The sequence below is a fragment of the Rhodococcus quanlei genome (assembly GCF_055231015.1).
In genome coordinates this window covers 56535-97069 of record NZ_JBUYWD010000021.1, presented here as the reverse complement: position 1 = coordinate 97069, position 40535 = coordinate 56535, and the positions used below count along the sequence as shown (strand labels likewise).

At 64.7% G+C, this 40535-nt stretch carries 40 protein-coding genes (2 of these 40 cut by a window edge); 18 read left to right on the top strand and 22 right to left on the bottom strand.

Going from position 1 to position 40535, the window contains the following annotated elements; genetic code table 11:
* Positions 1–97: hypothetical protein (locus ACZI8Q_RS15755; protein ID WP_463374501.1), on the bottom strand; the 97-nt coding region annotated here is incomplete at its 3' end.
* Complete coding sequence (locus ACZI8Q_RS15750) at positions 97–228, bottom strand: hypothetical protein (protein WP_463374491.1); 132 nt, start codon at positions 226–228, stop codon at positions 97–99. The genes ACZI8Q_RS15750 and ACZI8Q_RS15755, both read right to left, overlap by 1 nt.
* 225 nt (positions 229–453) lie before the next feature.
* Between ACZI8Q_RS15750 and ACZI8Q_RS15745 the strand changes: the two genes are divergently transcribed.
* Positions 454–1623: an aminotransferase-like domain-containing protein gene (locus ACZI8Q_RS15745; protein ID WP_463374490.1), complete on the top strand. Its 1170-nt coding sequence runs from the start codon at positions 454–456 to the stop codon at positions 1621–1623.
* On the opposite strand, the gene glpK is transcribed toward ACZI8Q_RS15745, so the two are convergent.
* On the bottom strand, positions 1596–3095 hold the full coding sequence (glpK, locus tag ACZI8Q_RS15740; RefSeq protein ID WP_463374489.1) for a glycerol kinase GlpK: 1500 nt from the start codon (positions 3093–3095) through the stop codon (positions 1596–1598). The genes ACZI8Q_RS15745 and glpK overlap by 28 nt on opposite strands.
* 56 nt (positions 3096–3151) lie before the next feature.
* Here glpK and ACZI8Q_RS15735 point away from each other — a divergent pair, with 56 nt between their 5' ends.
* Positions 3152–4894 (top strand): glycerol-3-phosphate dehydrogenase/oxidase, encoded by a 1743-nt coding sequence (locus ACZI8Q_RS15735; RefSeq protein ID WP_463374488.1) that lies wholly within the window; start codon positions 3152–3154, stop codon positions 4892–4894.
* Here ACZI8Q_RS15735 and ACZI8Q_RS15730 read toward each other — a convergent pair.
* Complete coding sequence (locus tag ACZI8Q_RS15730; RefSeq protein WP_463374487.1) at positions 4872–5408, bottom strand: hypothetical protein; 537 nt, start codon at positions 5406–5408, stop codon at positions 4872–4874. The two genes, ACZI8Q_RS15735 and ACZI8Q_RS15730, sit on opposite strands and share 23 nt — an antisense overlap.
* A gap of 73 nt (positions 5409–5481) precedes the next feature.
* Positions 5482–6462 (bottom strand): oxygenase MpaB family protein, encoded by a 981-nt coding sequence (locus tag ACZI8Q_RS15725; protein ID WP_463374486.1) that lies wholly within the window; start codon positions 6460–6462, stop codon positions 5482–5484.
* A gap of 67 nt (positions 6463–6529) precedes the next feature.
* Between ACZI8Q_RS15725 and ACZI8Q_RS15720 the strand changes: the two genes are divergently transcribed.
* Together ACZI8Q_RS15720 and ACZI8Q_RS15715 are read left to right on the top strand one after the other, a co-directional pair.
* On the top strand, positions 6530–7111 hold the full coding sequence (locus ACZI8Q_RS15720; RefSeq protein ID WP_463374485.1) for a TetR/AcrR family transcriptional regulator: 582 nt from the start codon (positions 6530–6532) through the stop codon (positions 7109–7111).
* Positions 7112–7118: 7 nt separating this feature from the next.
* Positions 7119–7847 carry a DUF1353 domain-containing protein gene (locus ACZI8Q_RS15715; RefSeq protein WP_463374484.1) on the top strand — a complete coding sequence of 243 codons (729 nt, stop codon included), beginning with the start codon at positions 7119–7121 and terminating at the stop codon, positions 7845–7847.
* A 23-nt stretch (positions 7848–7870) separates the two neighbouring features.
* On the opposite strand, the gene ACZI8Q_RS15710 is transcribed toward ACZI8Q_RS15715, so the two are convergent.
* The 4 genes from ACZI8Q_RS15710 to amaB form a co-directional block, all read right to left on the bottom strand.
* Positions 7871–12424: an ATP-dependent helicase gene (locus ACZI8Q_RS15710; protein WP_463374483.1), complete on the bottom strand. Its 4554-nt coding sequence runs from the start codon at positions 12422–12424 to the stop codon at positions 7871–7873.
* A 37-nt stretch (positions 12425–12461) separates the two neighbouring features.
* Entirely contained in the window at positions 12462–12797 is a 336-nt protein-coding gene (locus tag ACZI8Q_RS15705; RefSeq protein WP_463374482.1) for a DUF732 domain-containing protein, read from the bottom strand.
* Between the two features lie 159 nt (positions 12798–12956).
* Positions 12957–13958: an acyl-CoA dehydrogenase family protein gene (locus tag ACZI8Q_RS15700; RefSeq protein WP_463374481.1), complete on the bottom strand. Its 1002-nt coding sequence runs from the start codon at positions 13956–13958 to the stop codon at positions 12957–12959.
* A gap of 30 nt (positions 13959–13988) precedes the next feature.
* Positions 13989–15521: an L-piperidine-6-carboxylate dehydrogenase gene (amaB, locus tag ACZI8Q_RS15695; RefSeq protein ID WP_463374480.1), complete on the bottom strand. Its 1533-nt coding sequence runs from the start codon at positions 15519–15521 to the stop codon at positions 13989–13991.
* A gap of 72 nt (positions 15522–15593) precedes the next feature.
* Here amaB and ACZI8Q_RS15690 point away from each other — a divergent pair, with 72 nt between their 5' ends.
* The 3 genes from ACZI8Q_RS15690 (at position 15594) to ACZI8Q_RS15680 (ending at position 18303) form a co-directional block, all read left to right on the top strand.
* Positions 15594–16058 (top strand): Lrp/AsnC family transcriptional regulator, encoded by a 465-nt coding sequence (locus ACZI8Q_RS15690; RefSeq protein WP_463374479.1) that lies wholly within the window; start codon positions 15594–15596, stop codon positions 16056–16058.
* Between the two features lie 65 nt (positions 16059–16123).
* Entirely contained in the window at positions 16124–17476 is a 1353-nt protein-coding gene (gene lat, locus ACZI8Q_RS15685) for an L-lysine 6-transaminase (RefSeq protein WP_463374478.1), read from the top strand.
* Positions 17473–18303, top strand: a complete 831-nt coding sequence (locus tag ACZI8Q_RS15680; protein WP_463374477.1) for a tyrosine-protein phosphatase — start codon at positions 17473–17475, stop codon at positions 18301–18303. The genes lat and ACZI8Q_RS15680 overlap by 4 nt, the downstream gene beginning before the upstream one ends.
* Here the strand turns inward: ACZI8Q_RS15680 and ACZI8Q_RS15675 are convergent.
* The 6 genes from ACZI8Q_RS15675 to ACZI8Q_RS15650 form a co-directional block, all read right to left on the bottom strand.
* The gene (locus tag ACZI8Q_RS15675; RefSeq protein WP_463374476.1) at positions 18287–18625 is read right to left on the bottom strand and encodes a hypothetical protein; all 339 of its coding nucleotides are present in this window, start codon (positions 18623–18625) and stop codon (positions 18287–18289) included. The two genes, ACZI8Q_RS15680 and ACZI8Q_RS15675, sit on opposite strands and share 17 nt — an antisense overlap.
* Before the next feature lie 73 nt (positions 18626–18698).
* Positions 18699–20486, bottom strand: coding sequence for an acetyl/propionyl/methylcrotonyl-CoA carboxylase subunit alpha (locus ACZI8Q_RS15670; RefSeq protein WP_463374475.1), 1788 nt, complete (start codon positions 20484–20486; stop codon positions 18699–18701).
* Between the two features lie 207 nt (positions 20487–20693).
* Positions 20694–21122, bottom strand: a complete 429-nt coding sequence (locus ACZI8Q_RS15665; protein WP_463374500.1) for a SufE family protein — start codon at positions 21120–21122, stop codon at positions 20694–20696.
* A 35-nt stretch (positions 21123–21157) separates the two neighbouring features.
* Entirely contained in the window at positions 21158–22054 is an 897-nt protein-coding gene (locus ACZI8Q_RS15660; protein WP_463374474.1) for a sulfurtransferase, read from the bottom strand.
* A gap of 92 nt (positions 22055–22146) precedes the next feature.
* Complete coding sequence (locus ACZI8Q_RS15655; protein WP_463374473.1) at positions 22147–23595, bottom strand: condensation domain-containing protein; 1449 nt, start codon at positions 23593–23595, stop codon at positions 22147–22149.
* Positions 23586–25097: a condensation domain-containing protein gene (locus ACZI8Q_RS15650; protein ID WP_463374471.1), complete on the bottom strand. Its 1512-nt coding sequence runs from the start codon at positions 25095–25097 to the stop codon at positions 23586–23588. Before ACZI8Q_RS15650 ends, ACZI8Q_RS15655 begins: the two co-directional genes overlap by 10 nt.
* A 251-nt stretch (positions 25098–25348) precedes the next feature.
* Here ACZI8Q_RS15650 and ACZI8Q_RS15645 point away from each other — a divergent pair, with 251 nt between their 5' ends.
* Positions 25349–27124, top strand: coding sequence for an MFS transporter (locus ACZI8Q_RS15645; protein WP_463374469.1), 1776 nt, complete (start codon positions 25349–25351; stop codon positions 27122–27124).
* Here ACZI8Q_RS15645 and ACZI8Q_RS15640 read toward each other — a convergent pair.
* The 3 genes from ACZI8Q_RS15640 to ACZI8Q_RS15630 are packed head-to-tail and all read right to left on the bottom strand — an operon-like array spanning position 27047 to position 29693.
* Positions 27047–27685, bottom strand: a complete 639-nt coding sequence (locus tag ACZI8Q_RS15640; protein ID WP_463374468.1) for a Maf family protein — start codon at positions 27683–27685, stop codon at positions 27047–27049. The two genes, ACZI8Q_RS15645 and ACZI8Q_RS15640, sit on opposite strands and share 78 nt — an antisense overlap.
* On the bottom strand, positions 27682–28056 hold the full coding sequence (locus ACZI8Q_RS15635) for an acyl-CoA carboxylase subunit epsilon (protein WP_463374467.1): 375 nt from the start codon (positions 28054–28056) through the stop codon (positions 27682–27684). The genes ACZI8Q_RS15640 and ACZI8Q_RS15635 overlap by 4 nt, the downstream gene beginning before the upstream one ends.
* A complete protein-coding gene (locus ACZI8Q_RS15630) occupies positions 28053–29693 on the bottom strand; it encodes an acyl-CoA carboxylase subunit beta (protein ID WP_463374466.1) in 1641 nt (546 codons plus the stop codon). The genes ACZI8Q_RS15635 and ACZI8Q_RS15630 overlap by 4 nt, the downstream gene beginning before the upstream one ends.
* A gap of 114 nt (positions 29694–29807) precedes the next feature.
* Between ACZI8Q_RS15630 and ACZI8Q_RS15625 the strand changes: the two genes are divergently transcribed.
* From ACZI8Q_RS15625 to ACZI8Q_RS15610, 4 genes are read left to right on the top strand one after another with little or no spacing between them, the layout of a single operon-like run.
* Positions 29808–30677: a biotin--[acetyl-CoA-carboxylase] ligase gene (locus ACZI8Q_RS15625; RefSeq protein ID WP_463374465.1), complete on the top strand. Its 870-nt coding sequence runs from the start codon at positions 29808–29810 to the stop codon at positions 30675–30677.
* A 59-nt stretch (positions 30678–30736) separates the two neighbouring features.
* The gene (locus ACZI8Q_RS15620; RefSeq protein WP_463374464.1) at positions 30737–31255 is read left to right on the top strand and encodes a PH domain-containing protein; all 519 of its coding nucleotides are present in this window, start codon (positions 30737–30739) and stop codon (positions 31253–31255) included.
* A gap of 43 nt (positions 31256–31298) precedes the next feature.
* Positions 31299–31985 carry a response regulator transcription factor gene (locus ACZI8Q_RS15615; protein WP_463374463.1) on the top strand — a complete coding sequence of 229 codons (687 nt, stop codon included), beginning with the start codon at positions 31299–31301 and terminating at the stop codon, positions 31983–31985.
* A 9-nt stretch (positions 31986–31994) separates the two neighbouring features.
* Complete coding sequence (locus tag ACZI8Q_RS15610; protein WP_463374462.1) at positions 31995–33305, top strand: sensor histidine kinase; 1311 nt, start codon at positions 31995–31997, stop codon at positions 33303–33305.
* Between the two features lie 7 nt (positions 33306–33312).
* Here the strand turns inward: ACZI8Q_RS15610 and ACZI8Q_RS15605 are convergent, their stop codons facing one another.
* Complete coding sequence (locus ACZI8Q_RS15605) at positions 33313–33855, bottom strand: GtrA family protein (protein WP_463374461.1); 543 nt, start codon at positions 33853–33855, stop codon at positions 33313–33315.
* 159 nt (positions 33856–34014) lie between these two features.
* Between ACZI8Q_RS15605 and ACZI8Q_RS15600 the strand changes: the two genes are divergently transcribed.
* Positions 34015–35289, top strand: coding sequence for a 5-(carboxyamino)imidazole ribonucleotide synthase (locus ACZI8Q_RS15600; protein ID WP_463374460.1), 1275 nt, complete (start codon positions 34015–34017; stop codon positions 35287–35289).
* Entirely contained in the window at positions 35282–35791 is a 510-nt protein-coding gene (purE, locus tag ACZI8Q_RS15595; RefSeq protein ID WP_463374459.1) for a 5-(carboxyamino)imidazole ribonucleotide mutase, read from the top strand. Before ACZI8Q_RS15600 ends, purE begins: the two co-directional genes overlap by 8 nt.
* 42 nt (positions 35792–35833) lie before the next feature.
* Here purE and ACZI8Q_RS15590 read toward each other — a convergent pair whose 3' ends face one another.
* From ACZI8Q_RS15590 to ACZI8Q_RS15580, 3 genes are all read right to left on the bottom strand, one after another.
* Positions 35834–36589, bottom strand: coding sequence for a MerR family transcriptional regulator (locus tag ACZI8Q_RS15590; protein ID WP_463374458.1), 756 nt, complete (start codon positions 36587–36589; stop codon positions 35834–35836).
* Complete coding sequence (locus ACZI8Q_RS15585; protein WP_463374457.1) at positions 36567–36998, bottom strand: VOC family protein; 432 nt, start codon at positions 36996–36998, stop codon at positions 36567–36569. Before ACZI8Q_RS15585 ends, ACZI8Q_RS15590 begins: the two co-directional genes overlap by 23 nt.
* 81 nt (positions 36999–37079) lie before the next feature.
* On the bottom strand, positions 37080–37658 hold the full coding sequence (locus tag ACZI8Q_RS15580) for a TetR/AcrR family transcriptional regulator (protein WP_463374456.1): 579 nt from the start codon (positions 37656–37658) through the stop codon (positions 37080–37082).
* An 88-nt stretch (positions 37659–37746) separates the two neighbouring features.
* Here ACZI8Q_RS15580 and ACZI8Q_RS15575 point away from each other — a divergent pair, with 88 nt between their 5' ends.
* A complete protein-coding gene (locus ACZI8Q_RS15575) occupies positions 37747–38187 on the top strand; it encodes an anthrone oxygenase family protein (protein WP_463374455.1) in 441 nt (146 codons plus the stop codon).
* Positions 38188–38294: 107 nt separating this feature from the next.
* Entirely contained in the window at positions 38295–39431 is a 1137-nt protein-coding gene (locus tag ACZI8Q_RS15570) for an ABC transporter substrate-binding protein (protein ID WP_463374454.1), read from the top strand.
* 1 nt (position 39432) lies between these two features.
* Positions 39433–40535, top strand: partial view of a FecCD family ABC transporter permease gene (locus ACZI8Q_RS15565; RefSeq protein WP_463374453.1) — the 5' portion only. The gene runs 7 nt beyond the window's last position; only the first 1103 of its 1110 coding nucleotides appear in the window; the start codon lies at positions 39433–39435; the stop codon falls past the right edge of the window.
* Positions 40532–40535, top strand: partial view of an ABC transporter ATP-binding protein gene (locus ACZI8Q_RS15560; protein ID WP_463374452.1) — the 5' portion only. The gene runs 875 nt beyond the window's last position; 4 of the gene's 879 nt are visible here — the first part of the coding sequence; it begins with the start codon at positions 40532–40534; its stop codon lies beyond the right edge, outside the window. Before ACZI8Q_RS15565 ends, ACZI8Q_RS15560 begins: the two co-directional genes overlap by 11 nt.

Sequence of the window (40535 nt, the reverse complement as noted above, 5' to 3'; positions counted from 1 at the left end):
CATGCGAAAACAGGGTCCGCTGCTGGGCCGGGGTCGGGTCGAGCGCGAACCGGTACGCCTGCACCACCCACCCCTCCGGAACCTCGAACCGGGCCATCACACCCCCACCGAAGTGCCGACAAGCGTGCGGCCACGGCCGGCCAGCACGGCGGCGAGGTACTCGACTCCCCACTGGGGCAGACCGCCGCGATATTCCACGATCACCACACTTGCAGAAGGGTCCGACATCGATACGCCGCCCGCACTTCAGGGGCGGCTCCCATTTTGATCGGAACCCCCCTCTCTCACACCATTTCCCCAGTGCGCTCGTTGGTAATCACCTACCCACTGCGCGCGCAACCCGCCGAACCAGGTCGGCGTCGATTCCTCACGACGCATCCCGTCGACAATCACCGGCATGGCTCCGGCAGGCTGAGGACAAACATCACTCAGCCAACGCACCCGCTCAGATAGGTGCACACATGCTCACGTTCGCTCAGAAAGTGTCGAACAGTTCAAACCCTCACCGCTCGGCCCGACATCATCAGCCTCGCCGGTGGCCTGCCCGACCCTGGTTTCATTCCGCGGGAGCGGATTGCTCGCGAGATCGACACGGTGCTCACCGATCCGGGCAGCGTGCAGTACGGCGAAACGACCGGCATTCGGGTTCTGCGCGCAGTGCTCGCCGAACGCGAAGGCACCCGCATCGGCCGTGCGCTCGACCCGGCGGAGGTGGTGGTGACCCACGGATCGCAACAGGCGCTGAGCCTCCTTGCTCAGGCTCTGGTCGATCCCGGTGACGCCGTGATCGTCGAGGATCCGGTCTATACCGGGGCGTTACAGGTCTTCCGTGGGGCAGAAGCCGAAGTGGTCGGTGTGCCACTCGACTCCGACGGTATGGATGTGACCGCGCTCGAAGCGATGCTCGTCTCGGGTGTGCGTCCCGTACTCGTTCACACGGTCAGCAACTTTCACAACCCGCGGGGCGTGGTGCTCGCCGCGGAGCGCCGGATTGCCCTGGCCAGGTTGGCGGACCGGTACGGATTCTGGGTGATAGAGGACGACCCCTACGGGCAACTGTGGTTCGATGCGCCGACGCCCCAACCTGTCGCAGCCCACTCCGACCGGGTGATCCGCCTGTCCAGCGCATCGAAGGTGCTGGCGCCCGCCTTGCGGGTGGGGTGGATGCACGGCAACCGGGAGGTGTGCACCGCGGTCGAGCTGCTCAAGCAAGGCGCCGACCTGTGCGGATCATCGCTCACGCAGCAGGTGGCCGCCGGACTGCTCGCGGACGAGGAGTGGTTCGGCAACCATCTGCGCGAACTCCGCAGGCGATACGGCGCCCGCGCCCGTGCGCTGGTCTCGGTCGTGGCGAGCGAGTTCGCGGATCGCGTGTCGGTGACACCCGCGCGGGGCGGGATGTTCTGTTGGATGCAGTTCGCCGATCGCAGCATCCGTGCCGAGGACCTGTTGCAGACCGCGATCGAGCACGGTGTCGCGTTCGTGCCGGGCTCGGCATTCGCGGTGCGTGCCGATCTCGGTTCGGAGCTGCGGTTGTGCTTCGCCACGAGCCCCGAGGACGTCCTGCAGGATGCGGTTCGGCGGTTACGCCACGCTTACGACGACTGGTCGGCCCAGTCGTAGGTGCGCTCGACCGCCTTGTTCCAGCCGGCGTAGAGCCGGTCGCGCTCGTGGTTCGCCATCGTCGGCTCCCACGTCTTGCCCGCCTGCCAATTGCGCCGAATGTCGTCCTGGCTTTCCCAGAATCCGACTGCCAGCCCGGCGGCATATGCGGCACCCAGGGCGGTGGTCTCGTTGACGACAGGACGGGTGACGGGAGCGCCCAGGATGTCGGCCTGAAATTGCATGAGAGTTTCGTTGACGACCATGCCGCCGTCCACTTTCAGTGCCGTCAGCTTGACGTCGGAGTCGGCGCGCATCGCATCGATGACCTCGCGGGTCTGATACGCCGTGGCCTCGAGCGCCGCCCGCGCGAGGTGTCCTTTGTTCACGTAGCGGGTCAGACCCGCGATGATCCCGCGCGCGTCGGGTCGCCAGCGGGGCGCGAACAGGCCGGAGAAGGCGGGAACGAAATACGCTCCACCGTTGTCGTCCACCGTTTTGGCGAGGGGCTCGATGTCCTTCGCGGATTGGATGATCCCGAGGTTGTCCCGCAGCCACTGGACCAGTGATCCGGTGACGGCCACCGAGCCTTCGAGCGCATAGACGGCCGGCTCGTCCCCGATTTTGTAGCAGAGGGTGGTCAGTAGGCCGTGCCTGCTGCGCACGGGTGTGGTGCCGGTGTTGAGCAGCAGAAAGTTTCCGGTTCCGTACGTGTTCTTGGCCTCGCCTGCCTCGAGGCACGCCTGCCCGAACGTCGCTGCTTGCTGATCTCCGAGAATTCCCGCGATCGGCACACCGGGCATCGGTCCCCGCGGACGCCCCTCGCCGTAGATCTCGGAGGAACTGCGGATCTCCGGGAGCATCGACATGGGGATGGCGAAGTCGGCGCAGATCTGTGGGTCCCAGTCGAGGGTCTCCAGATTCATCAGCATCGTGCGCGAGGCATTCGTCACGTCGGTGACGTGTGTGCCCTCGGTGAGGTTCCACAGAATCCAGGTGTCGATCGTGCCGAAACACAGCTCACCGGCGTCGGCGCGCTCACGCGCACCCTCCACGTTGTCGAGAATCCACCGAATCTTCGGTCCCGAGAAATACGTGGAGAGTGGAAGTCCGGTCTTTTCACGGTAACGATCGGGGCCTTCCTCTCCGCCGAGTTCCATGCACAATCGGTCCGTCCTCGTGTCCTGCCACACAATTGCGTTGCACACGGGCTCGCCGGTGTTTCGATCCCACACGACGGTGGTCTCACGCTGATTGGTGATCCCCATCGCGGCGATCTCATCGTTGTTCAGATCGGCTTTGGCCAGCGCCTGAGCGGCGACTTCGCGGGTATTGATCCACAGCTGCTTCGCGTCGTGTTCGACCCAGCCGGCTCGCGGAAAGATCTGTTCGTGTTCCTTCTGCGCGACGCTCACCACCGCGCCGTCGTGGTCGAAGATCATGCAGCGACTCGACGTGGTGCCCTGGTCTATCGAAGCGATGTACTGAATCACAGGCTAGAAGCTACTAGCCTGGACGAGAATCCGTCGACAACTCATAGGAGTCCGAGTTGAGCAATCAGCCTGGAGTGCAGTTTCTCGGCCCCCGTCAGCGTGACCAAGCATGGGAACAACTGGGCAGTGAGAAGTTCGACGTGATCGTCATCGGTGGTGGCGTCGTGGGCGCAGGCGCAGCCCTGGATGCGGCAACGCGTGGGCTGAAGGTCGCGCTCGTCGAAGCTCGCGACTACGCCTCCGGGACGTCGAGTCGATCCTCGAAGATGTTCCACGGCGGTCTGCGATACCTCGAGCAGTTGGAATTCGGGCTGGTCCGCGAGGCGCTCCGGGAGCGCGAGTTGTCGCTGACGACACTGGCTCCACACCTGGTGAAGCCGCTGAAATTCCTTTTCCCGCTGGAGAACCGGGTGTGGGAGCGGCCGTACATGGCTGCCGGGATATTTCTGTACGACCGGATGGGCGGAGCGAAATCCGTTCCCGCCCAGAAACATCTGACGCGATCCGGGGCCTTGCGGATGGCGCCCGGTCTCAAACGCGACTCGCTGATCGGCGGCATTCAGTACTACGACACCGTGGTCGACGACGCCCGACACACCATGACGGTGGCGCGCACGGCTGCGCATTACGGCGCCGTCGTCCGAACATCGACACAGGTGGTCGGGTTTCTGCGGGAGGCCGACCGTGTGTCGGGTGTGCGGATTCGCGACTGTGAGAACGGTCGAACCACAGCGGTGGCGGGGCATGTGGTCATCAATGCCACCGGGGTGTGGACGGACGAGATTCAGGCCCTGTCGCACCAGCGTGGTCGATTCCGGGTTCGCGCTTCGAAGGGTGTGCACGTCGTCGTCTCGCGTGATCGGATCGTGAGCGATGCGGCGATCATCCTGCGCACCGAGAAGTCGGTGTTGTTCGTGATTCCCTGGGGCGGCCATTGGATCATCGGAACCACGGACACCGATTGGAATCTCGATCTGGGCCACCCTGCCGCGACGAAGGCCGACATCGACTACATCCTCGGGCACGTCAACACGGTGCTCGTGACACCCCTGACGCACGACGACATCGAAGGCGTGTACGCCGGTCTCAGGCCGCTGCTCGCGGGGGAGAGCGACGATACGTCCAAGCTGTCGCGCGAACATGCTGTGGCGCGGGTGGCCCCCGGCTTGGTGGCGATCGCGGGTGGAAAGTACACCACTTATCGGGTGATGGCCGAGGATGCGGTGGACCTGGCAGCCGACGACATTCCGGCCCGCGTGGCGTCGTCGATTACCGAGCGTGTGCCACTTGCGGGCGCGGACGGCTACTTCGCTCTGGTGAACCAAACGTTGCATCTGGGCGAGATGTACGGACTGCATCCCTATCGGGTCAAGCACCTGCTCGACCGTTACGGTTCGCTCATCGGTGAGGTACTCGACTTGGCGGACGGCAGGCCCGAACTGCTCCAGCCGATCACCGATGCCCCGGCGTACTTGCAGGTGGAAGTGGTGTATGCGGCCACGGCGGAGGGAGCGCTGCATCTCGACGATATTTTGGCAAGGCGCACGCGCATTGCGATCGAGTATCCGCATCGCGGGGCGAACTGCGCGCAGCAGGTTGCATGCCTTGTCGCACCCATTCTCGGCTGGGATGACGCCGCGGTGGAGCGGGAGGTCGAGTTCTATCAGGCACGCGTCGAGGCCGAGGTGTTGTCGCAGGCTCAACCCGACGACGAGTCGGCGGACGCGTTACGTGCCGCCGCTCCGGAATCTCGGGTGGAACTGCTCGAGCCCGCGATCAGTGCGTCAGAAGAATCTTGAGGGTGACGATCACGCTTGCGACGAGCGCCAACCCGAACGCGGTGATATGGGTGTACCACCGCACGTTCTGGGTGCGGAGTCTGCTGATGACGTAGCTTATCGAGGCGATTCGGACCACCATCACGGTCTCGGCTACCAATTGAGCGGTTCGCGGTTCCAGCCAACCGATCCATGCGGTGGCCAGGATCGCGATGGGAATGAACGCCGACGTCAGGATTGGTACGGCATCGCGCAGCTCGGCCAGCTTTTCTGCCCGATCGAGTTTCTCACCGGTACGGATGCTCTGTCCCACCATCTCGGCGAACTGGTGGGCAACGAAGGTGGACAGCGCAGTGCCGAGAACCACCGCTATGCCCAAGGTCTCCTGAGACCGCGTGACCGGAATCAGCGCGGCAAGGACCAGGATGTTGCCGTAGACGTAAGCGCTGATCCGGCCGGCAGCATGTTCGACTGGGAGTGGACTCTCACGTGCGAAGGGTGTCAGGTCGCGGAAGGAGCCCAATGTCGACGGCATGTTTCGAGCATGGCATGCACCAGGCGACTTCAGCACAGGGAGCCACAAAAGTATCGCGTCGATCGCAGACCTGTCAGGAGACCACGTACGGGCTGTAATGCTTCGGATCGTTGCGCCGGCTGACAGGCGGAAGGTTGCGCGGCGGGGTGTGCACGAGCGGTGCATCCGGCTTGCTGTGTCCGGTGGCCCGGTCCCAACCTGCCCGTGCCCGCGGGTGACGACGCCTACGACGCGGCACGAGCATGAAGACTGCGTTCACCGTACGGCCGAGGAGTCGGTGCAACCGGTCGTCGGTGGCTGTCCATTTCAGCCCGAGCAGGTCGCGGACAGGCTGGTCGTACATGCCGACCGTCAGCCACACGAATCCGTGAGCGATGGGGTAGCGCAGCACCGCCCACACCGGGGCGGGAAGCCATGCCATGAACGGCGGGGGACCGATGGTGGAGAGATTCAGCACGTCACGCGTGGCTTTGTTGTCCTCGAGTACATTGCGGCACATGTGGTCCCAGTAGGATTGGAACTCCTCCCAGGTCTCCGGGACAGGCCGCATGCTCATGCCGTACAGGCGATACCACTGGATGTGCTCGGTGAACAATTGCCGCTTCTCGGGTTCCGTGAGTCCGCCCATGAAGTGTTCCGCGGTCACGATGGTGCCCATGAAGAAGGTGGAGTGCGCCCAGTAGAACGTGTCGGGGTCGAGGGCGTGATAGCGGCGCCCGTGTTTGTCGATCCCCTTGATGTCGTTGTGGTAGCCCCGCACCTGTTCTGCCGTCTGCTGTGCACGATCGCCGTCGAACACGACGCCGCCGATGGGGTAGAGCGACCGGAACAGACGCTCCCATCGTTCGTCGAAGAAGTGCGAGTGCTCCTCCACCCCGGCGCCGAGCCCTGGATGCATGTTTTGCATCGAACCGGCCCATAAGCCCTGCAAGAGCCCACGCCAGTCGCCGAAGTACTTCCATGTCAGGGAATCGGGACCGAGCGGTGTCGGCGCCGAATCGGTGCCCGCCATGACGGGCGAATCGGTCCCCGACGACTCCGATTGACTACGCATGTTGTCAGATTAAGATTGACAACGCCCGTAGTCAATAGTCGGCTCGTAGCCGAAGGGAAGGTGTGCGGTGACGACGCTGCAACAACGTCGCGAGGAGCGGAGACGATCGTTGCTCTCGAATGGGGTTGCGTTACTCGGTGCTCCAGGAGGACCTGCCGTGAGCGTGCGGGCCGTATGTCGTGCGGCAGGCTTGACCGAACGGTACTTCTACGAGAGTTTCCCGGACCGGGACGAGTTCGTCCGGGCCGTGTACGCAGACGTCGGCGAGAAGGGACGCGGCGCCCTGCTGGCTGCTGTCGCCGCGGCGGGACCGGGTCGTGAGCGGGCAGAAGCTGCGGTGGACGCCTTCGTGAAGTTGATGGTCGACGACCCTGCAATGGGACGGGTACTCCTGGTCGCGCCGATGTCCGAGCCCGCGCTCGGTGGACGTGGACTCGAACTGATGCCCGGATTCGTCGGTCTCGTGCACAGTCAACTTTCGTCCATCGAGGACGACGTCGAGAAGCAACTCGTCGCGGTCGGTCTCGTCGGGGCCCTGACGAATCTGTTCATCGGCTATTTGGACAACGCGATCGCCGCGTCGCGTACACAATTGGTGACGCATTGCGTAAATCTGGTGATGGAGGCGAATCGGTCCGACCGGAGGTGAGGCCAATATGCCGTTTCAGGCATCGGTGAGTGATACCAGCAGACCTCAGCCACGTCTTCGCGTGCTCGGTCACAAGTACTTCCAGCTCGAAGACTCCTTCGTGTACGTCCACGGCGACACCGTCGTCGAAGTGCCTGGATGCATGCCCTGCACGCTGCGTACCGACCTGGCGTCCGTACCGGCACCGCTGCGGGGTCTGCTCACCCCGTACGGCCGCCAGTTGCTTCCAGCGGTGCTGCACGACGACCTGTGCCGCCGAGCGCGAGAAGCCGGGGTGGACGGGATGCGTCTACGGCGCCGCGCTGACGAACTCTTCCGACTCGCACTCCTGGACGAGGGGGTCGGACAGTTCCGAAGCTTGATGTTCTGGGTCGGAGTGGAAGTCGGCAGGCACTGGGACTTCACGCGCTTTCGGCGCTACGTCCTGATCGCGCAGCACGTACTCGGAATGTTGTGTTGGGTGGTGGGAGTTCCCTGGGCGGTGTGGAGCGGGCATGGTGCAGTTGCGTTCGGCCTGCTCGTGTTGCCGATACTGTCGGCTCTGCTCTGGCGCAGAGACTTTCCGGTCGCTGTGCTCGGATGCCTCGTGCTGCCGCTGGTCGCGCCGACGTACCTGCTGACCATCGCGACCGCTGCCGTGCTGTGGATACCCGACGGTGTCGCGTGGCTGTTCGGACGACGACGAACGCGCACGCCGCCTCCGCTCGGCCCACCGACGAACGTGCTGGGCTCGTGACGTGGTGCCCGAACCTCGAGCTGTCAGGACCGTAATCGGAATCCACGGGGGGTGGCGGAGAACCCGGCCTCGGTGAGGACAGGTGCGAAACCACTACCGTGCACGGTGTCGCCGTCCACCTTCTCGACCACGATCTTGTCGATCCCTCCGCGCTTGACCACCCCCGCGAGGCTCGAGGCCGCAATACGCAGAGCCCCGGGATCGTCGGAGAACGTGAGAACGGTACGGCCGCCGCGCTCGACGAACAGTACGAGCTCGCCGTTCACCAATACCACCAGACCGCCCGCCTTCCTGCCCGGACGATGGGCCGATCGAGTATCGGGGCGTCCCGGCCACGGCAGCGCCGCCCCGTACGGGTTCGCCGGATCGCACGCCGCAAGCGTGATCGCGCGGCCGGCGGTGTGGTTGCCCCCTGTTCTCGACAGGTCGTTCTGGCTGAAATCGAGGGAATCCGAGTAACCGCGAAGGCGATCGACGACGTGCGGTGTCGAGAACTGTGCGCCGCCGAGGGTGTCCACGAAATGGCCTCGACGGCACCGCCCGTTGTCTTCGAAGGTGCCGAGAACCTTGTACATCAACGCGAAACCACCGGGCACGTTCTCGTTGATCACCGATCCACGCGTGACGACGCCGTATCGTTCGAGCAATATTTCGGCGGTGGTACTCGCACGGAGGGTGGGGTCGGACTCGACACTCGGTAGTGCCGACCATCGTCCGCTCACGGTCGGAGGTCCACCGCGCGACGGCAGTGCCATCCCTCGGTACGGTCGCGACCGTGGTGTCCGCCGAGGCGAGCGGTGACTCGTGCTCACGCGTGACGTGTCGGACAGTAGCGAACGCAGCGGTGCCAGGGTGTCGTTGGTGATGTGTCCCAGCCACAGCAGATCCCACAGAGCGGCGACGAGTGCTGCGTCATCCGTGGCGACAGAGGGGCCCGGTTCGACCACCTCGGCGAGTTGCCGGAAGAAGAACGCACCACCGCCCGACAGTGCGTCGAGCACACGCTGCTGCAGGTCGGTGAGATCGGATTCGGGTGGGGTGGTCAGTGTCAACGGTGCGGCGTCGGCCGGCTGCAACCGTACCCAGCCGTCCTTCCCGGAAATGGTTCCCGCACCGGACCACACCACCTCACCGGTAGCAGTCAGCTCGTCCAGCATCGTCGGCGCGTAGTCGGCGACACGGGCAGGCAGCACGAGTGACTCGAGCGCGGAAGCAGGAACGGGCACCCCTGCGAGCTGCTCCACGACCGTCGCGACGCCGTCGATACCGCGAAGTGTGCCGCCGACATGCTGCCACCCCGGCAGAAACCGCCCCAACGTGGCCGTGCTGACAGGCTCGACTTCCTGCCGGGCAGCCGCGAGTGAACGCCTGCGCAATCGCCGCAGAACCTCTGCGTCACACCATTCGCTTCCGTTGGCCGAAGGTCTGAATTCGCCTTCCGTCACACGTTTGTCGTGCGCGAGCCGCGCAAGGACGTCACGTGCGACGGCGGTTCCGATACCGAATCTGGTTGCGGCGTCATCGAGCGTGAACGGACCGTGGGTGCGTGCATAGCGGCTGATCACGTCACCGAGCGGGTCGTCGACGGGTTCGATGAACGCGGCCGGCACTCCGATGGGGAGCGGTACGCCGAGGCCGTCACGGAGCCGGGCAGCGTCCTCGACAGGGGTCCACCATTCGGTGCCGGCAAAGGACACGTTCAATGCACGTCGTGCACTGACGAGTTCGCGCAACCAGGGTTCGGGGTCGGCAACGCTACGTGCGCGAACCTCGGCGGTGGTGAGTGGCCCCAAAATGCGCAGAAGATCCGCGACGCCCTCCAGATCTCGTGCTTTCCGGTAGGGAACGAGGTGTTGCAATTCGAGCTCCACCTGATCTATGACGTCCGCATCGAGAAGTTCGCGAAGCTCCACTCTGCCCAACAGCTCGGACAGCAATGCCGAATCCAGCGACAGGGCAGCGGCCCGCCGCTCCGCGAGGGGGCTGTCGCCCTCGTACATGAACTCGCCCACGTATCCGAAGAGCAGGGCGCCGGCAAACGGTGAGGGTGTCTGCGTCTCCACCTCCACCATCCGTATGCGGCGGCGACCGAGACGGGCGAGAACATCTTTCAGAGCCGGAAGGTCGTAGACGTCCTGCAGGCATTCGCGAACCGTCTCGAGGAGGATCGGAAACGTCGGGTAGCGCCGTGCGACATCGAGAAGTTGCGCCGAGCGTTGGCGTTGTTGCCACAACGGTGCGCGTTTGCCCGGGTTTCGCCGGGGAAGCAGCAACGCCCGGGCAGCGCATTCGCGAAAGCGCGAGGCGAACAGAGCAGAGCCACCCACCTGTTCGGTGACGATCTCCTCGATCTCGTCGTGCTCGAACGCGAACAGTGCACCGCCGGGCGGTGTGTCATCCGTATCCGGCAGCCTGACGATGATGCCGTCGTCCGAGGCGGTCGCGTTGGCATCGAGTCCGAACCGTTCGTTCAATCGCGCGCTGACCGCCAATGCCCAGGGTGCGTGAACCCGCTGACCGTAGGGGGAGTGCAGGATCAGGCGCCAATCGCCCAGTTCGTCCCGGAACCGTTCCACCACGAGTGTGCGATCGGTGGGAACGTGTGCTGTGGCAGTCTTCTGTTCCGCGACGAGTTGCATCAGGTTGTTGGTGGCGTTGTCGTCGAGTCCGCCGCTGGCGCACCGTTCCCGAACGTCCGTTTCGTGGCCGAGCGAGATCTCGCGAAGGAACCCGCCCAGGGCCTCGCCGAGTTCGGCGGGACGGCCGAGGCCGTCGCCGTGCCAGAACGGGAGTCGCCCCGGTAATCCGTATGCGGGGCTCACCAACACGCGGTCGAAGGTGATCTCCTCGATCCGCCAGCTGGTGGCGCCGAGAGCGAACACGTCCCCGACCCGGGACTCGTACACCATCTCCTCGTCGAGTTCGCCTACTCGCGAGGCCTTCTCACCCACCATGTACACGGCGAACAATCCGCGATCGGGAATTGCGCCACCGGACGTGACCGCAAGCCGTTGCGCGCCTGGGCGTCCGGTCAGCGTATTGGCATCGCGGTCCCAGACGAGTCGAGGACGAAGCTCGGCGAACTCGTCGGAAGGATATCGACCGGCCAGCAGATCCAGTGTGGACTCGTAAACCGAACGGGAGAGTGTGGCGAACGAGCCGCTGCGCCGCACGGTGTCGAACCAGTCGTCGACGTCGATCGGTTCGAGTGCAGTGGCGGCCACCGTGTGCTGCGCCAGGATGTCGAGCGGATTGGTCGGAACCGCCAGTGCTTCGATCTTTCCGGACACCATGCGTTCGACCGTGACGGCGCAATGCACCAGATCGGTGCGGTGTTTGGGGAAGACGACGCCGCGTGAGATCTCGCCCACCTGGTGGCCGGCGCGACCCACCCTCTGGAGTCCGCTCGCCACGGACGGTGGTGCCTCGACCTGGATCACGAGATCGACAGCGCCCATGTCGATGCCGAGTTCGAGGCTGCTCGTCGCGACGACGCACCGTAGGCGGCCGGACTTCAAGTCGTCCTCGATCATCGCGCGCTGGTCCTTGCTGACCGAACCGTGATGGGCGCGAGCCAGCAGTGGTTCGGTGCCGAAATTGACTTCGGATGGGGTACCCAACTGCGAGGCAGGCTTCGGATGCGTGTTCACCTCGGCGCCGCCGCGTACGGCATGGATCTCGTTGAGGCGGGCAGTGAGGCGTTCGGCAAGCCGGCGAGAGTTGGCGAACACGATCGACGATCGATGCGCCTCGATCAGGTCGACGATCTGTTCGTCGACGTGCGGCCAGATGGACCCGGCCTGCGGAGTGGGAGAGGACGAATCGTTGTCGGGTTCGGTGATTCCGAGTTCTGTCATGTCCTCCACCGGAACTTGCACGGTGATCTCGAACGTTTTCGGTGCGGGTGGTGCCACGACGCGGATGGGAGCCGAACCGGAGAGGAAACGACCTACCTCTTCACGCGGCCGCACCGTTGCCGACAACCCGATGCGTTGTGCAGGGGTGTCGAGCAGAGAGTCCAGACGTTCCAGCGACAGCGCCAGGTGCGCTCCGCGTTTGGTGCCGGCCACCGCATGCACCTCGTCGACGATGACCGTGTCGACTTCCGTGAGTGTCTCGCGGGCCGCTGATGTCAGCATCAGAAACAGCGATTCGGGTGTGGTGATCAGGATGTCGGGTGGGGTTCTGATCAAGGTCCGGCGCACAGCGGGTGGTGTGTCGCCGGAGCGCACGCCCACCGAGATCTCCGGAGGTGCGAGACCGAGACGTTTGGCGGTCTGTGTGATTCCGACGAGGGGCGCTCGGAGGTTGCGCTCGACGTCGACACCCAACGCCTTGAGCGGGGAGAGGTAGAGGACCTTCGTCTTCTTCGAAGGCTGCTCGGCCGAGGCCAGTTGGTCGAGTGCCCACAGAAAGGCCGACAGCGTCTTGCCTGATCCAGTCGGCGCTACCACCAGGGTGTTCGACCTGCTGGCGATGGAATCCCACGCGCCGAGTTGTGCGGCCGTGGGCGCTGGGAAAGCGCCTTCGAACCACTCCCTCGTGGCGGCAGAGAACCTGCCGAGTACATCGGTCACACGTCCATACTGCACCGGGCCTGCGACACGTCGGCACTCATCGCCCTCGATTGTGTGGGCACAGGGCGTCGACCGAGGTCAGGATGAACAACTGGGCTTCCCGCTCCACCAGGGGCAGCGTCGATACGAGCAACGCGGCCGTGTGGGACGGGGTGACGCCACGATCGAGGGCGCCGCACACGGCGCTGCCGACGGCCACGGCCGAATCGTTGCGTTCGAACACCAGGTCATGAGTGGCCAACACGGTCAAGAATCGGTCGGCTGCGGACGCGGTGGCATCGGTGGGTGCCGCGACTGGTTCTGTGTCAGGGCGCATGACGAACAGAAGTCCGACGGTCACGAGTACGAACAGAACGAAGGTGATGCGGGGCATTGCGGGCTCGCTTCGAAATTGTCTCCGCCCGGAAATCGGGGCTGTATCGGTGACAGCCGCACGACGTTAGACGGCCCCACCGACACATTTCGTCCGCACGAACGGAACGTCCGTCCGGTCTGACGGGACCGAAGTCCCATTCGTTCACCAGGGGAGGGGTCAGCCGCGGGAAAGGCGAGCGAGGAGTGCGGTCTTGATCGCCGGTTGGCCTGCCGCAACCATGGTGAAAGTTGCCTCACGCATGAGTCTTTCGGCGGTGTTGCTGCCGACGATCGAGAAGCTTCCCGTTGCGGTCACAAGTGCTGCGGCCGCACGCACGGCCAACTCCGATGCTTGGGCCCGCGGTTCGGCGAGATCGACGTTCCGTTCGAGGGCGGCGTCCAGGTCGCGGCGAACGTGCCACGTCTGCTCCTCGAGTGGGTCGACGTGGGCTCCGAGATCGCTGAGTTCGTGAATACATCGACGCGCCACGCCCATCGCCAGACAACCGGTCATCCACTGTCCGAACAATTGGCTGTCACCGAACGACTCGGAACTCTCGACCCCGCTCACCGACGCGTCCGGCACCTCGGCGCCGTCGAACGTCAGCCGAGCGGTCTTGCTGCCGTTGGCCGCGATCAGCGGCAGCAGTTCGGCGGTGATCCCGGGTCCATCGATGGCGGGAAGGAGTGCATGGACGACGGAATCGTCGAACTCGTCGCGTGCGGAAACCTGCAACACGTCCACCAGTCCCCAACCGGTGACGAACGGCGACACCCCGTCCAGCACGTATCCGCCGTCGACACGGCGTGCCCAGAGCGTCGGAGGTACCGGAACAGCACCCGTGAAGGCGGCGCCGGCTCTCACCTCGCCCGCGACCAGACCAGGCAGGCAGGACTCCCTCATGGCGACGTTCTCGCTTCCGGCCACGCGGGCGAGGACCCCGAGGTGCTGCATCCACGTGAATGTGGTTGCCAGGCAACCACCACACAGCGTCTCGAGGACCTCGACCAGAACGCTTCGGGTGACACCGGAATCCGGTGCGGTGAGACCGTAGAACCCGTCCGCAGCCAAGGAGTCGAAATGACTCGCCGGAATCTCACCGTCCACATCGACGCTGTCGGCCACCGGGAACAGCACGTTCTCGGCAAGCTCCACCGCCAGTTCGGGCCAGTCGGTCACGGCACGAGCGTAACCCGGTGCCGTCGTGAATCAGGTGAACTCGACACCCTGGGCGAGTGGCAGTTCCGTCGAGTAGTTGACGGTATTGGTGGCCCGGCGCATGTAGGTCTTCCATGCGTCGGAGCCGGACTCGCGCCCGCCGCCGGTCTCCTTCTCGCCGCCGAACGCGCCGCCGATCTCGGCGCCCGAGGTTCCGATGTTGACGTTGGTGATCCCGCAGTCGGAGCCGTCGGCGGCAAGGAAACGTTCTGCCTCGCGCTGGTCGAGGGTGAAGACCGCCGAGGAAAGCCCCTGGGGGACGGCGTTGTGTAGCGCGATCGCCTCGTCGAAGTCCTCGTAGGTCATCACGTACAGAATGGGTGCGAATGTTTCTTCGCGGACGATGCCCGCTTGCGCCGGCATTCGCACCACCGCGGGCGTGACGTAACAACCACCTGCTCCGGTGGCGACGTCTACCCGGTCGCCACCGCACTCGACGTTGCCACCTTCGGTAACGGCTTCGTCGAGTGCGGATTGCATGGCGGTGTAGGCGGATTCGCGGATCAGTGGGCCGACCAGAATTCCGTCGTCGAATGGGTTTCCGACCTGTAGCTGTGCGTAGGCGGCCACGATACGACTCACGAGTTCGTCCGCGATCGAGGAATGGACGATCACTCGGCGCAGGGAAGTGCAGCGTTGTCCGGCGGTTCCGGCAGCGGAGAACACGATTGCGCGCACGGTCAGGTCGAGGTCTGCGGACGGGGCGACGACGGCGGCGTTGTTTCCGCCGAGTTCGAGGAGACAACGACCGAATCGTGCGGCAACGCGAGGCGCGACCGCACGGCCCATCGGCACCGAACCGGTCGCGCTCACCAGCGCGACTCGCGGGTCGTCGACGATCATTTCGCCGACGTCGGTCCCGCCGTGTACGAGCTGGTGGATTCCCTCGGGCGCGCCCTCGTCGCGGGCTGCCCGCCGCAGTAGAGCGTCGCACGCGAGTGCGGTGAGGGACGCCGATTCGGAGGGCTTCCAGACGACAGTGTCGCCGCAGACGAGGGCAACGGCGGTGTTCCACGACCAGACGGCGACGGGAAAGTTGAATGCGGTGATGACGCCGACCACGCCCAGTGGGTGCCAGGTCTCCATCAGGCGGTGTCCGGAGCGTTCGGATGCCATGGTACGCCCGTACAACTGCCGGGAGAGGCCGACGGCGAATTCGCAGATGTCGATCATTTCCTGCACTTCGCCGAGTGCTTCGGACGTGATCTTTCCGGCTTCGAGCGTCACCAGTTCCGCAAGATCGTCCTTGTGCTCGGTGAGCAACTGGCCGAGCCTGCGGACGAGGGCTCCGCGCTGGGGTGCGGGAACGGTGCGCCACCGCAGGAAGGTGTGGTGAGCGGTGGTCACGGCTGCGTCCGCAGTGGCGGCGTCTGCGATCGCGACGGCCCGAAGCTCCGATCCGTCGATGGGACTTCGTGCGATGATCGCGGCGGAAGCATCAGCGCTGGGGGATGTTTCGACGCCGCATCGTGATAGTGCGTTCGCGGCGCGTTCGCGGAGAACTTCCGGTCCGGTGGCTGTCATGGTTCCTACCTTTCTTGGGTGGACCTGTCAGGTTTCGAACATGTTCCGCCGACGCTGGGCTAGCCTGCGCTGGTGGTCGAATCATCCAGGAACGGCGGAGCGGGCGCAGCGTTGGACGACATCGATCGTGTACTGATGCGCGAATTGGTGGCCGATGGGCGTGCCACCCTGGCGGTGCTTGCGGAGAAGGCGGGCTTGTCGGTCTCGGCGGTGCAGTCGCGGGTGCGTCGGCTCGAATCGCGAAAGGTGATTCGTGGGTATACCGCCAAAGTCGATCCGGACGCGATAGGGCAGGGGTTGTCGGCTTTCGTGGCCATCACCCCTCTCGATCCGTCGCAGCCGGACGATGCGCCGGCCCGTTTACGGCACTTGTCCGCCATCGAAGCGTGCCATTCGGTGGCGGGCGATGAGAGCTATGTGCTCATGGTGCGTGTCGCTTCGCCGCGTGAGCTCGAGCAGTTGCTTCAGCAGATCAGGGCCACCGCGAACGTGCATACGCGCAGCACCATCATTCTGCAAACATTTTACGACAGATAGCAACTCTGCTGTAACTATTTCTGTCATAGGTGGATATGGCAGTAAATCTGACTTAACCTCGGGATATGAGTACCGCGATCCGATACACCCCGGCCGACGACGGTGGATCTGGTATCTCTGCCGCGTCGGTGCACGACATCCTGTCGAGAAGCATGTTGGTAGACGGTTTCGACCTGGTTCTCGACCTCGAACGTTCCCACGGAACGCGCCTGTTCGATCTTCGGGACGGAACCGAATATCTCGACATGTTCGGGTTCTTCGCATCCTCGGCGCTCGGGATGAATCACCCGGCGCTGGCGCACGACGACGCGTTCCGTGCGGAACTGGCGTCGGTGGCCGTCAACAAGCCGAGCAACTCCGACATCTACTCGGTCCCCATGGCGCGCTTCGTCGACAACTTCGTGCGCGTTCTCGGCGACCCCGCACTGCCGCACCTGTTCTTCGTCGACGGCGGTGGGCTGGCGGTGGAGAACGCACTCAAAGTGGCATTCGACTGGAAGAGTCGGCTCAACGAGAGCCGCGGACTCGGCCGCGATTTCGGTACCAAGGTGCTGCACCTGACCGAAGCGTTCCACGGGCGGACCGGCTACACGATGTCGCTAACCAACACCGAACCGGGAAAGGTGGCACGGTTCCCCAGATTCGACTGGCCCCGAATCGAGGCGCCCTACATTGCCACCGGCCGAAACATGGACGAAGCCGAATCGCGCGCGTTGCGGCAGGCGCGAACAGCGTTCGAGGATAACCCGGACGACATCGCCTGCTTCGTTGCCGAACCGATTCAAGGAGAAGGCGGAGACCACCACTTCCGGCCGCGGTTCTTCCAGGCGATGCAGGCACTCTGTCAGGAGTTCGACGCATTGTTCGTCTTCGACGAGGTGCAGACCGGATGTGGGCTCACCGGAACCGCGTGGGCGTATCAGCAATTCGGGGTTCGCCCCGATGTGGTGGCGTTCGGGAAGAAGGCGCAGGTCTGCGGAATCATGGCGGGCGGACGCGTCGACGAGGTGGCCGACAATGTGTTCCGCGTCAGTTCGCGCATCAATTCGACGTGGGGCGGGAACCTCACCGACATGGTGCGAGCACGGCGGATTCTCGAAGTGATCGAGCGAGACCGACTCGTGGAGAACGCACGTAAGACGGGCGTCCACTTCCTGCACCGACTGCGCGCGCTCGCGGTGAAATGGCCTGCCGTCGTGGAACCGCGGGGACGTGGACTCATGTGCGCGATCGATTTCACGACAGGTGCCGACCGGGACCGAGTCGTGACCGAACTGCGCGATCACGAGCACGTGCTCGTCCTACCTGGCGGCGCCCGTGGGATTCGCTTCCGGCCGCCGCTGAACGTGACCACCACCGAACTCGACGCAGTGATCGATGCGGTGGAGCGCGTGCTGCGCGGTACCGTCGAGGGGTGACTCACCCTTCCCGGCCCGGTCTCGCCTCGCGGAGGCTCGTTCCTCTCGCCTCGGTCCCGAACTGTCGGGATATCGGCGGCTACCGCACACGCGAGGGTGGGACCGTGCGCACCGGCGCCCTGTATCGCTCGACCGACCTGAGTCGGGTATCCGACGTGGACGCGCCCGTCGTAGCCTCACTCGGTATCGCGACGGTGTACGACCTGCGGACCGCAGTCGAGCGCGAGCGCGCACCGGACAAGCTCCCGGCCGGGGCGAATCCGGTGGTGTTGGACGTCTTGGCGGGCAGGGGAGGCTCGGCGATCACCGCGCAAATGTTGCGGGTGGTTGCGGATCCGACGATTGCGGAGACCGAACTCGGTGGTGGACAGGCTGGACGGTACTTCGAAGGCAGTTACCGCGACTTCGTGACTCTTCCCAGCGCGATCGACGCATACCGAACGCTGTTCGCGGGGTTGTCGATGCACGAGAATCTTCCTGCCCTCGTGCACTGCACGACCGGCAAGGACCGCACCGGCTGGGCGACCGCGGCGCTGCTCCTGCTGCTCGGGGTAGACGAGGACGACGTCTACGACGACTATCTGCTCACCAACGAGCTGCTCCTGTCGGCACTCTCCAACGTGTTCGACACATTCGCGGCGCAAGGCGGTGACCCGGTCTTGCTGAAACCGGTGCTCGGTGTGCAGAGGTCGTACCTCGACGCTGCCCTCAACGCGATGACGGAACACTTCGGGACCATCGAGAACTACTTCGGCGACGGTCTCGGTATCGACGCGGACGGGCAGGCGCGGTTGCGTGAGCTGCTGGTGGTCACCGGCGAACGGTGAGTCCCAGCGCACCCTCGGTGAAACGGGTGACGGCGGCAGACCCCGCCTCGAGTGCGTCGTCGTGGCCGCTGCGTGCCCAGCCGGTGAGGATCGCGGTGTCGCCGTCCGGGGTGATACCGACCTCGGCGAGTAGTTCGCCCGTGTTCGGTTGGCAGATCGCCCACGAATAGTGCTCGTCGGACTCCCATTGCGCCCACCTGCGGCTCACGTACTCGGGGTCCGTGATGTCGCCGTCGGCGAGTGCAGGGCGGTCGTCGACGCGCTCGTCCGCGCGTAGCGCCCGCAGATACCAACCACCGGCGTTGACCTCGACGGGTTCCATGTCAGCTCCTGAGAGATGGCTGCGCGCCGTGCAACGGTATGTCGCACGGCGCGCAGAGTGGGTACGTCTGCTGCTACTTGATCTCGGTGAGGACCGTTCCCTGGGTGATCGCTGCGCCGGGCTCTACGGCCAGGCCGGTGACCACACCGGTCTTGTGCGCGTTGACCGGGTTCTCCATCTTCATGGCCTCGAGGACGGCGATGAGTTCGCCCTCGGCGACCTCCTGGCCCTCCTCGACGGCGACCTTCACGACGGTGCCCTGCATGGGTGCGGTCACCGCATCACCGGACGCCGCGCCTCCGCCGGCGCCGCCGCGCTTACGCGACTTCGGCTTCTTGCGGACCGCGCCGGCATCGCCGCCACCGTTGCCGAGCGAGAATTGGCCGGGCAGCGACACCTCGACGCGACGGCCACCGACCTCGACCACGACGTTCTGGCGGGGCAGCGCTTCGTCCTCGTCGAGAGGCTCGCCCGCGGTGAACGGCTCGATCGGGTTCTCCCAGTCGTTCTCGATCCACTTGGTGTATACGTCGAACTTCTCACCGTCACCGATGAAGGCCGGGTTGGACACGATGTGGCGGTGGAACGGGATGACCGTTGCCAGGCCCTCGACGTTGAACTCGGCGAGGGCGCGGCGCGAACGCTCGAGTGCCTCGTCGCGGGTTGCGCCGTACACGATCAGCTTGGCCAGCATCGAGTCGAACTGGCCGCCGATCACGCTGCCGCTCTCGACACCGGAGTCCATGCGGACGCCGGGGCCCGACGGCGGCTCGAACTTGGTCACCGGGCCCGGAGCGGGCAGGAAGCCGCGACCGGCGTCCTCACCGTTGATGCGGAACTCGAAGGCGTGGCCGCGCGGGGTGGGGTCTTCCTTGATGGTGAGCTCTTCGCCGTTGGCGATGAGGAACTGCTGGCGAACCAGGTCGATGCCGGCGGTCTCCTCGGTGACCGGGTGCTCGACCTGCAGACGGGTGTTGACTTCGAGGAAGGACACCGTGTCGCCCTGGACGAGGTATTCGACGGTGCCCGCACCGTAGTAGTGAGCCTCGCGGCAGATGGCCTTGGCCGACTCGTGGATGCGAGCGCGCTGGTCGTCGGTGAGGAACGGCGCCGGGGCCTCCTCGACCAACTTCTGGAAGCGACGCTGCAGCGAGCAGTCGCGGGTACCGGCGACGACGACGTTGCCGTGCGTGTCGGCGATGACCTGCGCCTCGACGTGGCGGGCCTTGTCCAGGTACTGCTCGACGAAGCATTCACCGCGACCGAATGCTGCCACGGCTTCACGGGTGGCGGATTCGAACAGGTGGGGAATCTCCTCGATGGTGTGCGCGACCTTCATGCCGCGGCCACCGCCACCGAAGGCCGCCTTGATGGCGACCGGTACGCCGTACTCCTTCGCGAACGCGACGACCTCGTCCGCATCCTTGACCGGGTCCTTCGTGCCTGCCGCCATCGGAGCCTTGGCGCGTTCGGCGATGTGACGGGCGGTGACCTTGTCGCCGAGGTCGCGAATCGACTGCGGCGAGGGACCGATCCAGATGAGACCGGCATCGAGGACGGCCTGCGCGAAGTCGGCATTCTCCGAGAGGAAGCCGTAGCCGGGGTGGATCGCATCCGCGCCGGACTTCTTCGCTGCGTCGATGATCTTGTCGATCACGAGGTAGGACTCGGCCGAGGTCTGGCCGCCGAGCGCGAAGGCTTCGTCGGCGAGACGCACGAACGGCGCGTCGGCGTCGGGTTCGGCGTAGACGGCGACACTGGTGAGCCCGGCGTCGGCGGCCGCACGGATGACACGGACCGCGATCTCGCCGCGGTTGGCGACGAGAACCTTCGTTATGTGCGCACTGGCATGGCTGGGCACTGAGCCTCCTGTGGTTCTCATGATCTCTAAGCGGCAGTGGTCCTCTGGGGAGCATCACCGAGTGATGGTTATGGGCGTCACATCGGAGTGTAAGCACCGCGATTGTGCGCCCTGTAACCGGCTCGTCATTACTCGCCGGTAGCTCGACGCGTGGACGGACGCACTGCTGGTACCGACTGGTTCACCTGGGTGAACACGTTCTAGTTTTCAGCTGCGGAGATGCCGCTTGATTCGGGTGAGCATCGCTGACATTCCGCGCAGGCGCAGCGGGCTGACTGCGTCCGCGAGGCCGAGGTTCGCATAGAAGTCGTCGGGCACGGCGAGGATCGTGGCCGCGCTGTGCCCGTCCAGGCCCTGATACAGAATTGATGCGAACCCGCGGGTGGTCGGCGCCTGAGCCGGCGCGCTGAAGTGCAATCGCACCTTGTCGCGATCGGAGTCGTCGACCGCGAGGAAGAGCGGCGACTGGCATTCGGGGACCGGTTCCATCGCCGCCTCCTCGAGTTCGGCAGGAAGCGGAGCCAGTTCCCGGCTGAACTCGAGGAGGAGCTGAAGTTTGTCCGACGCGCCGACGGCTGCGAAGTCGTCGATTATCTCGACAAGGGATTCCGGGATCTCGGCCGGGGACTCGGGCATTTCAGTCATGGTTGTACTTCTTCGTCGACTTCTCGTCAGCCTGCGGCTGGAACGTCGCCGGGCTCTTCGCCCTTCACGATCGGCACTCGAACCGCGTTGCCCCACTCGGTCCACGAGCCGTCGTAGTTGCGGACACTCTCGTAACCGAGGAGGTAAGTGAGAACGAACCAGGTATGACTGGATCGCTCACCGATCCGGCAGTAGGCGACGATGTCGTCGTTCGGAGCCAGGCTGCCGTAGATCTCGTCCAGCTCCGCACGAGTACGGAACCGGCTGTCCGGTGCCGCGGCCTTCGCCCACGGAATGCTCTCGGCGCTCGGGATGTGACCGCCGCGGAGGGCGCCTTCCTCCGGGTAGTCGGGCATGTGCGTGCGCTCGCCCGTGTACTCCTGCGGCGAGCGAACGTCGATGAGCGGACCGTTGCCCAAGTGCGACAGAACGTCGTCCTTGAACGCGCGAATCGGCGCGTCCGCACGCTCGACCACCGGGTAGTCGGTCGGGGACGTAACCGGAACATCGAAGGATGTTTCACGGTTTTCGGCCAACCACGCATCCCGGCCACCGTCGAGCAGGCGAACGTCCTTGTGCCCGAAGAGGGTGAACACCCACAACGCGTACGCGGCCCACCAGTTGCTCTTGTCGCCGTAGACGACGATCGTGTCGTCACGCGAGATGCCCTTGCGGCTCATCAACTCCGCGAACCGGGTTCCGTCGATGTAATCGCGGGTGACCGGATCGTTCAGGTCGAGATGCCAGTCGATCTTCACGGCACCGGGAATGTGCCCGACGTCGTAGAGCAGTACGTCCTCGTCCGATTCGACCACTTTCAATCCTGGGGCGCCGATGTTCGCCGACAACCATTCGGTCGAGACGAGGCGATCGGGGTGGGCGTATTCGGCGAACGACGGTGTGGGGTCTGGCGCTACGGGCACGAGGCTGACTCCTGAGGGAGATTCGGTGTGGGTTTGACGATCGTGACACCAAGTCTAGGCGGACGCCGCGAGATGAGTTCGCCGGGCGGGTGTCACGTCGAACGGATTGCCGCCAGATCGAGTTCTCGTGTGAGTTCTGCGACGGGGGTGGCGCCGTGCTCGCAGACGTCGACGAGCACCTTCTGCAGTGTTTCCAGGAACAGCGACACACTGTGCCGGGCAGTCGGCGTCTCCGGGAACCGTGATCGCAGCGCCAGCCCGTTGTTGGTTCGCGAAATCCAGAACTGGGCGTCGTCTGCCACCGTGACGTTGCTGATGTGGTGCGCGTTCAGTTCGTCGTGGTCGTCGGTGCCGGGGAGTCTTCGATAGTCGATGTACGACACCATGAACACATCTGTGCGGCTGCGGTGATACTTGTCGCCGAGTGCTTCGCGTACCTGCGCCATCGATACGCCCTTGAGTGTGAGCGCCTTCCGGAACGACGCGTGTGTGTGTGCGAGCGACGACTGGAAGTCGCCGTCGGGAGTGATCTCCACGGTCAGCGGCGCGCTGGTGGTGAGCCAGCCGAGGGCGTTGGCCCACTGCGGGTCCTGCCGGGTGTGCAGCGGAAACTGCAGTGGCATGCGCGTGGTGCCGGTGATCGAGTGCACCGCCAACCCCATCGCGGTGAGCAGGCCGGTGAACAGGCTGCCGCCGGAGTCGAGGCAGATCTCCTCGAAACGGCTGGTGAGCTCGGCATCTGCGAGCGGCCGAACGTCGGCGCCTTGCGGTGCCGGCTTCCCGGCTTCCACACCGAGATCGACAGGAAAGCTGGGCGCTGTTCCACCGTTGCGTCCGTAGAATCGAGCCCATTCCCGCACCCGCGGGTCGTCGATATTCGTCACCGGAGCAACCGACTCGAGTTCGCAGTAGCGCAGGAAGCTTCCGGGATCGCCCAACTCCTCGTTGATCTCGTCCTCGGTGGCCGTTCCCCGTTCGGCGCTGCCCATCAAACGTTCGTAGATCTGCCGTAGCTCACCGAGTGCTATGACGAGGGAATACCCGTCCACCAGCGTGTGGTCGAATGCGCTCACCACCGTGTAGTGCGAATCACGTTCGATCGTGGCGAAGACGTACGCCGGGAACGTCAGAGGGTCGCACACTGTGGTGAACCGGTGGCGGAGATGCTCGCGGACTTCCTCGGCCGACGTCGTGTGGACCGGATCGGATGCGACGAACGCGATGTCGAAGGGATCGAGGTCGAAGCGGTGAAGTCGGTCGTCGACCACTTCGAAGCCGGTCTGCAGGGTGTCGTGCCGGCGTACGAAGAACTCGAGTGCACGCGAGAGTGCATCGCGGTCGAGCGTCCCGGGCAGATCGAATGCCGCGGCCATCCACACGCTGCGGCCCACTCCGTGGGTGCGGGCGGTCTCGAGATGGAAATGCTGGTTGTACGACGGTGGTACGGCGGACTTCTCCACCGAGCCGGGACCGGTGGAGACGGTCCATTCGGTGATCTCGCCGGGCTCGAGCATGTAGCGATCGATCGAGGTTACGTGCATGGTGTCGCCTCCGGTGCGTCGTGGTCGGACGGTGCCTCGGGGGTGAAGCGGTAGTCGCCGTCGCGGGCGACGGTCTTCATGATCGTGGAGATCCGTTCCGCGTACGCGGTGACGGATTCGTGTGCTTCGGGTGTGTCCGGGTGCGAGACTGCCAACCAGGTGCCTGCGAGGACGCGGTTGACCCACATCGAGGTGATCTGAGTGGCCTTGCCGCCGACCAGGCCGGTCGCCTTGGTGCGCACGTAGTCGTCGGTGCCGGGCAGGCGCCGACCATCGATGTAGGACACGATCGGCGGAGGTGTGAGCGTGGCGTGGCCGGCCACAGCTTCCGGGCCGGCGGCTGCGCTCACGGTGTCGATGACCTGCTGGACAGATACCTCACCGAGAGCCTTGCCCGACCGGTAGGCGTCCTGTGCCCGCGCTGCCAGTTCGGTGAAGCTGCCCGTGTCGGCGATCTCGAATCCGACCGGGATGAGGTTGATGAACCACCCCTGAGACCAGAAGTATTCGGGGGCGTTCCGTGTGCCGATCGGAGAGAGAGCCATGTACCGGTCGCGTCCGGCGAGTTCGTGCTCGGTGATGGCCAGTGCTGCGAAGACCCCGCCGATGAAGTTGGAACCGTGGGCCTTGCATACCGCGCCGAATCGTTCGCACTCGTCGGCGTCTGCCAGGTCGAAGCGGCTGCCGATTGCCGGCTTGGGTTCGTCGGACGCGCCGAGGTCGAGCGGGAAGCTCGGGAACGACCCGCCGTTGCGGGTGAGGTGTCCGATCCAGCCGTGCACCTCCGGTGATTCGAGCGTGAGGGCTGCTGCGCGTTCACGCTCCTGCCGGCTGTAGGTGATGTAACTTCCCGGCACCGGTAACTCCGGTTCGACGCCGGCGAGTTCGGCCTGATAGATGATGCGGATCTCCGCGAACATCAGGATCATCGACTGCATGTCCGTGTGGGCGTGATCGATCGCGTGGAAGAGCGTGAAGCTCTCGTCTTCAGGGGGTACGTGGTAGTGCTCGATCACGCCGAACACGAAGGCCGGCCACCCCAGTGCGCTCGTCTCTGTCGCGAATCGGTCGGCGATGTGGTCGCGCACCTGTATCGAGTCGGCCAGGACCTCGCCCGGTATCGCTTGGAGTTCGATCGATTCCGGTGGGACGACGTGACGCCGGATCGGATTCGCCTTGTCGGTCGGGTCGGCATCGGGATTCTCGACCGAGAACCAGCTGTGCAACGTGTCGTGACGGAGCAGATAACGGTGCAGCGACCGTGTCATCGCGTCGGCATCGAGACGGCCGGGAAAGTCGAAGGCGATACCGATCCAGGGTGATTGCACCTCGCCGTTGTTCGCCGCGAGCATGGAACGTCGAAGGTGGCGTTCCTGCATGGTCGTGGGGGGTGCCGGATCCACCGGAGCCTCCGCCGCCGCCTGCGCGCTGCGCTCACTGACTTTCCACTCGACGACCCTTCCCGGCTCCGGATTCCAGTGGGTAATCAAGTTCAAGTCCATCTGGCGACTCCTGCGATCGTGTGGTGGTCGGTGGCGGTACGCGCTCATGATCAGAATGCGGCAACGGACGCAAGTCCGCGCGGGGAACTCGAGCAGGAAACCTGATTACAGCCCAATTCCGGGCAAGTCAAGTTGGCCGATAAAGCCCCCTGTGCTGCGGATTCTTCCAGTACCATTTTTCGGCTTTGACGTTGCTCACACTCCTGTAACGCGGACAACTGCTATCGCCGTACCCGTACTAGCCTGACCCAATGCAGACACAGCGCAGTGAGGCCATGAGTCGTTGGACACCGTGGCTCGGCCTCGCTACCAGTCTCGTTGCCGTATTCATGCAACTCCTCGACGCGACCATCGTCAACGTCGCGCTCCCCAGCATCGCAATCGACCTCGGTGCCTCCGTTTCGGCCCAGCTTCTGATGGTCAGTGTTTACACCCTGGCGTTCGCGTGTTCGCTGATCACCGCCGCGCGGCTCGGTGACCTCCTGGGGCGGCGGAGGGTGTTCCTCACCGCGCTCGCAGTCTTCCTGCTGGCCTCACTGTTTTGTGGTTTGGCACAAACCCCCACCGAACTCGTGGTCTCCCGTGCGTTCCAGGGCCTCGCCGCCGGATCGATGTCGGCGCAGACGTTCGCAATCATCTCCGGACTGTTCCCGAAGCGGCAACACCCGCGTGTGTTCGGGATCTACGGAGCAACGATCGGCCTGGCGACCATCTCCGGTCCGCTCCTCGGAGGCCTGTTGATCGAATGGGACCTCTTCCAGTGGGGATGGCGTCTCATCTTCTACGTCAACCTGCCGATCGGTCTCGCCGCTCTCGTCCTCGGTTACTTCTATCTGGTGGATGCCAGAGCCGAGGGCGTCCGCAGGCTCGACGTCGGTGGCGCACTGCTGTCGGCGCTGGGGTTGTTCCTGCTGATCTTCCCCCTCGCAGAGGGTCGCGAACGGGGATGGCCGGCGCCGATCGTCGCGATGCTTTTGTGTTCGATCCCAGTCCTCGTCGGATTCGTGATCTATGAATGGTGGCTCGGCAAGCGCGGGGGCGACCCGGTTCTGCGTCTGCATTTGTTCCGAGATCGGGCGTTCTCCATCGGCGCCGTACTGGCATTCGTGTTCTTCGGTACTTTGACATCGCTCATCTTCACCATCTCGCTGACGCTTCAGTTCGGGTTCGGATTCACCGCGTTGCACGCCGGTGTCATGACGCTGCCGTGGGCATTGGGTACCGGCCTCGCGGCTCTGGTGTCGTCGAGCGTCTACCGCAGTATCGGCAATCTCGTGTTGCCACTCGGTATGACGTTGTTCGCGGGCTCCCTCGTCGGTCTGTCGTGGATCCTGCAGCAGGAGGGAACCGACCCGAGGTGGCTGGCGCTGGCCGGGCCGCTCTTCATCGGAGGGGCCGGACTGGGCTTGTTCGTCGCACCGCTGCAAACCGCCATCCTGGCGACGGTCCGCCCCGAGAACGCGGGATCGGTGTCGGGTCTGCTGCCGACGGTGCAGCAGGTGGGCAGCTCTATCGGCCTGGCTGTGATCGGCGTCGTGTTCTTCAACCTCGTCGCAGCCGAGTCCGCCCCGGCAGTCCAGGATCAGCGGCCTGCGCTCGTTGCTCAGCTCGAGGCGGAGGGGGTGCCAACTGCGTACGTACCGCAGATCGAGCAGAAGTTCGTCGACTGCGCCACTGCACAACTCGGCTCGACGTCGCCGATGAAGGTGCCGGAGCAATGCCGTGACCTGTCGGCAGGAGCCGGCCCGGCGGCACAAGATCCCACACCTGCACAACAGGACATCCTCGATGACGCGGTGGCGGCGGCCAAGGATTCGACACGCAGCGCGGCTGGCGAAGCGTTCTTGCAGGCCGAGCGGTGGGTGTTGTGGATCATTTCGGCGGTGGCGGTCGCCATCGGACTGCTGTCGCTGACCTTGCCTCGACGCAATCGGTTCGTGGATGCGGAACTAGAGGACGGGGGAGTCGCGCCACAACTCGGCGATACCGACGCCGACCTGCCCCAGAAGTCGGCGGACGAGCGGTAACCCGATCCCGATCACGCTCGACGGATCGCCCTCGATCCGGTCGACGAACCAGCCGCCGAGGCTGTCCAGCGTGAACGAACCGGCAACGTGCAGCGGCTCCCCGGTAGCGAGGTAGGCCTCGAGGTCGGCATCCGAGGGAGTCGAAAAATGCACGACCGTACCACTGCATTCGGCTGCTTCGTTCACGACTCGGCCGTTCTCGGTGCGGATCACGCAGTGCCCGGTCAGCAGCGTTGCGTGACGTCCCGACATCGCCTTCCACCGCATGCGTGCCACGTCCACGGTCAAGGGTTTTCCCTGTAGCTCGCCGTCGATCAGTAGCATCGAATCGCAGCCGACGACCACGGCATCTGCGTACTCACCTTCACCGATTCGCGGGAGGACGTCGCGAGCTTTGGCCCGCGCCAACTCGGTCACCACGGACTCCGGCTGCGCGCCTGGCCCGAGCGAGCGGATGAGCGCATCCTCGTCCACACCGGAGACGATCACAACGGGTTCGATGCCTGCGCTGCGCAGGACGGACAACCGTGCCGGCGAGGCGGAGGCGAGGACGAACCTCAACGTCGGTGTGAGTTGCCGTTGGCGAACGAGTACGGCGAGAACGGTGCGTTGGTGCGATGCATCTGAACCGGGTCACCCCAGGTTTCCGGAGGCAGAGACGATCCAGGGTCCGGTGCGCCCGACGCAGCAGCCGAGGCCAGCACGGTGACCAGGGCAGCCAATTCCTCGTCGCTGGGCGCCCCCTTGACCACCCGCACGAAAGGCTCCCCGACCTCGGTCGGAGTGGCCGACTCGGAGGTTGTAGACGCTTGGATGGTGGTGCTCTCGGGCGCCGCACCGTTCGCCTCCGAGCCGTTCACACCGTCGGTGATGGTGAGGGTGTCGTCGGCAGAGAATTCCGTGGACACAACTTCCTCGGCGATCGATGTCATAGGGGAATGTTCCCATGCTTCTTGGGCGGAAGCGTCACCATCTTGCGCTCGAGAAGTCGCAAAGCGGAAACGATCTGTCCACGGGTGTGCGACGGCGGGATCACTGCGTCCACGTATCCGCGCTCTGCGGCGACGTACGGATTCACCAAGGTGTCCTCGTACTCGGCCTGCAGTTGCAGACGCAGTGCATCCACGTCCTCACCGTTCTTGGCTGCCTCGAGCAACCGCTTCCGGTACACGAAGCCGACAGCGCCCGAAGCACCCATCACGGCGATCTGTGCGGTCGGCCAGGCGAGGTTGACGTCTGCGCCCATGTGCTTGGAGCCCATGACGTCATAGGCGCCGCCGTACGCCTTGCGGGTGATGACGGTGATCTTGCCGACTGTGGCCTCACCGTATGCGTAGAGGAGTTTCGCACCGCGGCGAATGATGCCGTTGAACTCCTGCTCGGTGCCCGGCAGGAAGCCCGGCACGTCGACGAGGGTGATGATCGGGACGTTGAATGCGTCGCACGTGCGCACGAACCGGGCCGCCTTCTCGGAGGCGTCGATGTCGAGGCACCCTGCGAACTGAGTGGGCTGGTTGGCCACGATGCCGACGCTGCGGCCGTCGACACGACCGAAACCGACGATGACGTTCATGGCGCGCTCGGCCTGCACCTCGAGGAAGTCGTCGTCGTCGAGGATGCGACGGATGACCTCGTGCATGTCGTACGGCTGGTTTGCGGAGTCCGGAATCAGCGTGTCGAGTTCGAGGTCTTCCTCGGTGAGGGAATCCTCGATCGACCCGGTGATCGGGTCGGACGGGAGCATCCGCGGTGCTGCGGCCTGGTTGTTGGACGGCAGGTAACCCAGCAGATCCTTCACGTAGTCGAGGGCGTCCTGCTCGCCGGAGGCCACGTAGTGGGCGACACCCGACTTGACCATGTGGGTGTGCGCGCCGCCGAGTTCTTCCATCGTGACGTTCTCGCCGGTGACCGTCTTGATGACGTCGGGTCCGGTGACGAACATCTGGCTGGTCTGGTCGACCATCACGACGAAGTCGGTGAGGGCGGGGGAGTAGACGTGCCCACCGGCTGCGGGGCCCATGATCAGGGAGATCTGCGGGATGACGCCGGAGGCTCGCACGTTGCGGTGGAAGATTTCGCCGTACAGACCGAGTGAGACGACGCCTTCCTGGATGCGCGCGCCGGCGCCCTCGTTGATTCCGATGAGCGGGCGGCCGGTCTTCACCGCCAGGTCCATGACCTTGACGATCTTTTCGCCGTAGACCTCGCCGAGGCTGCCGCCGAACACGGTGGCGTCCTGGGAGAACACACAGACGTCGCGGCCGTCGACGGTGCCGTAGCCGGTCACGACGCCGTCGCCGACCGGCCGGTTCTCGGCGAGGCCGAAGTTGACGCTGCGGTGCCGGGCGAGTGCATCGAGTTCGACGAACGATCCCTCGTCGAGGAGAGCGGTGATGCGTTCGCGGGCGGTCAGTTTGCCCTTGGCGTGAACCTTCTCCACGGCCGCTTCCCCTACGGGGTGCTGTGCCTCCGCCTGGCGATTGCGCAGGTCTGCGAGCTTTCCTGCGGTGGTGTGGATATCAGGTTTCGTCGCCGCATCGGACGCGGTGGGCTCGTGGACAGTGGTCATGACTGGTGAGCTTAACCACGTGCCCGGGGGCGATGACAAGTGAGGGCGGCTTCCGAAAGCGGACCAAGATTCCCTACTGGCGGGTACGTTTCCGTCAGGGAATAGTCTTGCGGAATGTCGACCGACTCGAATCGCAGCGCCCTCGACCAGGGTGACCTGCGTCGCACCCTGGTTCGGACCGAACGGGGCGATGGTCCTCCCAGGTTCTGGCGTCGTCTCGATGTGATTTCTGAAACAGGTTCTACAAACGCCGATCTGCTCGAGCGTGTCGCGGCCGCGGAGCGCGCCGAGTGGGAAACCGACCGGCACGTGATCATTGCCGAGTTTCAGGGCAGCGGACGTGGTCGGCACTCGCGCACGTGGGTGAGTCCGCCGCGAGCCCAGATCGCCGTATCGGTGACCCTGTGCATGCCGGGCATGGGCCTCGACCGCATGGGCTGGTTGCCGTTGATGACCGGCGTCGCCGTGGTCGATGCGCTTAGCGAAGTGGCGGGTGTCCCGGCCGAACTCAAATGGCCGAACGACATTCTGATCGACGGACGGAAGGTCGCCGGCATTCTCGCCGAAGTCGCGCAGGTCGGCCCGGAGCCGATCGTCGTGGTGGGAATCGGACTCAACGTCAGCCTCACCGAAGACGAACTGCCGGTCCCGACCGCAACCTCGCTGCTGTTGGAGAACGCGTCCACGACGGATCGGACGGTGCTCGTGGCGGCGATACTCGATCGGATCGCCGACCGTTGGACACAGTGGCACGACTCGGCTTGGTCCGTTGTCGGTGTGGCGGAGTCGTATCGACAGTGCTGCGGCACACTCGGCCGCCGCGTGCGTGCGGAACTGCCGGGGGACAACGAGCTTCTCGGCACAGCAACCGATATCGACGCCCAGGGCCGCATCGTCATCTCACCCGACACGGATGCGGAACCGATAGCGGTTTCTGCCGCGGACATCACCCATCTGCGTTCGATCAGCTCACAGGGGGCGTGAGAAGGCCCCGAAACACTACCGTTTCGCGAATACGGCTCGCGCATAGGCACACTGTTCGCATGGGATACCCGGAGGACGCGCTCGCGGAGGACGAGGAACTGCTGCTGCACTGCCATCCGCATTGGAAGATGCTGATCGGTCCGGCGGTCGTGTTCATCGTCGCGAGTGCTGTCGCCGGGTTCGTTCTCGGGTTTGCCGGCACCAAACTGTCCGGCACGCCGCTGACCGTGGTCACGGCCGTCATCGTCGTCGCGTGGATCGTGCTGGTCGCGTGGCGGTCACTCGGCCCGTTCCTCCGGTGGCAGTTCACGCATTTCATCGTCACCGACCGGCGTGTTCTCGCGCGGGAAGGTGTGCTGACCCATACCGGCATCGACATACCCATCGGCCGGATCAGCAACGTGCAGTTCCGTCATGGGCTGCTCGACCGCATGGTGCGTACCGGAACCCTGGTGATCGCGTCCGCCGCAGACGACCCACTCGAGTTCGACGACATTCCCCGCGTCGCACGGGTCCACGCACTGCTCTACAACGAAGTTTTCGACGCAGTGGACGCGAATCGCGATCGTCGTTGGTGACAGACCGAGCATCTGCGACGGCCGGCATCCGTACAGTTGTCTCGTGACTGCAGTTCTATTGGCCGAAGACGACGAGGCGATCGCGGCACCACTCTCGCGCGCGCTTGGGCGTGAGGGATACACCGTCACGATCGAGCAGACGGGGCCAGTCGCCCTCCGACAAGCCCTCGAGGGCGCGTTCGACCTGCTGATTCTCGATCTCGGGTTGCCCGGTATGGATGGACTCGAGGTGTGCAGGCAGGTTCGTTCACACAATTCGACACTGGCCGTTCTGATGCTCACCGCCCGGACGGACGAGGTGGACTTCGTCGTCGGTCTGGACGCCGGTGCGGACGACTACGTGGGCAAGCCGTTCCGAGTGGCGGAGCTGATGGCACGGGTGCGCGCACTGTTGCGCCGCAGTGGTGACGGTGACGATCAAGACAGCGTCGTCGAGGTCGGTGACATTCGACTCGAGCCTGCCGCACGACGGGTTCTGGTGGGCGGCGTGGAGGTCGGACTCGCCAACAAGGAATACGAACTCCTGCGAGTGCTTCTCGAACACGCCGGTCAGGTCGTGTCCCGCGAGGAGATCCTCGCCGAGGTGTGGGGTGACGTGGAACTGCGTGGCTCCAAGACACTCGACATGCACATGTCGTGGCTGCGACGCAAGATCGGGGACGAAGGCACAGCCGTCGAACGGCGCATCGCCACGGTGCGTGGCGTCGGATTCCGCCTCAACAACGACTAGCCGCTTCTCGTGCGCCGCCGAATTCTTCAATCCACACTGGGCGTGGTGATCCTGACTGCCCTGCTGTTGGGGGTGCCGCTGATCTACACGGCCTGGCTGTGGGTCGAAGATCTCACCCGAAGCGATTTGCAGCACCGGCTCGACAGGATGGCCGGTGAGATCATCGCGCAGGAGGGTGCGGACGGGATCGTCGAGGGAGATCTGAACACAGACCCGCTGGTCCTGCTCACCCCGAAGAACGGACGTCTCGTCGTCATCTACCCGACTGCGGCGGAGAACTCGTCGCGCGTCGACATCGGCGTCCAGGACGTCGCGTCACCGCTCGTCGAGTCCCTGGCGATGGGTTCGTCGGGCTCGCTGCGGCTCGAGGTGCCGTCCGAGACGATGCGCACGCAGCAGCGGCAGGCGGTGGGTGCGGTCGGCATTCTGGTGCTGATCTCGATCGTCGTCGGAACGGCAGTGGCCGTGCTGACGGCGAAGCGGCTCGCGGACCCATTGTCGGATGTGGCGAACCGGGCTGCGCGCCTGGCGGAGGGGGATTTCCGGGCCGACCCCCGACGGCACGCGATCGCCGAGTTGGACCGGGTGTCGGACGTCCTCGACGCCGCGACGGTGGAGATCGCGGGGCGATTGCAGCGTGAACACATGCTGGTCGCCGATGTTTCTCACCAGCTGCGCAGCCGACTGACCGCGGTGCGTTTGCGTCTGGACGAACTGTCCGGGCATTCCGATGCGGCAGTCGTGGTCGAGGCGGAGGAGGCGATGGCCCAGGTGGATCGACTCACCGCCGCGATCGACGACTTGGTCAGAGCGTCGCGCAGCAGCGGGGAGGAGGAGCAGGTCTACGTTGTGCGGGAACTGGGGACCGTGCTGGCCGACTGGGAGCGTCCCTTCGACGAGGTGGGGCGGAGGTTGCAGCTGAGCGGGGACAAGGAGGCCGTGGCATCGACGACGGGTTCGCGTCTGCGTGAGGCGGTGTCGGTGCTGGTGGACAACGCGCTGGTACACGGCGCGGGAACGTGCACGGTGTCCGTGCGCTCCATCGCCGATGCCGAGTCGACGCGGGAGGTGATGGTGTGTGTGGAGGTCGCCGACGAAGGCGAAGGGGTCAGCAACGACCTGGCGCCGCACATCTTCGACCGCGGTTTCTCCGGTGCCGGCTCCACCGGTGTCGGCCTGGCCCTGGCTCGGGCCCTGATCGAGGCGGACGGCGGGCGGCTGGAATTGCGTCGTCGCCGTCCCGCGCTGTTCGCCGTGTTCCTGCCCACCGTGCGGGGCGATGCGGTGCCATTGGTCGGCGGTGCCCGAGAACCGCGGTGACCCGGGCTCAGGACCGGCCGAGCCCCTCTTGCGCGTCGACATCGTCCTCGTCGAGGTCGAACCGTCCGTTCTCCTCAGGGAAGGCGAATCTGCGTAGTGACCAGAATCGGAAGACCATCTGCAGCAGGTTGCCGATGATGTAGTTGAGGACGAAGTCGACCACGAGGAGCGCACGGAGGCTGTCCATGTTCTCGCGGATGTCGAAGATGTTGTTGGCGACCCACAGCGGTGCGGCAGCGATGAGCACTCCGATACCGCTGATGGTGAAGAAGATCAGCGCTTCGTGGTGACGTTCGCGACCGCCACGGTTCTTGAAGGCCCATTCGCGGTTGAGGATGTAGCTCAGCACGGTGGCAAGCAGACCGGACAGGACTTTTGCCACCGTCGGCTTCTGTTCGAGGATCGTGAGGCTCAGCGAATAGAAGATCGCGAGGTCGAAGATCATCGTCGTTCCGCCCACGATCGCGAACTTGATCAGCTCGTGGTGGCGTTGCGCGAGGGAGCGGAAGGGTTGGGGTATACGGGAAACTACCCCGTCGACGAATGCCACGACTCCTGAGTTTACGAAACAATCCCCGGCAATCACCAATTGGTTACGAGATCATCAGCAGAATCACAGAGTGTGAACAGCCGGTGACGGGCCGCTGAACACGCCACCGGGTGACCTCCCGGCCAGCGCACCAGCGCCGACGTGACAACATGGTCTGCTGTGACCGGCAATTCTGACTCCGCATCGACCTCTCCCGACTCGAGGCCCTCGAGCCCGCGATCGCTCGCCTCCGGGCAACCCGTCGTGACCATGATCGGCGGCGGCCAATTGGCGCGCATGACGCATCAGGCGGCCATCGCGCTCGGGCAGACCCTTCGTGTGTTGTCCGGCGGTCCGGGCGAACCGGCTGCGCAGGTGAGCCCGGACGTCGTTCTCGGGTCCCACACCGATCTCGACGCATTGCGCCGAGCCGCGGAAGGGTCGCACGCGTTCACCTTCGATCACGAGCACGTACCCACGCAGCACCTCGACGTTCTCGTCGCCGAGGGGGTCAACGTGCAGCCGCCGCCGCAGGCGCTGATCTATGCGCAGGACAAGCTCGAGATGCGGCACAAGCTGCGCGCACTCGGTGCACCGGTGCCCGCCTTCGCCGAGGTGACGTGGGCGGAAGACGTCGTCAGGTTCGGCAACGAGCACGGTTGGCCCGTCGTCATCAAGGCAGTGCGCGGCGGATACGACGGCCGAGGAGTGTGGATCGTCGATGACGTCGACGAGGCCGAGGCGATCGTGGCGAAGCAACTCGATGCCGGCGCCACCCTGATGGTCGAACAGAAGGTCGAGATGCGTCGTGAACTGTCCGCAATGGTGGCGCGGTCACCGTTCGGGCAGGGAGCGACGTGGCCCGTCGTCGAAACGGTTCAGCGCAACGGTCAGTGTGCCGTGGTGTTGGCGCCCGCTCCAGGGCTCTCGGACGACCTGGCCGCGGAGGCGGAAGGTCTCGCGCTGCGGATCGCATCCGAACTCGGTGTCGTCGGGTCGATGGCTGTGGAACTGTTCGAGACTGCGGACGGCCGGCTCGTCGTCAACGAGTTGGCGATGCGCCCCCACAATTCCGGGCACTGGACGATGGACGGCGCACGGACGTCGCAGTTCGAGCAGCACCTGCGTGCCGTGCTCGACTACCCGCTGGGGGACACGTCGGCGACGGCGCCCGTCACCGTCATGGGAAATGTGCTCGGCGCACCCGAGGCTCCGCAGATGAGCATGGACGAGCGGGTGCATCACCTGATGGCACGGATGCCGGATGCGAAGATTCACCTGTACGGCAAGGGCGAGCGGAAAGACCGCAAGATCGGCCACGTCAACATCGTCGGCGGACCGGGGTCGCTCGACGACGCCGAGTACGTGGCCGCGGTCCGCGAGCGCGCCGAACGTGCGGCACATTGGCTTTCCCACGCAGAGTGGACCGACGGATGGGACGAACACGGTGAGTGAACAGCAGGGTGCACAGGTCGGCCTCATCATGGGCAGTGATTCCGACTGGCCCACGATGGAGGCCGCGGCACAGGCATTGGCGGAGTTCGGTGTGCGTTTCGAGGTGGGAGTCGTCTCCGCGCACCGCACACCGCAGCGCATGCTCGACTACGCGAAGGATGCGGCCGGACGCGGTGTGAAGGTCATCATCGCAGGTGCCGGTGGAGCAGCCCATCTGCCGGGCATGGTGGCCTCGGCGACCCCGCTACCGGTGATCGGCGTCCCGGTTCCGCTGAAATACCTCGACGGTATGGACTCGCTGCTGTCGATCGTGCAGATGCCGGCCGGGGTGCCTGTTGCCACGGTGTCGATCGGCGGTGCTCGTAACGCCGGCCTCCTTGCCGTACGCATTCTCGGTGCGGCCGACCCCGCGCTGCAGAAGCAGATGTCCGTGTTCCAGGAGGGACTCGAAAACATGGTGCTCGACAAGGACCAAGCACTGCGCGACAAGCTGATGGGCTAGCGCCCTGTGAGTGGTTAACGAGTCTCTGGACTCGCTAACCACTCACAGGTGAAGCTGAACGAGCACCTCGGTATGCATGTCCTGCAACGATTCCAGGTCCGGATCGGACAGATACCGTTCGCGCACCGGGCCGATCACCGGCGCGCCCATGTTCGAAAGTTCTTCGAAGAGGGCGTGATACGCGAGCGGAAGCAGGGTGAACGGGCCGGTGTGCACGACCCCCACGAAGTCGCCGCCGGGTAGTTCGAATCGACCGGACTCCGACGGAACATTCACGTCGAAGTCGAACTCTCCCTCGAGCTGCACCGGATAACGTCCTGTCACGGGTGCGCTCGACTCGCCGGCCTCGCGGACGAGCCGTTCGATCACCGGCGGCACCACGTGGTCGAGGCTCTCGGCGGTCGCTGTCCCGCGGAGTCGGTGCACTGCGACCGGTTCCAGTGTGGTGTGGAATGTCTCGTATGTGCGCGGATCGTCGGTGGCCAACTGGCTCGCCAGCGCGAGCGCGGTCTGCGCCCGCAAGGCCTGAGCCCGTAGTCGCGCGAGTTCGGCATCCACCAGGGCCGGAAGTTGGCCACGATCGGCGAGTGCCGATCGCACGACGGGCAACCCGATGTCGGCCTGCCGCAGCAACGTGATCAGCAAGGCGTCCCGAAGTTGAGCCCGCTCATACCGCCGATACCCCGACTTCGGGTCGACGTGTGCGGGCACCAGGACGCCGACCGCGTCATAGTGCCGCAACGCCTTCACCGATATTCGCGCCGTACGGGCGAATTCACCGATCGACAACAACGCCATGGGACTCATTGAACCCCGGATCGGCGAATTCGCCACGCATGGGAGTCAGTTCGATGACGTCCACCAGCAAACCGTCCGGGTCGACGGTCATGAAGTGACGCTGCCCGAAGTCCTCGTCTCTCAGTGTCATCACGATCTGCTGTCCCGACTCGACTGCCTGCGTGTGCAGCGTGGTCGCATCGTCTACCTCGATGGAGACGAGCACACCCGCAGGCACAACCTGGTATCCGTCCGGCACCGTGGAGTGGCCCTGCTCGACGATACCGATCTGAGCGGTCGGGTTGGTGGGGTCGACGAGTTGGACGTACCAGCCCGCGTCGAAGACTATGTCGAGACCGAACAACCGGGCGTAGAAGTCGCGGCTCGCCGGGACGGCGCGGGCGCAGATTACGGGGTACAGGGCGTTCATGATGACTCCTCGGTGCCGAATTCCTCAGGGCTTCGTGCTGTGCTTGTCTTCGTGAGGTTGCGGCCTCCCACTGGGGGAGAGTCAAGAGAAGTATCGGACGAGTTCGTCGACACGGCGCTGGTGGTGCTCGGGAACGAAGCGGGACGCTCGATGCAACGTCGCGAGGCCGTGCATCGCCCCCCACAGCACCTCGGCGGCAGTCTCGACGTCGTGGGGTGGGCGGTCGAGGGTGCGAAGCGTGCCGGCGATCGCGTCGAAGCCGGCCCGCATGGACGGCGGCGTTTCGGAGGAGGCGAAGGGCGCCCTGATCGGTAGGCGGAACATGGCCTCGTACGTTGCCGGATTCTGTTCGGCGAAGTCGAGATAGGTCGTGACGAGGGCACGCAGACGGTCCGCGCCGCTTGCGCGTTCGTCGGGTACCGGTATCGCGGCTGCGAGCTCGTCGAACCCGAGAAGAGCTACGGCGGTGACTATCTGGGACTTACCTTCGGGGAAGTGCCCGTAGAGCACAGGCTGGCTGTATTCGATCGCGTCTGCGAGGCGACGTGTCGTCACGGACTCCCATCCGAGTTCCTCGGCGAGGACCCGTGCCGCCGCGACGATCAGCTTCTCCCGCTCCGCGAGCCGTCGCGCCTTACCTTCCGCTGCTGGTGTGCTCATGACAGAAGTCTAGCGTCGCTAGATTGTTGCTGCTACCCTTTCTAGCATCGCTAGATGGGGGATCACGGCTTCCGGAAAGGGGTACGTCATGGACTGGTTGACGATCGTTGCAGTAGTGGTTGTCGGACTGATGGTGGGCGTCGAGGTGTCGGTGGCTTTCGTCATCAACCCGATCGTCGATCGCCTACCCGAGAACGCGGGACTGCTCGCACGCAAGGACAGCGGCCGGATGCTCGGGCGGTTGATGCCGTTCTGGTATATCGGCTCGCTCCTGCTGACTGGCGCGACGGCGTTATTGCGAACCGAGTCTGCGGCAGCAGCCTGGACCGCTGTCGGTCTTCTGGCCCTGAGTGTCATCATGTCCGTCGCGTTGCTGGTCCCCATCAACAACAGGGCGCAGGCATGGACGCCCGAGACTGCGCCGGATGACTGGCGCGAGCAGATCGGCCGCTGGGACCGATACCACTTCGTGCGGGTCGTGATAATCGTCGCCGCGTTCACAATGCTGGTAATCGCAGTCGCTGCGTGAGTAGGTAGGGCGCGTTGTGCGGTCGGTTGCCCGGATATCGTCCGGTACTTCGACTGTGGTTTAATCCTGAGCAGGACAGCCTTACCTTAATCGCTACGGAGTGTGTCGTGCCGCTTGATTCATCTACCCAGCGGGGCTCCTTGTCCCGCCGATCCATGCTCGGCGGCGCCGGGTTGGGGCTGCTCGCGCTCACGCTCGGCGCGTGCTCGTCACGCGAAACCGTCACCGCCAGCTCCGGAACGGGTTCGGCTGGTTTCACAGTGACCGACATGCGTGGGGTAAAGGTTCGTTTCGACGCCCCGGTCCAGCGAATCGCGACGACCGTCATTCCGTCCCCGTCGATCATCGCGGCTGTAGACGGAAGTTACGACAGGATCGTAGGCATCAACGAATCCACGCGACAGGCCGACCAGCAGGGCTTGTTCAGCGAGATTTTCCCGGAATCGCAAACCACCGCCACGGTCGCACAATCGAGTTTCGTTCCGAACATCGAAACCATCACCGAGCTGAATCCCGATGTAGTTTTCCAATGGGCGGACCGAGGTGATGGCATTATCGAGCCTCTCGAGAATGCCGGGTTCACTACCGTAGGCCTGCGCTACGGCACTCAGGAAGATCTGGAGAGCTGGGTTGTTCTCTTCTCGGAGATTGTGGGTAAGCCTGATCGCGGTACCGCAATCATCGAATGGATGCATTCCGAAGAAGCTCGCCTGAAAAAGATGATGGAGGGTGTCGCGACTCCGGTGCGGGCCGTGCATCTGAAGCAATCCGGCCAGGGCTTCGAAGCCCGTAACGGCAACACCTACGCACAACACTGGATCACCTTGGCAGGTGGGCGGAACGTGGCCGAGAACAACATCAGCGCCAACGGAATCGTCAGCGCGGAACAACTCATCGAGTGGGATCCGGAGATCATCACGCTGGGAGGCTTCGACGAGCGAACGCCCCACGAGATCTACGAAGACCCGGCACTTGCTCCCATCAGCGCGGTGAAGAATCGCCGTGTCTACAAGGCGCCGTTGGGCGGGTACCGCTGGGAAGTCCCGTGTGCAGAGTCACCACTCATGTGGCAGTGGGCGGCAGAGATCTTCCACCCGGAACTGGCCGTTCACAATCTGCGGGCGACCATGGCCGAGCGCATCGAATATCTCTACGGCTATGACGTGAGCGACCAGCAGATCGACCGGACACTGCGTATCGATGTCAACCGCGACAGTCTCAATTACCAGGCCTTCGAGGCCTAGAATGGCGGTCACCTACTCGCCGCAACAGGAAACCCCGCCGCGAGTCGCGGAACCCGCCAACCGCAGTCTGCTGCGAGCACACCCGCTCGCATTCTGCACGGTAGCGCTACTCATCGTGATGGTTGGCGCAATGGCGGTCGGTCGCTTCTGGGTTCCACCCAACGAGATCATTCGGCTACTCGCCAGCGGAGCTATCGATGTGATGCCATTCGTGCAACAGTCACCGATTCGTCAGACCTGGACCGGAGCTGAAGCCACCGTCATCATGGATGTGCGTCTGCCCAGAGTGTTGTTGGCTTTTCTGGTCGGCGGAGCGCTCTCGCTCGGCGGGGCGTGCCTGCAGGCGCTGTTTCGTAACCCGCTGGTAAGCCCCGACATCATCGGCGTCACCGCGGGCGCATCCTTTGGTGGCGTCCTGGTGTTGATGTTTGGGCTCTCCGCGGTGTGGCTGGTCGGTGGAGCCTTCGGCTTCGGCCTTCTGGCGCTGGCAATCGTGCTGATGCTCGGGCGGCTGAGCGGTGGCGCGCCGATGCTCATGATCGTTCTCGGTGGCATCGTGGTTGCCGCGTTCTTCAACGCCTGCGTGTCGTTTCTGACCTACATCGCCGACCCCTATTCGGAACTCCCTTCGATCGTGCACTGGCTGCTCGGGTCGCTGGCCTCGGCGAGTTACGACAAGGTGCTCATCGCCCTGATTCCGGTCACGATTGGGGCCATCGTGGTTCTGGGGATGCGCTGGCGATTGAATGTGCTCTCACTCGGCGATGACGATGCTGCCGCACTAGGAGTGAACCCGCGCAGGTCCAGGCTGCTGTTGCTGAGTTCCGTCGCCTTGATGACCGCAGGCACGGTAGCTGTTGCCGGCGCCGTGAGTTGGGTCGGTTTGGTCGTTCCGCATCTGGCGCGTCTGTGGGTGGGCACCGATCACCGCGTGCTGTTGCCCACGTCGTTGTTGCTGGGCGGAACATACCTGGTCGTCATCGATACGCTAGCTCGTTCGCTGGGCAGCAGCGAGATCCCGCTTGGCATCCTGACCGCAATGATCGGCGCACCGGTGTTCGTCCTCTTGCTGGCCAACTCACGGAAGAAGGCATGGCTCAATGG

Coding starts and splice junctions, on each gene's coding strand:
- ACZI8Q_RS15750 (WP_463374491.1), bottom strand. CDS start 228: ATGTCGGACCCTTCTGCAAGTGTGGTGATCGTGGAATATCGCGGCGGT.
- ACZI8Q_RS15730 (WP_463374487.1), bottom strand. CDS start 5,408: ATGCCGTCGACATTGGGCTCCTTCCGCGACCTGACACCCTTCGCACGT.
- ACZI8Q_RS15725 (WP_463374486.1), bottom strand. CDS start 6,462: ATGCGTAGTCAATCGGAGTCGTCGGGGACCGATTCGCCCGTCATGGCG.
- ACZI8Q_RS15715 (WP_463374484.1), top strand. CDS start 7,119: ATGCCGTTTCAGGCATCGGTGAGTGATACCAGCAGACCTCAGCCACGT.
- ACZI8Q_RS15705 (WP_463374482.1), bottom strand. CDS start 12,797: ATGCCCCGCATCACCTTCGTTCTGTTCGTACTCGTGACCGTCGGACTT.
- amaB (WP_463374480.1), bottom strand. CDS start 15,521: ATGACAGCCACCGGACCGGAAGTTCTCCGCGAACGCGCCGCGAACGCA.
- lat (WP_463374478.1), top strand. CDS start 16,124: ATGAGTACCGCGATCCGATACACCCCGGCCGACGACGGTGGATCTGGT.
- ACZI8Q_RS15675 (WP_463374476.1), bottom strand. CDS start 18,625: ATGGAACCCGTCGAGGTCAACGCCGGTGGTTGGTATCTGCGGGCGCTA.
- ACZI8Q_RS15665 (WP_463374500.1), bottom strand. CDS start 21,122: ATGCCCGAGTCCCCGGCCGAGATCCCGGAATCCCTTGTCGAGATAATC.
- ACZI8Q_RS15655 (WP_463374473.1), bottom strand. CDS start 23,595: ATGCACGTAACCTCGATCGATCGCTACATGCTCGAGCCCGGCGAGATC.
- ACZI8Q_RS15650 (WP_463374471.1), bottom strand. CDS start 25,097: ATGGACTTGAACTTGATTACCCACTGGAATCCGGAGCCGGGAAGGGTC.
- ACZI8Q_RS15645 (WP_463374469.1), top strand. CDS start 25,349: ATGCAGACACAGCGCAGTGAGGCCATGAGTCGTTGGACACCGTGGCTC.
- ACZI8Q_RS15635 (WP_463374467.1), bottom strand. CDS start 28,056: ATGACATCGATCGCCGAGGAAGTTGTGTCCACGGAATTCTCTGCCGAC.
- ACZI8Q_RS15630 (WP_463374466.1), bottom strand. CDS start 29,693: ATGACCACTGTCCACGAGCCCACCGCGTCCGATGCGGCGACGAAACCT.
- ACZI8Q_RS15625 (WP_463374465.1), top strand. CDS start 29,808: ATGTCGACCGACTCGAATCGCAGCGCCCTCGACCAGGGTGACCTGCGT.
- ACZI8Q_RS15620 (WP_463374464.1), top strand. CDS start 30,737: ATGGGATACCCGGAGGACGCGCTCGCGGAGGACGAGGAACTGCTGCTG.
- ACZI8Q_RS15590 (WP_463374458.1), bottom strand. CDS start 36,589: ATGGCGTTGTTGTCGATCGGTGAATTCGCCCGTACGGCGCGAATATCG.
- ACZI8Q_RS15585 (WP_463374457.1), bottom strand. CDS start 36,998: ATGAACGCCCTGTACCCCGTAATCTGCGCCCGCGCCGTCCCGGCGAGC.
- ACZI8Q_RS15580 (WP_463374456.1), bottom strand. CDS start 37,658: ATGAGCACACCAGCAGCGGAAGGTAAGGCGCGACGGCTCGCGGAGCGG.
- ACZI8Q_RS15575 (WP_463374455.1), top strand. CDS start 37,747: ATGGACTGGTTGACGATCGTTGCAGTAGTGGTTGTCGGACTGATGGTG.